Raw genomic sequence first — 57671 nt, 5'->3', positions numbered from 1 at the left:
CTAGTATTGCATGATGACAAAACATTAAATCGGCAAAAATTGGGACAAATTGTTTTTGAAAATGAAGCGGAAAGAAATAAATTAAATCGTTTCATTCATCCCGAAATACGTAAAGAGATGTTAAGACAGCGCGATGAGTATGTCACAAATGATGAACCTGCCGTTGTATTGGACATTCCATTACTATTTGAGAGTCAGTTATTTGACTACGTGGATAAGGTTTTAGTCGTTTATGTTGATCCAGAACTTCAATTGGAGCGCCTTGTAGAGCGGGATAACTCAAGTAAAGAGGAAGCTATGAACCGGATTAATTCGCAAATCTCGATAACGGAAAAACGAGACCAAGCTGATGCGGTTGTTGATAATAGTGGAACGATTGAGGAAAGTCGTGAGCAACTGATCCAAATTTTAAAAAATTGGGGTATATCCATAAAAAATCTATAAAAATAGTGACAAATTTTAAATAAACTCTCCTATAATATATTAAATGTGTTATACTATTTTTGTGAAAAAGACAAGTTAAGTGTGACATATATATCGTAGGAGGGTATTTTTATGACGACTCGTATTGCTATTAATGGTTTTGGTCGTATTGGTCGAATGGTATTTCGAAAAGCAATGAAAGATGAACAATTAGAAGTGGTTGCAGTAAATGCTAGTTATCCTAATGAAACATTAGCGCATTTAATTAAGTATGATTCTGTTCACGGTCGTTATGATGGTGACGTTACATTCAATGATGATGACATTATCGTTGATGACCATCACGTCGTTAAAGTATCTAGCCGAAATCCCTTGGAGCTTCCGTGGACTGATTTAGATATAGATATTGTGATTGAAGCGACAGGTGCTTTTAAAACAAAAGAGACAGCTTCAGATCATATTAAAGCAGGGGCAAAGAAAGTGATTATTACAGCTCCTGGTAAACAAGTCGATAAAACCATTGTCATGGGAGTTAATGAAGAAGACTTTGATCCAGAGCAGGATGAAGTAATTTCGAATGCTTCATGTACGACGAACTGTCTAGCTCCTGTTGTTAAAGTATTAAATGATCGCTTTGGGATTGATCATGGTTTAATGACCACCGTTCATGCCTTTACCAATGATCAGAAAAACTTAGATAATCCGCATAAAGACTTAAGACGCGCACGTGGCTTAACTCAATCGATTATTCCAACGTCTACAGGGGCAGCCAAAGCGATTAATGAAGTGTTACCTGAATTAAAAGGACGTTTACATGGCATGGCTTTACGTGTACCTACACCTGATGTTTCTTTAGTTGACTTAGTTGTTGATGTCAACCAAGATGTGACGGCAGAACAAGTGAATCAGGCATTTTATGATGCGATGCAAGGCGAATTAGAAGGAATTGTTTCGATCAATGAAGAACCACTTGTGTCGGTCGATTACACGACTTCACCATTTTCTTCTATTATCGATGGATTATCGACCATGGTGATGGAAAACCGTAAAGTTAAAGTGTTAGCTTGGTATGATAATGAGTGGGGTTACTCATGTCGAGTGGCTGATTTAGCTAAGTATGTCGGCGATAAAATTTAATAGACTAATTCATGAAAGAAGCCTTACCATTGAATAAGGCTTCTTTTTTTGTTCTCAATCATCACTCGTTTTTGTTATACTTATAAGAAGATATCATTTTGTCGAATTTTTAAGGATAGATGGAGTGAAGTGACCATGAAGTGCCCCAATTGTGATTCGAAAAATACGAGAGTGTTGGATTCAAGACCTATTGATGAAGGTCGTTCGATTCGTCGCAGAAGAGAATGCGAAGATTGCCAATATCGATTTACAACGTTTGAAAGAGTAGAAGAAATTCCTCTTATTGTCGTTAAAAAAGAAGGAACAAGAGAAGAATTTAATCGTGAGAAATTAAAGCGTGGCTTAATTAAAGCATGTGAGAAACGACCAGTTTCCATCGAAGAAATTGAACGAGTTGCGTTTGACGTTGAGAAGGATTTACGAAACCAAGGTAATTCGGAAATTGTTAGTGAAGAAATCGGAGAATTAATCATGGATCGCCTTGCTGAAGTTGACGAGGTCGCCTATGTACGGTTCGCTTCGGTTTATCGGCAATTCAAAGATATTAATGTGTTTATGCGTGAGATAAATGAGATGATTAATCGCAACAAGAAGTAATGGGTGAATGAGGTGTAAATCATGAATGAAAGAATGCGGCAGCTTTTGCCGAATGATCGAATGAAAATATATCAAAGTGAGCCCTTCTTTGAAGATACGGATACCGTACTGACACTGTTATACCAACCGTTGATTTCGATTAAAGGTGTAGCGGTATTTCAGGCTTTGTGGAAGGAATCATCCTATCAGAAAACACAGACATCCATTTCCCATCATCAAATGATGAATATGTTGAACATCACGCTTGATGAATTTTTCGAAGCTAGAAAGAAATTAGAAGCGATTGGTTTACTTCATACTTATAAAGAAGAAGGAACGTATCGTACGTTATATTATATTTTGCAAAAGCCTTTTTCGGTTAAAGGTTTTTTTGAGGATCCAATGTTATCGGTATTATTAGAGCATCACATTGGACGAGATGCGTATTATCGCATAAGGAAGCGGTTAATGTATTCCATGTCATTACCTTCTAATGTAAAATCTGTGACGCATGCTTTCGATGATGTATTTACGATGATTCATCCTAATGAGGCTAAGCAAGAACCGGTGCAAGTAGAAGAAAAGACGTTAACCATCGACACGAACTTGCCATTAGAGTGGTTACATAAAATGTTAACCCAGCAAAATATTAAAGCCAAATGGATTTTGACCCAATCTAATATTGATTTCATTGAAAAAATGACTAAAATCTATGACGTCGATTTTCTAGAGCTAGAAAAGGCTTTACTTTGGGCCGTTACCGAGGATCAGGTGTTGGATCGCAAAGAATTTCAGGACATGTGTAAGGATATCTTTTATAAAAAACATGGGAGTGTTCCGCCTCGACTTTACGTTAAAGGTGAACAGAACCAAACCCAGCCAGAACAGAATACCTCTTCGCATCAACAGGAACAACCTCAATCAAAGGAAGAGAAGTTAATTCAGCATTTTGAAACGATTACCCATCGTGAACTATTAGAAGATCTTTCATCTTCTGGCCGCGCCTCCATGAAAGAGATTGATATGCTTACAAATATGATGGAAGAGCATGGGCTATCTCAGCCTGTTATGAACGTGCTTGTTGACTATGTGTTAAAACGTAATCATAATAAGCTTGCGAAAAATTACTTAGAAACGATTGCCGCCCATTGGAGTCGTGAAGGTATTGCAACAGCTAAAGAAGCGATGCAAATTGCTAAACGTGAACATCATATGTATGAAACCTGGAAGAAGAAAAAGTCATATAATCAGAAGAAAAAGCAGGGTTCAAATGAGGTTTTACCGAAATGGTTTGAAGAAGAACGGAAAAATAAGCAAAAACAACCTTCTGCAACTAAACAACCAAATCAGGAAGATCTAGAGAAAGAGAAAAAAGAACTTGAAGCATTTTTTAAGAATTATTCTAAATCTAACCATTAAGGGTGAATGATTATGGAGTCAATCCAAACAACGTTAAATAATTGGCTTAAGGGGAAGGAAAGCTACCAAAAATCAATGAAGCAAATGCGAGATCAGGTGTTGTCTTCTCCCGAAATAAAGGATTTTTTAATTAGGCATCCTGAAATTACAGATGACCAATTAGATAAGCAACTGATTAAGTTGTATGAATATAATACCCAATCAAAAGCATGTGAGAAATGTCCGTCGTTAGAGCAGTGCTGCAACGTGATATCAGGTTATGCACCTGAAATACGTTACGAGAATGACCATATAAAATTAAGCTATCATGAATGTCCAAATAAAGAGAAACATCTTGAAGAGCTAGAAAAGCGTAACTTTGTCCAAAGCCTACACATGCCTAAAGAAATTCATGAAGCGAGATTTAATGACTTATATTTAAATGAAACTGGTCGAGTAAAAGTCCATCAAGAGGTTAAAAAATTCCTTGATAAAAGTCAAGATAAAATCCCAAGTAAGGGACTGTATCTATATGGTAAGTTTGGAGTGGGAAAAACGTTTATTCTTGGAGCATTAGCTAATGCATTAGCTGAGCGAAAAATAGATACCTACTTCATTTACATGCCAGAATTGGTTCGCGAAATGAAGGCATCCATTAATGATTCATCGATTAATACTAAAATAGACCGGTTTAAAAACGCTTCTGTTTTAGTATTGGATGATATTGGAGCGGAATTTTCTTCAGCTTGGTTTAGAGATGAAGTATTAGGAGCTATTTTACAATATCGCATGATGGAACGTTTACCGGTATTCTTTACATCGAACTATGCCCCTGATGAGCTAGAATCGATTTTATCTAAATCGGGAAAAGGGGAATATGAGCAGCTTAAAGCAGCTCGAATCATGGAACGTATCCGACAGATTAGTGAACCAGTGGAAGTCATCGGAGAAAACTATAGAGATTAATAGGTAATGAAATATATGGATTGGTGGCATTATTATTTATTCAGCTTCATGCTACTTGTCTTTTAGTTCATGGAACAGGAATCCTTAACCATTCAAAATTGATAAAGGTCTACATGGAGGGCCTTACCTAGAATTGAATAAAGTTTTTCTATTGTTTTCATGTTTTTAATTTCTCTTTCATAAACTGTATTACTGTGAATGATGTGGAAAGAGGGATGAAACATGAAAGATACGTTATTTCTGTTTCAAAATGAACAGGATGCCAATCAATTTTATTTGTTTGTACTGGCATCAACATTTAACGGAAACGCCGAAATTAATGGGAATGAAGTAAGAATTTCCAACTTTTCGGCTGTTAAGCAGACAAGCATGGTTGATTTAATTTACCCATTCGTTGTTAACTATTACGTACCAAGAATATCAAGCTATTTGTTAAAAAACGTGTACTATTATCAGGAAGATGAGATTGAACAAATTGTACCGTTTGTTTCATCTGTAACATCAATTTCTAAAGAACTTCATTCGGATTTATCATTTTCTTTATATGAACGATTGATTTATTATTTGTATAGTCACCAAACGCGTGGACAGATCAATATGAAGCACTTATATTTAACGCTGTTTCAAAATGAGGATAGCTGGATTGAGATTGTCGGTTATGGGATTGAAGAATGGCAGTTTGAAATGAACTTTCAAGAAAAAATGAATGATATTAGGCAGTACGTGATGAATCGCAAACCAAAGCTTCCCCAAGTTATTGTTTATATTCAAGAAGGGGTGCGCTTTTATGACAGTCATGGACAACCTATTCGGGAGGAAGTATTAAAGCACTTTCGAAAAGTCTCCGGTCCATCGGTAATCGATGAATATGATCAATCTAAGCTTATCTCAACCATACTGTCCATTTCTCCTGAACAAATCGATGTTTATGCATCGAATGATCATTTGCATACGCTTTATTGGATGATGAATATTTTCCAAGAACGTATGAAGCTTTACCCAGTCGAACAATTTCCATTTAAAATTGTTGAATAGCTTGATTTTCTGTCAGGACATCGTTATAATACCTACATAAATAAGAAGACGTTAAATGCATGGATGAGGACATGAACAAATAGAAACAGCTTTACAGAGAAGAAAGCCTTGGCTGAGAGCTTTCAGGTACGACTGTTTGTTTACCACCTCGGAGCATTGATTGTGAAGCTCAAGTTGTTTGAGTTAGCAATTAACGTAACATCGGCGATAACGATGTCTGAAGTGCTGCTTAACAGCAGAAACTGGGTGGAACCACGGGTACAACACTCGTCCCTTTGATTAGGGATGAGTGTTTTTTTATTTTATTTAGAAAAAGGAGTGGAGCAAGATGGCTGAGATGGTACAGATTACGTTCCCAGACGGAAACGTGAAGGAGTTTCCAAAGGGTACGACGACTGAAGATATTGCGTCTTCGATTAGTTCAGGGCTGAAGAAACAAGCCTTAGCGGGTAAATATAACGATGAAATGGTTGATTTACGTACCCCATTAAACGAAGACGGTTCAATACAAATCATTACGTACCGAGATGAAGAAGGGCTTGATGTTCTTCGTCATTCAACGGCACACCTAATGGCACAAGCGATTAAACGTTTATATCCTAACGTTAAATTAGGTGTTGGTCCGGTGATTGAAAACGGATTTTACTACGATATTGATATGGATGAAACGATCACACCTGAAGATTTACCTAAAATTGAAAAGGAAATGAAAAAGATTGTAGATGAAGCTTTAGAAATTCGTCGTGTTGAAATATCACGTGACGAAGCAAAAGCACGCTACAAAGAAATTGGCGATGATTTAAAACTAGAATTAATCGACGATATACCAAATGGTCAACCGATTTCGATTTATGAACAAGGTGAATTTTTTGACCTTTGCCGCGGAGTACACGTTCCGCATACAGGTAAGATTAAAATGTTTAAACTATTGAATATTTCAGGTGCTTACTGGCGTGGCGACAGTGATAATCAAATGCTACAGCGCGTTTATGGTACAGCTTTTGAAAAGAATGGCCAGCTAGAAGAGCATTTACGCCTATTAGAAGAAGCGAAAGAGCGTGACCACCGTAAGTTAGGTAAGGAATTAGACATTTTTACGGTTTCGCAAAAAGTGGGACAAGGCCTTCCGCTATGGCTTCCTAAAGGGGCAACGATTCGTCGCACGATTGAGCGCTATATCGTTGATTTAGAAACTCGATTAGGTTATGACCATGTTTATACACCTGTTTTAGGAAGTGTTGATTTGTATAAAACAAGTGGCCATTGGGATCATTATCAAGATGATATGTTCCCTGAAATGGAAATGGATAATGAAGACTTAGTCCTTCGTCCGATGAACTGTCCGCATCATATGATGGTTTATAAAAATGAACTACACAGTTATCGTAACTTACCGGTTCGTATAGCTGAGTTAGGTCAAATGCATCGTTATGAAATGTCAGGGGCTTTAGCGGGTCTTCAGCGTGTGCGCGGTATGACATTAAATGATGCTCATATATTCGCAAGACCAGATCAACTAAAGGATGAGTTTATTCGTGTGGTTGAACTCATTCAAAATGTGTATCAGGATTTTGGAATTGATGATTACTATTTCCGCTTATCTTACCGTGATCCTGAAGATAAAGAAAAATATGTTGATAATGATGACATGTGGAATAAAGCTGAAGCTCTTCTAAAAGAAACAATGGAAGATATGGGTGTTGATTATGTTGAAGCAGATGGCGAAGCAGCGTTTTATGGACCAAAGCTTGATGTTCAAGTCAAAACAGCTTTAGGTAAAGATGAAACATTATCCACTGTTCAGTTAGACTTCCACTTACCAGAACGTTTTGATTTAACTTATATTGGTGAGGATGGTAAAGAACATCGCCCGGTTGTTATTCACCGTGGTGTTGTCTCAACAATGGAACGTTTTGTTGCCTTCTTAATTGAAGAATACAAAGGGGCATTTCCAACTTGGTTAGCACCGGTTCAAGCTAAAATTATTCCGGTGTCATTAGATGCCCATATGGATTATGCCAAACAAGTTGAAGATCGCCTGCGTCGTGAAGGATTCCGTGTCGAGTTAGACACACGCGATGAAAAACTGGGTTATAAAATCCGTGAATCACAGACGCAAAAGATTCCTTATTCTATCGTCCTTGGTGACCAAGAGATGAAGGATGAAGCGGTTAATATCCGTAAATATGGAGAAAAGGATAGCAAGACCATCAATATAGACGATTTCGTTCAACAACTGGTTGATGAAACCCACAAACGTTAGTTATAATAGAAAGCAGTCGCGCTTTAGCGTGGCTGCTTAATTTTTTCTTGACAAATGGTTGAAGAGACCTTTATACTGTTAAGAGTGAATTAAATAAGGTCATTGATAGACAAGTAGGAGCACCCGCTTCTCACCTGATCGACGCCGCTTGAGCAGTTGGCAGGTTATCATTTCTAACACATACGTTTAGTATGTTATTTGAGAGATAATAGTGTGGGTGCAGTCTGTACCGACACTTTTTTTATGTGAAACACTTGTCGAGAATGCCTTATTCTTTTAAGAATATTTTGGAGGTGTCTCACTATTAGCAAAGATATGAATGTTAATGAGAGCATTCGTGCCAAGGAGGTACGCCTCATTGACGTGAATGGCGAACAATTAGGAATCAAATCTCGTCAAGAAGCGTTAGAGATGGCTGAACGTGCTAATCTCGATTTAGTGTTGGTAGCGCCAAACGCTAAACCGCCCGTATGTCGAATTATGGACTACGGTAAATATCGCTTTGAACAACAGAAAAAGGAAAAAGAGCAACGTAAAAAGCAAAAAGTCATTAACATTAAAGAAGTACGTTTAACACCTGCTATTGAGGATCATGACTTTAATACGAAACTACGTAATGCTCATAAATTCCTTAAAAAAGGCGATAAGGTTAAAGTTAGCGTTCGATTCCGTGGCCGTGCGATTACGCATAAAGAATTAGGTCGTGAAGTCTTAGAGCGTTTTGCTAAAGAATGTGAAGAGTTAGGAACATTAGAAACGAAGCCTAAGATGGAAGGCCGTAACATGTTTATGATGCTTGCTCCAATGGCTGAGAAGTAAGCGTAACAATCTTTGAGGGAGGACTTTATTATGCCAAAAATGAAGACGCATAAAGGTGCACAAAAGCGTTTCAAGAAAACAGGAAGTGGAAAATTCAAGCGTTCTCACGCTTTTACAAGTCACTTATTTGCAAATAAAACCACTAAACAGAAGCGTAAACTAAGAAAGAGCGCAATGGTTTCTAAAGCTGATGAGGGTCGTTTAAGAAAACAAATGCCTAACAAATAAGACTAACGGAAGAATATAGGAGGGATTACAATGCCACGCGTTAAAGGTGGAACAGTTACACGTCAAAGACGTAAGCGTGTTTTAAAACTAGCAAAAGGTTATTACGGTTCGAAAAGAACGTTATTCAAAACAGCTAAACAACAAGTGATGAAATCTGGTCAATATGCATATCGTGACCGCAGACAGAAAAAACGTGATTTCCGTAAATTATGGATTTCTCGTATTAATGCGGCTGCACGTATGAATGACATTTCTTACAGTCGTCTAATGCACGGTTTAAAACTTGCTGGTGTTGAAATTAACCGCAAAATGTTAGCTGAATTAGCTGTTAGCGATGAAAAAGGTTTTGCTCAATTAGCTGACCAAGCAAAAGCAGCACTTAAATAATAATGGTAGAATACCCCTGAAGGGAGCAGTCCTTTCAGGGGTTTAGTTTTACCACATATAACTTACATAAAGAAGGAATAGAGGAGAAAGTTATGGCACTATTATATGGCATTCTCATGATGAGTTTTATTGGATTTATTTTAATGGGGATTGATAAACGAAAGGCTAGAAAAGAACAATGGCGTATACCTGAGAAAACATTATGGCTTTGGGCTATCATCGGTGGTGCACCAGGAATGTGGCCAGGTATGAAAGCTTTTCATCATAAAACAAAGCATAAAACGTTTAAATTTGGACTTCCTATTTTGACCATCATGTGGTTGCTTTTATTAATTTACTTGTCATAATAGCTCGTCTTATGTCATATAGTTTTATGGTAAAGGAGGGGCTTGCTATGGAAAATATATTAGTGTGGGTCCAAGATTCATTACAGACGACGAGCTATGCTGCACCTATGCTTTTTATCATTTTTCACATTATCCGTCCTTTCTTATTTGTTCCAGTTGCCTTTATTTGTATTACGGGTGGACTTATTTTTGGCTTAACCTTTGGTGCGATTTACTCCCTAATCGGTGTGACATTATCGAGTTTAATCTTTTACTTTTTTATCAAATTGATGCCGAAGCTTTTTGCGAGATTTCATCGGCTGCGTGAGAAGATGTTTGGTAAGCATAGTAGGTTATCCCTACCGCAAGTTATGTTGTTACGGATCACGCCATTTATCCATTTTCACCTCGTCTCCATTTGTATTATCGAAATGACACGGAATTTTAAAGATTATGCCAAGCTATCTGTTTTGTCCAATGTACCATTGGCTGTATTTTACACCTCCTTTGGGCAGTGGTTTCAATCATTAAGGTGGGAGTACATTTTGATTTTACTCGGATTTATTTTAATCATGTTTTATTTATTAAGAAAAAAGGAAATTGTAATGAAGTGGGAGGATTTTTTCGAACCCGATCTCCAAAAATAGTGGTTCACACGTATTCTTTAAAACGTGTATACTACTTATTATGGAGGTCTTTATTTATGATGGATTGGGACAAGCTATATGCGCTACAAAGGCAATTAGATGATGAGATTATGGATCGCATTCCAAAGACCAGAGATGAGGTTTTAGATGATAAAATATTGGCATTAATAGTGGAAGTAAGCGAATTAGCCAATGAAACACGATGTTTTAAATATTGGAGTCAAAAAGGCCCTAATAATCAATCGGATATATTAGAAGAGTATGTTGATGGTATTCATTTTTTACTATCTTTAGGCATTGATCTTGGATTTAAATATCATCATCGTGATCATGAAGTGTCAGCCCCCAGCATAACAGCGTATTTTCATAAAATTTATGAAGGTATCAATAGTTTTAAACAAAACCCTAGTCAAGAACACTATCTTCAATTGTGGCTCACATATTTAAGTTTAGGTATGCAATTAGGTTTTTCTGAACAAGATATATACGATGCTTACTTAAATAAAAATAAAGTCAACCACGAACGTCAACAATCTGGTTATTAGTTTTGTGAAATGTTTGAAAAACTATTATAATGAAGTGAGCGAATCATTATATTACGAAATAGGAGGAAAAGCATGGCAAAACTTGATGAAACTCTCACAATGTTAAAAGACTTAACAGATGCTAAAGGGATTCCGGGAAACGAAAAAGAGCCGCGTGAAGTGATGCAAAAATACATAGCTCCTTATGCGGATGACGTCACAACGGATCATTTAGGCAGTTTAATCGCGAAGAAATCGGGTGACGAGAATGGCCCTAAAGTTATGGTGGCAGGTCACTTAGACGAAATTGGATTTATGGTAACAAGAATTGATGATGATGGTTTCGTCTTCTTCCAAACCGTTGGCGGTTGGTGGAACCAAGTCATGTTAGCACAACGTGTCACAATCATGACACGAGATGGTGACGTGACTGGTGTAATTGGTTCTAAGCCTCCACATATTTTATCAGCTGATGAACGTAAGAAACCGGTAGAAATAAAAGACATGTTTATTGATATTGGTGCTTCAAATAAGGAGGAAGCTGAGGAATTCGGTGTTCGTCCTGGGGATTCAATTGTTCCTTATTTTGAATTTACACCATTGAAAAATGATAAGGTTATGCTTGCTAAAGCCTGGGATAACCGCATTGGTTGTGCGATTGCAATTGAGGTATTAAAACGATTGAAAAATGAACAGCACCCAAACACCGTGTACGGGGTAGGTACAGTCCAAGAAGAAATTGGATTACGAGGTGCACGTACGTCAACTCACGCTATTAAACCTGATATTGGATTTGCTGTAGACGTAGGGATTGCAGGTGATATGCCAGGCGTATCTGATAAAGATGCATCAAGTGAAATGGGTAAAGGTCCTCAGATTGTTCTTTACGATGCTTCCATGGTCTCTCATAAAGGTGTACGCGATTTAGTTATTGGTACAGCTGAAGAGAACGAAATTCCATTCCAGTATGAAGCAATGCCTGGTGGTGGAACTGATTCTGGACAAATTCATTTAACTGGTGAAGGTGTCCCATCATTATCTATTACGGTTGCCACACGCTATATTCACTCGCATGCCGCGATGCTACACCGTGACGATTTTGAAAATACTGTTGATCTACTTGTTAAAGTGATTCAAAAGCTAGATCGTGAAACAGTTAATAACATAACATTTAATTAATTTAAAAACTCTCGCTGCACATCCAGCGAGAGTTTTTGTTGAGTTATGTCTAGCGCAAGCCACCCAACCACTGGGTGACTTCCCGAACGATCCTACGATAAGTCAACATCGACTCGTCACCTCGTCGTGTTTCCTTTATCTCAGCTCATTCGGTCCAGTCACTGCGTGCCTAAACGGGCGCTTGCGCTTTTCTTATAGTTTATTGGCCTCTTGTTCTAATAAATTTAACATACTATCTTTATCATCCTCACTAGCGCCCTCCCAAATCATTTCAAAGAGAACACCAAGGCCGGGTAACATCTTTTCTTCTCCACTTTGAATCGCATCCACAATCGTCGCTTGTAATTCCTCATCATTATTTCCTGCGATATTATTTTTGATGGCTTTTCTTAAATTAAGATCCATTTATTCACCTCATTTTGTTATCCATTTTTATGAGTAGTTTGACCAAACTGATTTAAACTATGTATCATGGTATAAAAAGTATTTTAGGAGAACATGATGATTGAATCTAAACAAAATAAACGCGTTAAACAATGGAAAAAATTACATCGAAAAAAATACCGTGACCAAACTGAAGCCTTTTTAATTGAAGGCTGGCATTTAGTTGAAGAGGCTATCAAAAGTGATTGGACCATCCAAACCTTGATTATGGTTGAGGACCGCGAACGACCAGAAGTATGGTCACATATGGATACTATATATGTATCCCAAGATGTATTTAAAGAGCTATCGCAAACTGAGACACCTCAGGGTATAATGGCAGTCGTCAGGCAAAATAAATTGGAATTTAAGCCAAAATATAATAAAATACTTTTGGTTGATGCTGTTCAGGATCCTGGCAATATCGGCACCATGATTCGAAGCGCTTTAGCCTTTGATATTGATGTTATCGTTCTCGGAAAGGGATCTGTTGATTTATATCATGATAAAGTGATTCGAGCAACACAAGGCGCTATGTTTCATATACCGATCATACAGGATGATTTGGAGCTCTGGATTAACTACTGTCAACAAAATGAGATAATGGTTTACGGAACCGCATTAGATAAGGGAGCCAAATCGTTGAATCAAGTTGATATCCAAGATAAGTTTGCTGTTATGGTTGGTAATGAAGGGCATGGCGTAAGCTCTGATTATTTAGAAAAAGCGGATGAAACAGTATATATCCCTATTCATGAACAAAGTGAGTCGCTTAATGTAGGGGTAGCGACCAGTATCGTTTTATATCATTTTTCCCTTCTGACTTGATAAATGTAAGAATGTTTTCTATAATACATTTCAGAAACAATTGAATCGGAAAAGCTATGAATGAGCTAAGTAAGCTTTTCAGCACATCGATTAACAGGGAAGGATTGCCTTGGACTGTAAGCATCCTAGTCGATTGAAAGGTTGAATTTCACTCAGGAGCTGGCGCTCGGATCGTTTGACGTAAAGGCGTCCCGGCAATTCGTCCGTTATCGAAATGAAGTGGATAGCCGCTTACGGTTATCAATTAGGGTGGTAACACGGAAATACAACTCGTCCCTTGTTTTAGGGAGGAGTTTTTTATTTGTTAAAAAGGAGGAAGTCAAAGTGAAGGAACGTCTAAAAGAAATTAAGCAGGAGGCGTTGGATCGAATTCAATCGGCTGCTGATGAACAATCTTTACAAGATGTTCGCGTTTATTTTTTAGGTAAAAAAGGTCAGATCACAGAAGTCTTAAAGGGCATGGGGAAACTTTCTAAAGAAGAGCGCCCTGTGATCGGTCAATTAGCTAATGAAGTACGCGATGAGATTACTGAAGCGTTAGAAAGTAAAAAGGCGAAGCTAGAGCAGGTCGCTTTAGAACAACAACTGCAGGAAGAATCCGTCGATGTTACGCTACCTGGCCGTCCTGTCAATATGGGTGGTCCGCATTTGTTACGAAAAGTGATTCGTGATATTGAGGATCTTTTCACAAGTATGGGCTATGAAGTGGCTGAAGGGCCAGAGGTCGAAACGGATTTTTATAATTTTGAATCATTAAACTTACCTAAGCATCATCCGGCGCGTGATATGCAGGATTCGTTCTTTATTACTGATGAATTATTAATGCGCACGCAGACTTCACCCGTTCAGGCGAGAACGTTAAGAAAGCATGATGGCCAAGGACCGGTTAAAATCATTTGTCCCGGAAAAGTTTATCGCCGTGATACGGACGATGCGACACACTCACACCAATTTACACAGATTGAGGGCTTATACGTCGATGAAAATATTCGTATGAGTGATTTAAAAGGAACGTTAAATGTATTTGCAAAACATATTTTTGGCGAAGACCGTAGCATTCGTTTACGACCTAGTTTCTTCCCGTTTACAGAACCTTCTGTAGAGATGGATATTTCCTGTAAGATTTGTGGAGGAGAAGGTTGTTCCGTTTGTAAGGGATCAGGCTGGATTGAGATTTTAGGTGCGGGCATGGTTCATCCAAACGTTTTAGAAATGGCTGGCTTTGATTCCGAAAAATATACTGGATTTGCTTTTGGTATGGGGCCTGAACGAATAGCTATGTTGAAGTATGGTGTAGAAGATATCCGTCATTTCTATACGAATGATATTAGATTCTTAAAGCAGTTTCATGGCGTGTAAGGGAGGAGCGTAGAAAATGTTAGTATCTCGAAAATGGTTAGAGCAATATGTTAATCTAGATGGAATTGATACCCAAGATTTAGCCGAAGACATCACCAAAAGCGGTTTAGAGGTTGAGGAAGTTGTCGGACCTCAATTAGATGACGAAAATTTGGTTGTCGGTTATGTTGAAAAGTGTGAACAACATCCGAATGCAGATAAATTAAGCCTATGTCAGGTTGATGTTGGAGAGGAAGAGTTATCCCAGATCGCCTGTGGTGCCCCTAATGTTGCGGAAGGTCAATATGTCGTTGTGGCAAAACCAGGTACTCGTTTACCAGGCGGATTAAAAATTAAAAAAGCTAAGCTCCGTGGTGAAGCTTCTGAGGGTATGATTTGTTCACTACAGGAGCTCGGAATTGAAGACAAATTTGTTAAAGATGAATTTAAAGACGGTATTTATGTCTTTCAGGACGACGTTACAGTCGGCGAGCCGGCATGTCCGCTTCTAAATTTAGACGATGAGATTATTGAGATTGAATTAACGGCTAACCGTTCTGATTGCTTAAGTATGATTGGTGTGGCTTATGAAGTAGCGGCTGTATATGATAAGGATATCGAACTTCCAGAACCAACTGTCTTAATGGATCAAGAACCTTCAAGTGATTATATTTCGGTTCACATTGATAATGAAACAGCGAACCCTTATTACGGCGCGTGGATGGTTAAAGATATAACTATCAAGCCATCACCGTTATGGTTACAAAATCGTTTAATCAGTGCAGGTATTCGTCCGATTAATAATGTCGTCGATGTCACGAACTACATTTTATTAGAGTATGGTCAACCACTCCACGCCTTTGATTACGAACGTTTTGACTCAAAAGAAGTGGTAACACGATTGGCTAAAGAAGGCGAAACCATTAAAACGTTAGACGGCGAAGAACGCACCTTATCATCCGATCAACTTGTGATTACAAACGGAAAAGAAGCACACGCAATTGCGGGTGTTATGGGTGGCGAGGAATCAGAAGTACAAGATGATACAAAGACAGTTTTACTCGAAGCGGCTTATTTTAAACCGCAAGTCGTTCGTAAAGCTTCTAAAGATCACGGGATTCGTAGTGAAGCCAGTTCCCGATATGAAAAAGGAATTGATATAACACGCGTTAAAGAAGCAGCCACTCGTGCGGTTCAATTATTATCGGAACTGGGTAATGGAAAAGTACTAGGTGAAATAGTCGAAGAAGGTTCTACAGATTGGGATCCTGCAGTAGTGACTTTTACTAAAAATGAAATTAATGATCGAATCGGTGCTGACATTTCACTTGATGAGATGGTTCAAATTATTGAGCGTCTACGTTTTGACTATGAAGTAGATGGTGATACGGTCAAAGTGATTGCCCCAGCTCGACGTCAAGATATTGCGATTAAGGAAGATATGGTAGAGGAAATTGCAAGACTCTTTGGCTATGACAACATTCCATATACATTACCGCAGGGTGTAATGGATAAAGGTGGATTAACGACGCGTCAAAACCTGATTCGAGAAGTCCATCGTTACATGCAGAAGGCTGGTTTGAACGAATCACTAACGTATTCATTAACAAAAGAAGAATGGGCAACGAAATTTGTTAGCCCTGAGATTCAAAATTTAGTGGTTTCACCAGTTGCCTTAAAAATGCCAATGACAGACTTACACAGCCACTTGCGATTAAGTGCTATTCCTGAGCTGTTATCTAGTGTTCAGTATAACGTGGCTCGTAATCAATATAATGTAGCTTTATATGAAGTAGGATCGATTTATTTACAAAAGCAGCCTGAGGTTCAACCAGAACAAAACCTTCGTTTATCGGCTGCTGTTACTGGACTTTGGGAATCCCATCCTTGGCAAGGTGAAAAGAAACCTATTGACTTCTTTGTGATTAAGGGTGCTTTAGAAGGGTTTTTTGATCATTTACTTGAAGATGAGGTGACCTTTGAAAAAGCCGAACTGGATGGTCTTCACCCTGGACGTACAGCGGTTATGAAGTTAAAAGATGATGTGATTGGTTTCGTTGGTCAAGTACATCCAGCTGTTCAAAAAGATTATGATCTACAAGAGACATATATTTTTGATTTAAACCTAGATAAAGTGTTCGACCAAGCGGCATACAGTGAAAATTATCGACCGATCACTAAATATCCAGCTATTGCACAAGACTTAGCCTTTGTTGTAGATCGTGATTTACCAGCCAAACAATTGGAGGATGCTATATTACAACAAGGCCAGCCTCATTTAGAATCTGTTCAAGTGTTTGATGTGTATCAAGGCGAACACATGGAAGAAGGTAAGAAGTCGATCGCCTTTAGCCTATTATTCCAAAATGATGAGCGCACATTAAAGGATGAGGAAATTGAAGAAGCACGCAAGCAAATTGTGACCCATCTTGAAAGTCATTATCAAGCTGTTTTACGCGGATAGTTGTAAAAGATGATTCATAAAAATATAGAAAAGCTATGAATAAGCCAGCTGTGATTCCTCAGCTGGCTTATTTACTTTTTTAATTAGGGAACTAGCGTCTCTTAATGGGCATTTAGTCATTGTATTGGGGAATCAGAAGCATTCATTGGGCACTCATACCGCTTCAATGGGGAATAAAAGGAGTTTAATGGGGAATCACACTGTTTCAATGGGGAATAAAAGGTATTCAATGGGGATTCATACTGCTCCAATGGGGAATCACGGATCTCATTAGGGATTCAGGTGCTTCCATTTGGGAAAAACATTCACTAGCGCCGATGCTTGGTCATGAATTAAAAAAGCATCCCCACCTCAAATGAGAATGCCTTAATTTTAAGCCTGCCTACTTCAGTATTTCTAGTCTACTTGGGTCAAAGTAGATTGGATTCGGGTTTTAGCTGTTCACAACGCTTTTTTCGTATTAGCAAAATGAACCTTGGCAATCTTGTCTAAAAGTGCTTGTCCACGTGAATTGACTATTCGTTTAATTTGCTGATCGACAACTTTTGAAGCACCTTTTTGTAAATCGAAGCCGACAACTTTTGATAGCTTTTCCATCTCTTGAACAAATCGATATCTGGCAATCATGGAGGCAGCAGCGACTGATGTTGAGTAGCTTTCAGCCTTCGTCATAAATGATAAATCACGGCGTGGCTTATCACCTGTTGCCTGGACATGGTTATAAAAAATGTCCGGTTTGCAAAATTGATCGACTAATATTCCGCTAGGCTTTACACCATCCTCTAATTTACCTAAAACATTTTGAATGGCGTGATGGTGCATCCATGCTTTCATACGCCCCTGTGACCATCCGCGCCGTTGTAGCTGATTATACTTCTCATTGTTTAAGGTTAAGGAGCTGTACACCATATCGGTTTGTAACATATCATTAACAATTTTCTTTATTGTTTCATCATTCATTGATTTGGAGTCTTTAACGCCTAACTCTTTAAGTAAGGCTTGCTGTCGTGCTGTCACAAAAACAGCGGCAACCGTAATCGGACCAAAATAATCGCCTGTGCCTGCTTCATCAGAGCCAATATGGTCTTTCTTTAAAAAGTCAGGCATATTTTGATGATTCGATTTTTGTTTAGGTTGGTCTGCACCATCAGACCATTTAGCTGCTTCTTCGGCATGCGTGCTTCCTTGAAACAATACCTTTCCTGATTCATAAATGGTAATGGCGCAGCCGTTTGTCTTAGCAGCTAGTATAGAATAAGGAGGTTTTTTTGAGGAGCTATAAGGTTTATAGTGTTCCACAACTTTTTTTAATTCTTGTTTTTTTAATTTGATAACGCTTTGACCCATAAATAATCCCCTTTATCGGTTTTAGCATTAGTATATCATGCCGATGAAAACTATGAATCCATCATAATCTACTTTCCTAAACATGTAAAAACGTGTTACTATATGGATTAGAAATGTATTTTGGGGAGGACTCGCGATGCCAGAGTCAGATAAAAATAGAATTACGGTCGAAATTAGTAATCGTAAATTTACTGTAGTCGGTGAAGAATCCGCTGAACATATAAAAATGGTAGCTAGTCTCGTCGATCAAAAAATGGACGAGCTTCGCTATGCCAAGCCAACTTTAGATACGTCCCAACTTGCTGTTCTTACAGCATTAAATACAATGAGTGATTATTTAAAGTTGAAAGAAGAACACAATGCACTTGTACAGAAGGAAAGGAAAGAGGATCGAAAATAAATGGTTAGCTTACTGATACTTATACTACTCATATTAGGATTTTTACTAGGTTTGAAACGAGGTTTTATTTTACAGGTTCTACACCTGACCGGATTTATCATTGCTTTTTTAATCGCACTTATTTATTTTAAAGAGCTTGCAGCCAAATTAGAGCTTTGGATACCATATCCTGATATTGCCGAGGAACATTTTTGGGGTTCCGTTTTTAACTCAGGATTTTTAGAAGGGGCATTTTATCACGGCATAGCCTTTTTCGTGATATTCTTTGTCGTTAAAATCATTATGCAAATCGTCGCTAATTTACTAGACTTTGTCGCGCATTTACCTGTATTACATAGTGTTAATAATTTATTAGGCGCCGTACTTGGCTTTATTGAAATGTACTTTATCATATTCGTATTTTTATTTTTCGCATCGTTGATTCCTGTAGATTTTATTCAAGAACAATTAAATGATTCATCTTTAGCAAGCTTTATCATCGAAATGACACCGATTTTTTCTGAACAATTAAAAGAAAAATGGTTTACGGAATTACAATAATCAAGGGGGAGGTTAACTCATAAGAGTCAACCTCTTTTCTTTGAGTAAAGGTGGTTTTCTAAATGGATAAAAAGCAGGTCATTAAACACTTAGAAACAATTTCAACTTATTTGGAGTTAAAAGGAGAAAATGCGTTTAAAATATCTGCCTATCGTAAGGCAGCGCAGGCATTAGAACGAGATGACAGGTCTCTTGGTGAAATAGATGACGTCGGGGCCCTAAACGGTATAGGGAAAGGAACGAAAGCCATTATTGAGGAGTTTATCGCAAATGGTGAGACAGAAACATTGAAAACATTGGCTGAAGAGGTTCCACAAGGACTCATTCCACTATTAAAAATTCAAGGTCTCGGTGGTAAAAAGCTCGCGCGACTTTATCAAGAAATTGGTGTCATAGATGAGGCTACATTAAGAAAAGCGTGTGAAAATGGTGAGGTAGAGGCGCTTAGTGGGTTTGGTAAAAAGTCAGTCGAAAAAATCGTAAAGGCATTAGACGATGCCAATACAAGACCAGAAAGGTTGCCCGTTTCCTATGTGATCCCAATCAAAGAAGAAATCGAAGCGCATTTACGTCCTATTTCAGACATTTTGGACTTTTCGGTTGCTGGAAGTCTTAGGCGGTTAAATGAAACAGTTAAAGATATTGATTTTATTGTCGCGACTACTAAACCTGAAGTAGTGGCCGACCAACTCGTTCAGCTATCGATGGTAAAAGAAGTCGTATCAAAAGGTATGACGAAAGTAACCGTTATCGTAGAAGGTGAATGGGATATATCCGTTGACTTTCGTTTAATTGATCCGGAACATTTTGTGACGACTCTTCACCATTTTACAGGTTCAAAGGATCACAATGTTGAAATGCGGCGTTTAGCTAAAGACAAGGGTTTAAAAATAAGTGAATACGGAATTGAGCATAGTGAAACAGGTGAAAATCATACGTTTCAATCTGAAGAGCAGTTTTTTAACTTTTTGGATTTACCTTATTTACCACCAGAAGTACGTGAGTCAGGTGAGGAAGTTTCACTAAATGAGTTACCGGAACTCGTCAATCTAAACCATATACGTGGTGACTTACACATGCACACGACCTGGAGTGATGGTGCTCAATCCATCGATGAGATGATTGAGAAAGCATTAGAAAAAGGCTATGAGTTCATCGCTATTACAGATCACTCGAAATTTTTACGTGTGGCGAATGGGCTGAATGAAAAACGCTTACGTGAACAACGCCAAAAAATACAGGAGTGGAATGAAAAATATCCAGACATTACCGTCCTCTCTGGTGTTGAAATGGATATTTTACCGAATGGTGATTTAGATTTTGATGACGATTTTTTAAAAGAGATGGATTTTGTTATTGCATCCATCCACTCAAGCTTTAATCAATCTGAAGAACAAATAATGAAACGGCTAAAAAATGCTTTAGAATGCCCTTATGTTGACATGATTGCTCATCCGACGGGCCGCTTAATTGGAAAACGTTCAGGTTATCCAGTAAACTATGAACAGTTCATTGAATTAGCGGTACAAAACGATACGATTATTGAGCTCAATGCTAACCCTAACCGCTTAGATTTAGCTTGGAAGTGGCTCCAGGTCGCTCAGGAGCAAGGAGCAAAAATTGCAATTAATACAGATGCGCATAATTATAACATGTTAGATGATATGAAAATAGGCGTTCAGGCTGCTAGAAAAGGGTTTATTGAAAAAGATACGATCGTCAATACTTGGGGGATAGAGGATTTACTTCGTTTTTTGAAACAGAAAAAAGGTGATTAAATATGAACGATAAAATTTTACATCAACTCGAATTTTCTAAAATAAAAGATTGGCTTAAAGGCCAGGCTGCAACTAGTTTAGGTCAGGAAAAGTCTAAGAAAATATTGCCATCCTCTGATCTTGAAGAAGTTATAGAATGGCAAAATGAAACCGATGAGGCTGTAACCATCCTACGCTTAAAGGGCCATATCCCGCTTGGTGGGATAACGGATATTCGACCAGCCATTAAACGTGCTAGTATCGGTGGTGTTCTGTCAGCTTCTGAATTATTAGATATTGCCAATACGTTATATGGCGGCAAACAGTTAAAAAGCTTTATTGAGGATTTAGAGGATATTGAATTACCCATTATAAGAGAATATATGGAACAGTTAACTCCATTGAACCAAATGGAGCAATCGATTAAAGGATGTATTGATGATTATGGTCATGTGATGGATGGCGCTTCTAGTAAATTGAGAACGATTCGAAGCCAAATCCGTTCTTATGAAAGTAGCATTCGTGATAAATTAGATCAATACACGAAATCAAAAAGTAATATGTTATCGGATGCAATCGTCACCATCCGTAACGATCGTTACGTCTTACCGGTAAAACATGAGTATCGGTCATCATTTGGTGGCATTGTCCATGACCAGTCATCTTCCGGACAAACATTATTTATTGAACCCCAGTCTGTCGTGGAACTTAATAATAAATTACAGGAAGCACGTGTGGAAGAAGAACGTGAAATTGAACGGATCTTACTGCAATTGTCTGGTCTCGTGCAGGCAGATGCAGACATTTTACGCCATAATGTAACGGTCCTACAGCAAATGGACTTTATTGTGGCTAAAGGGAAATTATCACGCCACTTAAAAGCAGCTAAGCCGACCATGAATCAAGAAGGCTATATCAACATGCGTCAAGCCAGACATCCATTAATACCTGAGGATGAGATCATTAGTAACGATGTCGAAATCGGAAAGGATTATACTGCTATCGTGATAACCGGCCCGAATACAGGTGGTAAAACCGTTACATTAAAAATGGTCGGGTTATGTACGTTAATGGCTCAATCAGGGTTACAAGTACCAGCGCAAGATGGTTGTGAATTAGCCGTATTTGATTACGTTTTTGCTGATATTGGGGATGAGCAATCCATCGAACAAAGTCTAAGTACATTCTCATCACACATGAGTAATATTGTTGAGATTTTAAATGATGTCAACAGTAATTCTTTGGTTTTATTTGATGAATTAGGTGCAGGGACTGACCCGCAAGAAGGGGCAGGACTTGCAATGGCGATATTAGATTATGTTGTTGAAAAACGATCCCGGGTCATCGCGACCACACACTATCCAGAACTAAAAGCTTACGGCTTTAATCGTAAGGAAGTCATTAATGCGTCTGTTGAGTTTGACATTACGACATTAAAACCAACTTATCGCTTGTTATTAGGCGTGCCAGGGAGAAGTAATGCCTTTGATATTTCAAAACGATTAGGATTAGAAGAGTTAGTTATTGATCGAGCCAAATCAATGGTGAGTGATGATTCTCGCTCTGTCGAAAATATGATTGCTTCGTTAGAACAGTCTAGACTACAGGCTGAAAGGCATTTTGAAGAGGCAGAAGATTTCCTTGAAGAAGCAACAAACATCTATCAATCATTAAGAAATGAATATGAACATTATTTAAGTCACAAAGAAAAACACATGGATAAGGCTAAGGTGAAAGCCGCCAAAATCGTAGACAGAGCCGAAACTGAAGCAGAAGAGATTTTAAAAGAAATTCGTGAGATGAGAGATGAAGCGAATGTTAAGGAACACCGTTTCATTGATGCTAAGAAGAAATTATCTAATCAAAAAGAAAGCCTTGAAACAACTGAAGAAAAACCTCAGAAAAAAGCGGCTAAAAATCAAAGCTTTATGCCTGGCGATGAGGTGCATGTCCTATCCTTTAACCAAAACGGAAATATTGTCGAAAAAATTAATGATAAAGAATATGAGGTTCAGCTTGGAATATTAAAAATGAAAGTACCTGTCAATCAATTAGAGTTCATTAAACGTCCTGACCCGCTAAAAACTAAACCGATGACGTCAGTAAAAGGAAGTCATTATCATGTTAAACCTGAACTCGATTTGCGAGGAGAGCGTTATGAAGATGCTCTTCAGCGACTAGAAAAATATATCGATGAGGCATTACTAGCGAATTATCATCAAGTGTCGATTATACACGGTAAAGGGACAGGTGCTTTGATGAAGGCAGTTCAACAGTTTGCGAAGGAACATCGTGCGATCAAAGGATCTCGTTCTGGACACGCTAACGAAGGTGGAAGTGGTGTTACAGTATTAGAACTAAAATAGTCTAGAACAATTAATAAGTGCATAAAAATTAGAGAGGGTATTAAAATAATGGAAACTTTAGCGAAAGTATTAATCGTCGTTGCCATATTATTTGTGATTGTTGGTGTTTTTTTCCTCTTATATAGCTAAATCGTAGCAGCTCACTTAACATTGATGTCGAAAATCAAATGTTATGGAGCTGCTTTTTTACAACCCTATTGTCTGATAATTAAAACAATTGTTTTAACTTTTCACTGATTTTGTATATAATGAAAAGTAATATACTTTAAAGGAGGGCTTTAATCATGGGGGTAGAATTAACGAAGCGTTGGTTTGAGCATTACCCAGAAGAAGTACCTAAAACGATAGAATATGACAACAAGCCTTTACACGAATTCCTAGTAGAAACTGCGACAAATTACCCAGATAAAACAGCAATACATTTTATGGGTAAAGAGCTAACGTATCAGGAGGTGTATGATGCAGCTAAGAAGTTTGCAAGCTATCTTCAGTATCTAGGCTTGAAAAAAGGTGATCGTGTTGCGGTTATGTTACCGAACACACCTCAGTCAGTCATTTCATATTATGGTGCTTTATTAGCCGGTGGGGTTGTCGTTCAAACGAATCCACTATATACTGAAAGAGAACTTGAATATCAGTTAAAGGATTCAGGAGCCAAGATAATAGTATGTTTGGATATCCTTCTGCCTAGAGCTGAAAATGTCAAAGATGATACGTATTTAGAGAACATAATTGTAACCGCTATCAAGGATTATTTACCATTCCCGAAAAATTTGATTTATCCTTTTATTCAGAAACGGGAATACAACATGGTTGTTAAACCAGAACATAGTGGTGATACACATGTTTGGACGACTATGTTAGAAGAAGCAAGTGGTGAATATACGAAGCATGAGGTTGACCCAGAAGAAGATTTAGCATTACTACAATACACAGGTGGTACAACAGGCTACCCAAAAGGTGTTATGCTTACACATCTAAACTTAGTGTCGAACACTCAAATGTGTGAGAAGTGGAATTACAAGGCCGAATATGGAAAAGAAACTGTATTAGGTATTTTACCATTTTTCCACGTCTATGGCATGACGGCTGTTATGAATTTATCTGTTATGATGGCACAAAAAATGATCTTAGTGCCTAAATTTGATGTCGATACCGTATTAAAGTTAATTGATAAACAAAGACCTACTTTATTCCCTGGTGCACCAACGATTTATATCGGTTTGTTAAATCACCCGAAGCTATCGAACTATGACCTTTCATCGATTAATGCATGCCTAAGTGGTTCAGCCCCGCTACCAGCAGAGGTACAACAACAATTTGAAAAAGTAACAGGTGGTAAGCTAGTTGAGGGATATGGCCTAACAGAATCCTCTCCAGTTACTCATTCGAATTTAATTTATGAAAATCGTCGAGCTGGGACAATAGGGTTGCCGTGGCCTGATACGGATGCCAAGGTGTTTAAACCTGATACACTTGAAGAAATGCCGATTGGCGAGGTTGGTGAAATCGCAGTTAAGGGACCACAAATTATGAAAGGTTATTGGAACCGACCTGAAGAAACTGAAAATACGCTAAAAGACGGCTGGTTATTAACTGGAGATATGGGATATATGGATGAAGAAGGTTATTTCTATATCGTTGATCGTAAAAAAGATATGATTATCGCTGGTGGATTTAATATTTATCCGCGTGAAGTAGAAGAAGTCCTATATGAGAATGAATTAATCGCTGAAGCTGTTGTGGCAGGTATACCTGACCCTTATCGCGGTGAAACAGTTAAAGCATACGTTGTACTGAAAGAGGGTGCCGATCTTACAGAAGAAGGTTTAGATCAATATTGTCGTGAAAATTTAGCAGCCTTTAAAGTTCCAAAACGATATGAATTTAGAACCGAATTACCGAAAACAGCGGTCGGAAAAATACTTAGGAGAAAATTAGTGGATGAAGAAAAAGAAAAATTACAAAACCAAGTGTAGAATCAATATTATGAGTTGACATACTAGCATTTTGGCTATATCATGAAAGGTGAATGACTGTTCATTCAGTTAAGGAGTTATCATAATGAAGAATCAAAAACCAAAATACAGACAAATAATCGATGCGGCTGTTGAAGTTATTGCAGAAAATGGGTATTACAATTCACAAGTTTCTAAGATTGCTAAACGTGCAGGCGTAGCTGATGGAACCATTTATTTATATTTTGAAAATAAAGAGGATATTTTAATCTCTGTATTTCAAGAAAAGATGGGGCAATTCATTGAAAGAATTGAGAATGTGATTGTCGATCAAGAGTCTGCAGATGATAAATTATCTGCCTTAATTAAAATGCACTTCCGTCAATTAGCTGAAGATCCAGATTTAGCTATCGTGACGCAATTAGAATTAAGGCAATCGAAAAAAATGTTACGATTAAAAATCAATGAAGTATTAAAACGTTATTTAACCGTTGTTGATAATATTTTAAAAGATGGTATGGATCAAGGAATATTCCATGATCATTTAAACGTCAAATTAGTTAGACAAATGATATTTGGCACTTTAGATGAAGTTGTTACGAATTGGGTGATGAAAGAACAAAAATATAATCTTGTAGATCAAGCTGAAGAAGTCCATTTCGTCATTTCTAATGGTCTTAAAATACATCATCAATAAGGAGTTGTTTGGATGGAGCATCTTTCCTGGAGTAAAGAGGGGAATATTGTAACAATCATTATTAATAGTCCTCCAGCTAACGCTTTGTCTTCTGGTATTTTAAGTGACTTATCAACTGTTTTAGATGAACTAGATCAAGATTCTTCCGTGAAAACAGTTGTTCTCAAGGGAGAAGGTAAATTCTTTTCCGCAGGAGCAGATATAAAAGAATTTACATCATTCCAAGCTGAAAGCGATTACGTGAGTCTTGCAAAGAAGGGGCAAGATCTCTTTAATCGTATTGAAAACTATCATATCCCGTTTATTGCATCGATCCATGGTGCTGCACTAGGTGGTGGACTAGAACTAGCGATGTCCTGCCACGTTCGTGTCGTCACAAAGAGTGCTAAACTTGGGTTACCTGAGATGAATTTAGGTATCATACCTGGTTTTGCTGGGACACAGCGTTTACCACGCTATGTTGGGCTACCAAAAGCATATGAAATGGTGCTATCTAGTCAACCGATTACTGGTGAAGAGGCGGCTCAATATGGCTTAGCCAATCATGCGGTTGAAGATGATGAACTAGATTCCTTTACTATGAATCTAGCAAAGCAATTTTCTAGTAAGAGTGGGCCTTCTATTCATGCCGTAATGAAACTATTACCGTATGCTCGTACATCTCAGTTCCAGCAAGGTGTTGATGCAGAGTCTGAAGAATTCGGTAAGGTTTTTGGAAATGAAGATGCTAAGGAAGGCATTCAAGCTTTTATAGAAAAACGCAAACCCAATTTCAAAGATCAATAGACTTAAGGAGGTAATCCTATGAACATTTTTGTTCTAATGAAAAAGACATTTGATACAGAAGAGAAGATTCAAATTAATGGGGGAGTCATTGAGGAAGATGGTGCTGAATTCATCATTAACCCATACGATGAATACGCCATCGAAGAAGCTATTAAAATTCGTGATGATCATGGCGGCGAGGTGACTGTGGTCACTGTGGGTAATGAAGAATCAGAAAAGCAGCTACGTACCGCTTTAGCTATGGGCGCTGATAAAGCGGTTCTAATTAATACAGAGGATGATTTAGAAGAAAGTGATCAATATTCAACCGTTCGTATTTTAGAAGCATACTTTGAAGATCAAGAAGTTGATATTATTTTAGCTGGTAATGTAGCAATTGATAAAGCAAGTGGTCAAGTAGGTCCGAGACTTGCTGATAAACTCGATATTCCTTATGTCACAACCATCACCAACCTTGAAATTGATGGTGACACGGCAAATATCGTTCGAGATGTTGAAGGTGACGAAGAAAAAATTGAGACATCTCTACCTTTACTCGTAACGTGTCAGCAAGGTTTAAACGAACCACGTTATCCTTCTTTACCAGGTATTATGAAAGCTAAAAAGAAACCGCTTGAGGAATTAGAAATTGATGATCTTGATTTAGATGAGGATGATGTTGAAGCGAAAACGGAGACAGTTGAAGTTTTCCTTCCACCTGAAAAAGAAGCTGGTAAAGTGTTAGAAGGCGAAACAGATGATCAAGTTAAAGAGCTTGTATCGTTACTAAAATCAGAAGCGAAAGTACTTTAACACAGGTGTAGAAAGGAGAATTTTACAATGACAAAATTATTAGCTTTTGCAGAATTAAAAGACGGTGAAATTCGTAATGTGTCATATGAAACGATTTCTGCTGCGCGTCAGATAGATGAAGGAGCTGAGGTTGTAGCGATCGTTTTTGGAAATCAAAATGTTGAAGATGCAGCAAAACAAATGATTCAATATGGTGCAGATCGTGCGGTAACGGTAACAGATGATAAATTAGAACATTATACGTCTGATGGATATACACAAGCAGCCATGGCTGTCATTGACCAAGAGGATCCAGATGGACTCGTGATGGGGCATACATCAGCTGGTAAAGATTTAGCCCCACGTATTGCGAGTAAATTAGATAGCGGGCTTATATCAGATATTACAGGGATTGAGGGCGACCAATTTGTACGTCCGATTTATTCAGGTAAAGCTTTTGAAAAGAAATCCATTAAAGATGGTAAAACATTTGTAACCATTCGTCCGAATAATATTGCACCACTTGACCAGGATGAAAGTCGTTCAGGTGATGTATCTGCTTTAGATGTCGATATTCAAGACCTACGTACAATTATTAAAGATGTAATTCGTAAAGCGTCAGACGGTGTTGATTTATCAGAAGCAAACATTGTCGTAGCAGGTGGCCGAGGTGTTAAAAGCTCTGAAGGCTTCGAACCGCTTTATGAGATGGCTGATGTGTTAGGAGCAGCTGTTGGTGCTTCTCGCGGGGCGTGTGATGCAGGATATTGTGATTATTCCTTACAAATCGGTCAAACGGGTAAGGTTGTAACGCCTGACCTGTATATTGCATGTGGTATTTCTGGGGCTATTCAACACTTAGCCGGTATGTCAAACTCTAAGGTAATTGTTGCGATCAACAAAGATCCGGAAGCTAACATCTTTAATGTTGCAGATTACGGTATTGTTGGCGACTTATTTGATGTTGTACCGAAGCTAACGGAAGAGTTAAAAGCCCTTCAAGTTAACTAATCTAACCATGAGTTCTTTGCCCAAAAATGGGGAAAGAACTCATGTTTTTTAACAAAAATTAATCATAAACAAAGTATTGGAAAAGATAATATTTAACATGCTATACTTACGGTACATTAGTAATGAGGAGGATATATATCTATGGCTATTGTAAGTGCAACTGATCAAACCTTTAATGAAGAAGTATCAGATGGTCTAGTACTAGTTGATTTTTGGGCAACTTGGTGTGGCCCATGTAAAATGATTGCTCCTGTATTAGAAGAATTAGATTCAGAGATGAGTGATCAGGTTAAAATTGTTAAACTAGATGTTGACGAAAACCAAGAAACAGCACAAAAATTTGGTGTTATGAGTATACCTACTTTAATCCTTTTCAAAGATGGTGAAAAAGTAGATCAAGCAATGGGCTTCCAGCCTAAAGATGCTTTAGAACAATTCGTACAAAAACACGCATAAGGTTAAGAGAGCTAACAGTGGTTAGCTCTTCTTTTTATGTGCAACAGTAAAATCGTGTTAAGATAGAGGTATAATTGCATTTTCGAGGTGTTTGTTTATGGCAGATCAAATCAAAGAAAAATTAGCCATACTACCTGACAAACCTGGTTGTTATTTGATGAAAAGCAAAAAGGGTGAAGTCATATATGTAGGGAAATCTAAGTTGCTAAAAAATCGTGTGCGTTCCTATTTCACAAGTGCAAACGATTTAAAAACGCAGCGACTGGTCAATGAAATTGCGGATTTTGAATATATTGTCACGTCATCAGAAATGGAAGCGCTTATCTTAGAAATGAATTTGATTAAGAAATACGACCCGAAATACAACGTCATGTTAAAGGATGATAAAAGCTATCCATTTCTAAAGATTACGAATGAGGAACACCCAAGATTATTAGTAACTAGACAAGTCAAAAAAGATAAAGCCAAATACTTCGGACCTTATACTAATGTTTATTCGGCACGTGAAACGAAGAAGCTACTAGATCGGTTGTATCCACTTAGAAAATGTAATGTTATGCCTAAACGCGTTTGTCTTTATTATCACATCAATCAATGCTTAGGACCATGCGAGTTTCCGGTCAGTCCGGAAACGAATGAACAATTAGTGCAAAATATTACCTCTTTCTTAAATGGCGGCCATAAAGAAATCAAACAAGAACTCACGGATAAAATGCATCAATTTGCAGAGGATTTAGACTTCGAAAAAGCTAAAGAATATCGCGACATGATTGAGCACATTGAAGGCGTTATGGAAAAGCAAAAAATGGATTTACACGATTTAACCGATCGAGATGTATTTGGTTTTGCTTTTGACAAAGGATGGATGTGTGTCCAGGTATTCTTTATTCGACAAGGGAAATTGATTGAACGAGATGTTTCATTATTTCCTTTTTACAATGATGCGAATGAATCGTTTATTAGTTATATTGCGCGATTTTATCAGCATTCTAACCACATTAAACCAAAGGAAATCTACTTGCCTATCGGTAGTGATAAGGAATTACTTTCGGAAGTCTTAGATGTAAAAGTTAAAACACCACTACGTGGAAAAAAGAAAGACTTAGTAGAGTTAGCCATGGAAAATGCACAAATTGCCTTAAAAGAAAAGTTCTCCTTAATTGAACAGGATGAAGAACGTACGATTAAAGCGATTGAGCGATTAGGTGACATTTTAAATATTGAAACACCGCATCGAATTGAAGCCTTTGATAATTCAAACATTCAAGGTACGAACCCGGTTTCTGCTATGGTAACTTTCATTGATGGTAAGCCGAAGAAAAATGAATATCGAAAATACAAAATAAAAACTGTCGAATCTCCAGACGATTATGAAACCATGCGGGAGGTTATTCGGAGACGTTATCAACGTGTTTTAAAAGAAGGGGCGCCACTACCTGATCTCCTTATGGTTGATGGGGCTAAAGGCCAAATGTCAGCTGCTAGAGATGTTTTAGAAAATGAATTAGGTTTGGATATCCCGATATGCGGTCTAGCCAAAGATGAAAAACATAAGACAAGTGAATTGTTATATGGTAATCCACCGGAAACGGTTCCATTAAAACGGAATGAACAATCCTTTTATTTAGTTCAACGAATTCAAGATGAGGTTCACCGCTTTGCTATATCATTTCATCGTCAATTGCGAGGAAAAAGTGCTTTTCAGTCCAGTCTTGATGAAATTGAAGGAATCGGTCCAAAACGAAAAAGACTATTAATTCAACACTTTGGCTCGATTGATCAAATTAAGCAAGCTAGTGTAGAGGATATGGCGAAATTAGGAATCCCGTCACATGTAGCAGAGAATATACAACATTACTTCGTGTATGAAATGAAGCAAAATGAAGAAGACTAGGTATAAGCCATGGGGAACTATGTAGAAAAGCTGTAGTTAGGGAAAAATTAATACTGCCCTAACCGTCAAATCAAATGGTAAGGATTTCTTGACGCTTTAAACCGTTAGAAGTACAATATAACATGTCATGTTTACTTTTTATGATGTTGATAACTAAAGAATTTTACTCAAAACAAGGGGGGTAACACATGGCGGATAACCGTGAGTTCTTTTATCGCAGGCTACATTCTTTATTAGGTGTCATACCTATTGGGCTTTTCCTTATGCAGCACTTAACGGTCAACTTTTTTTCTACATATGGACCAGAGGCATTTAATAATGCTGCAGGATTTATGGAAAACCTACCGCTACGTTTAGGTTTGGAAATCTTTGTGATTTACCTACCGCTATTATTCCATGCTATCTATGGGGTTTTTATCGCCTTTACGGCAGAACCAAATACGATTCGTTACGGCTTCTTCCGTAATTGGATGTTTTTAGTTCAACGAATCACGGGTATTTTGACTCTAATATTCATTGCGTGGCACGTTTGGGAAACACGCTTAGCGAATGCGATTTATGGAACTGAAATTAATTTTGATCTAATGGCATCAATTTTATCTGATCCAATTATGTTCTGGTTCTATATTATTGGTGTTGTTTCAGCAGTATTTCACTTTGCGAATGGTTTATGGTCATTCTTCGTCACTTGGGGTCTTACAATTTCACCAAAATCCCAACTCGTTATGACATATATTACCATTGCGATTTTTGCGGTTTTCACTTACATGGGAATCTCTTCCCTAATCGCATTTGCATCGTAAACTTATAAGGAATTTCGGAATGATAAGGGAGTGAAACAACTAATGACTAATGATAAAAATGTTGTAATCGTAGGCGGTGGTCTTGCTGGTTTAATGGCAACAATTGAAGTTGCACAAGCTGGTGTACACGTCGATTTAATTTCACTTGTTCCGGTTAAACGCTCCCACTCTGTATGTGCCCAAGGTGGTATTAACGGAGCCGTAGACACAAAGGGTGAAGGTGACTCACCTTGGATACACTTTGATGATACCGTATATGGTGGGGACTTTTTAGCAAACCAAACTCCAGTTAAAGAAATGTGTGAAAAAGCTCCAGGGATCATTCACATGTTAGAACGTATGGGGGTTATGTTTAACCGTACGCCAGAAGGTTTATTAGACTTCCGTCGCTTTGGTGGTACACAACACCACCGTACAGCTTATGCTGGTGCTACAACTGGACAACAGTTATTGTATGCATTAGACGAACAAGTTCGTCGTCAAGAAGCTAACGGCCTTGTGACAAAATATGAAGGCTGGGAATTTATTTCTTCCATTCTAGATGATGATAATCGTTCACGCGGAATTATTGCACAGAATCTTAAATCACATGAATTTAAAGCATTTAAAGCAGATGCTGTTATTGTTGCAACAGGTGGACCAGGAATTATCTTTGGTAAATCAACAAACTCTGTTATTAACACGGGTTCTGCTGCTTCAAGACTGTATCAACAGGGAGCAGCTTATGCGAATGGTGAATTCATTCAAATTCACCCAACAGCAATACCAGGGGACGACAAACTTCGCTTAATGAGTGAATCAGCTCGTGGTGAAGGTGGTCGTGTATGGACATATAAAGACGGTAAGCCATGGTATTTCTTAGAGGAAAAATACCCTGCTTACGGTAACCTTGTACCACGTGATATTGCGACACGTGAAATTTTTGAAGTTTGCGTAAACCAGAAGCTAGGTATTAATGGCGAAAACATGGTTTACTTAGATTTATCACATAAAGACCCGAAAGAATTAGATGTTAAACTCGGTGGTATTATTGAAATTTATGAAAAATTCGTAGGTGAAGATCCACGTAAAGTACCGATGAAAATCTTCCCAGCTGTTCACTATTCTATGGGTGGACTATGGGTCGATGATGATCAAATGACAAGCATTCCAGGTGTATTTGCAGCTGGAGAAGTGGACTTTACGATTCACGGAGCTAACCGTCTAGGTGCTAACTCATTATTATCATGTATTTATGGTGGTATGGTTGCCGGACCTAATGCGGTTGAATATATTAAAGGGCTTGAATCATCAGCTGACGATCAGTCTTCATCTCTATTTGATGATAAATTGAAGGAAGAAGAAGAGAAATTTGAAGACTTATTAGGTATGACGTCAGGTAGTGAAAATCCATATAGTCTTCACCGTGAACTAGGTGAATGGATGACTAAAAATGTTACAGTTGTCCGTGAAAACGACAACCTACTTAAAACAGATGAGAAGATTGTTGAATTAATGGATCGTTGGAAAGATATCAACATTCACGACACATCAAGATGGAGTAATCACAGTGTTATGTTTACACGACAATTGCAAGACATGTTGCAATTGTCACGAGTCGTCACGATTGGCGCTTACAATCGTAATGAAAGCCGTGGTGCTCATTATAAACCAGAATTTCCTGAGCGTAACGACGAGGAATGGTTAAAAACAACAAAAGCGACTTACAATCCAGACAAAAATGGACCAGATATAACATACGAAGAAGTTGATACGCAATACATTGAGCCTCGTAAACGTGATTACTCAAAATCAAAATAAAAGGGGGTAACTAATCATGGCGGAAGCAACTAAAACTAAAACAATTAAGTTTATCATTACACGCCAAGATAGCCCAGATTCCCAATCATACGAGGAAGAGTTTGAAATCCCTTACCGTAAAAATATGAACGTTATTTCCGCGTTAATGGAAATTAGACGTAATCCTGTTAATGCAAAAGGTGAAGAAACAGCACCTGTCAATTGGGAAATGGGTTGTTTAGAAGAGGTTTGTGGCGCTTGTTCAATGGTTATTAACGGAAAACCAAGACAATCTTGTACAGCACTAATTGACCAATTAGAGCAACCGGTTCGTTTAGAACCAATGAATACGTTCCCTGTAGTACGTGACCTAGAAGTAGATCGTAGACGTATGTTTGACTCCTTGAAGAAAGTTAAAGCTTGGACACCAATCGACGGTACACACGATCTTGGTCCAGGAGAAAGGATGGCAGAAAGTAGACGTCAATGGGCTTATGAACTTTCTAAATGTATGACTTGTGGTGTATGTTTAGAAGCTTGTCCTAACGTTAACAGTAACGCTAACTTCATTGGACCAGCAGCGTTATCTCAAGTACGTTTACACAACGCGACACCAAATGGAAGCCTTCATAAAGCGGAACGTATGGCTGCTGTAACAGGTGATGGTGGATTACAGAATTGTGGTAACTCACAAAACTGTGTACAATCTTGTCCAAAAGGTATTCCACTAACAACTTCAATCGCAGCATTAAACCGTGAAGCAACTGTTCAATCGTTTAAGAGCTTTTTCGGCAGTGACCACAATCAATAAGCTCACAATGATATTTAGAGGTAAAGGGCTGGCTATCATGTCAGCCCTTTTCTTTAAACGAAATTGAACGAATATTCATTTTTTCTGAAAGGAATGAAATTGATAAATGCGATTACCCAATTACATACAGGATTTAGAAACATGGAAGCGTGAATTTTCATATTATACCACTATCGAGATTCGTTTTTCTGAAACTGACCTGTTCGGTCATATGAATAACGTTTCTCCATTCATATATTTTGAAGAGGCAAGAATTAAATACCTTGATGAAATTCAGCTATTCGGTGAACTAACCAAAGAGGTAGAACGTGTACCAGTCGTAGGTGATTTACAATGTGACTATTTTAAGCAAGTATACTTCGGCGACAAGATCAAACTATATGTTAAAGCAATAAATATTGGTAAAAGCTCAGTAGACATTCATTATATGGGGCTTAATCAACAGGATGATCTATGTATTACTGGGCGAGGGCGAATTGTTCAAATTAATTCTAAAACTGGTCAATCAACACCATTTGATGAAGAACAATTAAATAAACTACAAAATGACATAAAACTTTGAAGAAGTAGACGTTTGTCGCGAACCAACTCGCCTTATCAATCATAAAATATCATGACTAAGTAATTCCTCATGTAGAACAAGTAGCTCACTCTTTAACAGAGGAGGGGTTACCGTTTGGATAGCAAGGAATATCGACCTACTAATATATTGACAAAAAGAGAAAGGGAAGTATTTGAATTACTCGTACAAGATAAAACAACAAAGGAAATAGCAGAACAATTATTCATTTCTGAAAAGACTGTGCGAAATCATATCTCAAACACCATTCAAAAATTACAAGTGAAGGGGCGTTCTCAAGCCGTAGTCGAGTTAATACGACTAGGAGAAATTCAGCTGTAATTTGAACCGGCTGTTCTTATAGCCGGTTCCTTTTTAATCTTTTTAATTCTAAATAACAAGCCTAATCAAGAACTTAACTTGAAATTTTCTTAAAAAAGCTTGAAAATATTATATATAGATATTATTTTCGAGGAGGAGACCCTGTGGACTCTACAATAAATGATAAAACCATCAAGGAACTAGAGAAAAGTATTCGTTACATATCCCATATAATTAAACAACGAGGTCGTGAAATTTTAGACCATTATCCAATCACCCCACCACAGTTTATCGCCCTTCAATGGTTACTAGATTCCGGTGATTTAACGATTGGTGAACTGTCTAAAAAGATGTACTTTGCTTTTAGTACAACGACTGACCTTGTAGATCGAATGGAAAACAACGAGTTAATTGAACGCGTCAGAGACCCAAAGGATCGTCGAGTTGTTCGAATACATTTATTACAAAAAGGCAATGAAATTATCAAAGAAGTAATCGAAAAACGTCAAGTATATGTACAAGAGGTATTAGAATCGTTTTCTTCGGAGGAAATACAATCGCTTCATCATTTAATGTCTAGAATGTTTAATGAGATGCGAGTACATGAAGAAAAATCAAAACAGCAAGATGAAGGTGAATAAAATTGAATCGTCCTATTGGAGTTATAGATTCGGGGGTTGGTGGATTAACAGTTTTACACGAATTAAATCGCCAATTGCCTACAGAGAAATTCATTTATTTAGGAGACACCTTAAGGTGCCCATATGGCCCTAAGGAAGAAATTGACGTACAGCAGTATACATGGGAAATGGTACATTACTTAATGAAGTTTGAGATTAAAATGCTCGTGATTGCTTGTAATACAGCGACAGCCCTTGTTTTAGAACAACTAAAAGACAATCTACCGATACCAGTAATAGGCGTGATTGAATCCGGAGCACGTGCGGCTATTAAAGCAACACAAACCAATCAAGTGGGTATCATTGGAACAGAAAATACTATTCAAAGTGAAGCCTATGAGCGTGCGCTTAAACGGATTAAGCCACATATTAACACATTAGGGGTAGCGTGCCCTAATTTTGTTCCAATGATTGAGAACGGTGATTTTGTAAGCTTGAATGCCAAACGTATAGTTGAGGGTAGTCTACAGTTTATGAATCATCATCCTAGAATTGATACACTTATATTAGGTTGTACGCATTATCCTATTATTCAACCTTTGATTGAAGAAGTGATCGGTGAGAATGTAACGGTTTTATCATCAGCAGTAGAGACAGGATTTGAGGTTAGTACGGTATTGACGTTTTATGAATTATTTAATACTAATCAACAGGAAAACCAAGAGCCTTTGATTTTTACAACAGGCAGTTTACAAGTATTCCAACGACTGAAAGAAGAAATTTTTCAACTCAAAAGCGCGACGTTAAAACAGGTTTCTTTAACCTAGATAGAGAAGCTTATACCATTTTGCTTAAGGTATAAGTTTTTCAGATACATAATATGACCGCTATGATTCGCCATATAACTTAATGACAGGCGAATTTTTTCTTGATTTATGGGGTCTTTTGTTTAGAAAATAAGAAAGCGTTAAAACTATTTTAAGCACTTATATTTTTTTATTTTAGGAGGGCATTGTATGCGTAATGACGGCCGACAAGCCGATCAATTAAGAAATGTAGAAATCATCACAAATTATACGAAACACCCTGAGGGATCAGTTTTTATTACTGTAGGCGATACGAAGGTCATTTGTAATGCCAGTGTAGAAGATCGTGTACCCCCATTTATGCGAGGTCAAGGGAAAGGCTGGATTACAGCAGAATATGCGATGCTTCCACGTGCTACAGAGAAACGAAACATACGCGAATCATCTAAAGGTAAAATTTCCGGCCGCACTATGGAGATTCAGCGTTTAATTGGCAGAGCCCTAAGAGCTGTCATTGATTTAGATAAAATCGGTGAACGCACGATCTGGGTTGACTGCGATGTTATTCAAGCTGATGGTGGAACGAGGACAGCTTCGATAACGGGCGCATTTGTTGCTGTTGTTTTAGCTTGTAGCCAATTAATTGATGAGGAAAAAATCAATGAGATGCCAATTAATCATTTCTTAGCAGCTACATCAGTTGGAATTGCTGAAAATGGTGAGGCGATTTTGGATTTATACTATGAAGAGGACTCTACAGCAGCAGTCGACATGAACGTTGTTATGACCGATGAAAATGAGTTTGTTGAACTACAAGGTACAGGTGAAGAAGCGACTTTCTCACCTAACCAATTAAATGAATTAATTCAGTTAGCACAAAAAGGGATTAATGAGCTATTTGATATTCAAAAAGACGCTTTAGGAAATCGTGCCAATTTGATTGGAGAAAATAAAGGAGAATAAAACGTGGACCAAATCTATGTCGCAACCACAAATCAAGGTAAAATTAGAGAATTTCAAGAGATGTTTCAGTCACTCGACATTAAAATGGTAAGTCTAATGGATACTTTTAATGATGTTGAAGATGTCGAAGAAACAGGTAAAACTTTTGAGGAGAATGCACGGTTAAAAGCTGATACGTATGCGAAAACGTATCAAATTCCAGTTATGGCTGATGATTCTGGCTTAACGGTTGAAGCTTTAAATGGTGAACCAGGCATTTATTCTGCGCGCTATGCTGGTTTAGAGAAAAATGATGATCAAAACCTGGAAAAACTTTTAAAAAATCTAGAAGGTGTTGAACAGCGAGATGCGGCATTTGTTTCTGTTATTGCTTTTGCCAGGCCTGACGAAGAAACAATCGTGGCAGAAGGCCGTTGTGAAGGCCGAATAACGGATGAGCCAAGAGGTTCAGAAGGATTTGGTTATGATCCCGTATTTATTCCTAATGGTTATGAACAGACGATGGCTCAGTTAGGATCTACTGTCAAAAATAAAATAAGTCATCGGAAACATGCACTTGATGCGATGTTGAAAAAGATTAAACCATTATTATAAAAGATTGGCCAGGGATTTATTCCCTGGTTTCTAAAAAAAATACCAAACATGTGTTGACATAGACAGGGTTATTTTTATATAATGATTCTTGTCCGCAACAAAAGGAAGGTTTCATACATAACCTTCGAAAGACACTGTGATATATGTTATGGTATTAAATACAAGTTCTTAAATAATTGAGATTTACATGCGGGTTTAGTGACGAGCGAAACTTCCATCGAATAAGCGACGAGTTGCCCGAAGAATTCACAACCATGAATAAACTAGAAGATGCAGGGGCATAGTGAAAAGTCACAAGCTGCGTGTTGCAAATCCTTGTGTATAAATTATATTAAAATGCGGGTGTAGTGACGAGCGAAACTTCCACCGAGTAAGCTACGAGTTGCCCCGAAGAATTTACATCCATGAATAAACTAGAAGATGCAGGGGCATAGTGGGAAAGTCGCAAGCTGCGTGTTGTGAATCTTTATGTAAAATATATATAAAATGCGGGTGTAGTTTAGTGGTAAAACCTCAGCCTTCCAAGCTGATGTCGTGGGTTCGATTCCCATCACCCGCTCCATTTTTTGCCTAAATTTATGAGCAACAGCCTTCTAAGTTGTTGGTCTTAATTATTTGCTCCAGTAGCTGCTCAGCAACGAGCAGTGCATCTGCCGAAATGCTACGAGTTATCTCGACGCATGAACCTTCATAGGATTTGCTAGAAAAGGAAGAGACAGGATAAGACGACATTGGGTTATATACAACTAAATAATTTGTTTTTATTTATATTGTCCCAGTAGCTCAGCAGGATAGAGCAACAGCCTTCTAAGCTGTGGGTCGCAGGTTCGAATCCTGCCTGGGACGCCATTACTTTAACATGCTCAATCCCTTTAATCACAAGGGATTGAGCTTTTTTTAATGTGTTAGAAAACCCCTGGCTATGTTGAGGTCACTGAAAAAGTCCAATATTTTAAAATATCAGTCCATCTTTTACCATTTTTTAGGAAAAAGATGGACTGATTTCCTTTGCAATAAAGGTAGTACATAAAAGTGAGGGATTGGATGATTGAACGTCAACTTTCGTTAAACCTTAGTGATTACTTGGGATTATATGATGCCCTTATTCCAGAAGACCATCTTAGACAAATCAATGATTTGGTCGATTTTTCATTTGTTTATGATGAATTGAAGGATAAATATTGTCACGACAATGGACGGAACACCGTCCATCTTATTCGTATGTTTAAATATCTTAATATATAATCTATCTGATGTAGATCTGATTAATCGTGCACGTGTTGATATGTCTTTTAAGTACTTTCTTGAAATGGAACCAGAAGATGATGTTATTGATCCAAGTTTATTGACCCACTTTCGACGTAGGCGATTAAAAGACGAGAATCTTCTTGATCTTTTGATTGGAAAACGGTCAGGACAGCTAATGAACATGATATTATCCAAGCTAAATCAATTATTGTCGACGCGACGCATACAAAAGCTAGATACAACCAATTGAAGCCTCAAGAAATACTACGTATCGATCGAAAAATGTTCGTAATGAAATTTATAAGATCGATGAATCAATGAAAGAAAAGTTCCCAAAAAAACCCCAATCCGATACAATTGAGGCTGAAATTAATTATACTCAAGAACTTATCAAAGTAATTGATCAAGAACCAACATTAAAAAAGTATCCAAAAATAAAAGAGCCATTGAATCTTTTAAAAGAAACGGTTGAAGATGATATTGAATTTCTCCAAGAATCTAATGATCCTAATGCTTGAGTTGGTCATAAATCTTCTGATTCCTCATTTTTTGGTTTCAAGACTCACTTGGCAATGAGTGAAGAACGTATTATTACCGCAGCACTGGTGAAAAAAATGATGGAAAACAACTAAATACATTAATTCAAAAGAGTCAAGCATGTGGAATAGAAGTTGAGGACATTATTGGTGATACTGCGTATTCTGAAAGAAAACTTGAAGTATGCTTCGAAGAATAATTTGAAATTAGTCTCAAAATTACATTCCATTATTTCTAATGGCAACCGTCAAGGGGATGAATTTGAATACATCAAAGATGCTGGAATGTATGTGTGTCCAGCAGGACACATGGCTATTCGAAAATCCAAGCAGGGCAAAAAAAGATCAAAGCAAGAACCAGACTATAACTTACTATTTTGATGTTGAGAAATGGAAGAGATGTCCTTTAAGAGATGGTTGCTATACTCCAGGAGCAAAAACGAAATCCTATTCCGTAAGTATTAAGTCGAAAGAACATAACGAACAATTAACCTTTCAAAATAGTGATGAATTTAAAGAAAAAGCTAAAGAACGCTACAAAATTGAAGCAAAAAATAATGAATTGAAGCACAGACACGGATATGAGGTTGCCTTGACCTCGGGTCTTGAAGGCATGCATTTACAAGGAGCAATGGCAATATTTACCGCTAATATAAAACGAATTCTAAAACTAAAGAAATATAGAACAACAGAAACTCGTAAACCTATATAAAAAATAGCTGATTTCGGATTTAATTTTCCGAAATCAGCTATTTTTTATTAAACTACAATTAAATCTATTAAAAAACTAACAGTTTTTCAGTGGCCTCGCTATGCTAGGGGTAGCTTTTAGCGTTGGTTAAAAAATGCCTCTCTTCATGGTAAGACTAAAGTTGGTTTTCCGATCACATATCTCATCATAGAAGGAGGCGTGTCCCATGAAGGACGCTCCGCATCATAGGTCAAGAAAGCATAAAATCAGATGATGAACCTGTCAAGAAGAGAGTGTTCCGGTGTAGGAAAAATGGTAATCTAGACCCCGAGTACGTTAGCACCCAAAATGGTTAAGCATGCTCGAAAACTTTATCTAAAGTTTGGGAACTACACCTCGTGGTTTCCAACAATTTATACATCATTTTTAACGTAACTCGTATAATCCATCCCAAAAGTACCAACTTGTATTAATTTCCAGTGTTACATGCTTATTTAATGAACCCAAAAAACTGTAAAAAAAATAATAGATTCGATGTACTTTCGAGTAAGTTATGATCCCTAAGGATCAAATTTTCGAACTTTAGAGGAAAAACCAAAATATATAACAGCTACCACAGATTTAGGTGTATGTTATTTTTTATAAAATATTCCAATGTTTATATTATTTTAGATATTTGGAGATATTTGGAGATAATATCATCATAAGTTTTCAAAATTGTATGTAATTGGCTGAGAATGAGATTGTTAAATATTATAATTTATGGTTATTATATTGGAAAAAGGAGGTGAAAATTTCTATTATTAACATCACTACTTTGTAAACTTGAAATTTATAGGAGGTACGTTTATTATGAAAATTGGTCGTATAATCTTATTTGGGTTTTTGCTTGTAATGATAATAGCTCTCTCTTTAAACATCAGTGCTGAATCAAAAATTAATGTTAAAAAAGAAGGAATCAAGGCAAGCTCAACTATGAATTTTATTGATTCTGAAACTACGGTTTTAAAAGAAGGAGAAGCGGTTACTGGTAAGTTTAAAGCTGGTGAGTCTTTTATGGGTGAAATTACAACTGAAAACGAAGAAATTATCAAGTTGGTAGGCAAATTAGTTTCTTCTAATAATGGAGAAAAATATACTTATAAAGGGACTGTTAATTCTTCATCAAATAAGACCTTCAATGCAATGCTTTATCTAGATAAAACTACCGAAAAATTTGATGCAGTTATTAATATTGAAACTTACAAGTCATCAGAACATATTGAATTGAAGAATGGTGAAACTTATATATTTGATGGATCATCTCCAAAAGTGACAAAAAACACTAATTATGATGCAATGAATGATTATTATAATGAATTGAGAGATTTTAATGGATTTTATCAACGTACTGTTGTAGAAGGACCGTCGGAAATTGGAAAAGGCCAATCAGATTATCATTCTTTGAGAAGTACAACTAAAACTGATAAAGTAAATGAATATTGGGAAAATAAAGGATATATTGTGGATCATACTCTTGTAAGAGAATATGACTTAGAATTATCTACCTATGACGCTGCTGCATTTGATACAGTTAGCCCAGAAGATGATAATGAAGAAACATTCAATATTCCGTTTTATATTAAAGAATTAGGTATTATTTCAATACCAGTAACAACTGATGGAGTATCAATAGACGGCACAGGAACAGAAAATTTAAGTTATAGTTTTACTAATCTTTTTTATATTGACGATGGAAGCCCTTATGAAGAGACTGATAGAGGGTTTGGAGCAAGATATGAAGTTGATACTGCTAAAGCAGAGATTGATAGCAACTTAAGAATTCATGTTGAATCCGACTTATTATATCATTCTTATGCGTATGATGGCTATGATTGGGTTTATGCATACCATAATGGTGTTAATAATTTTTATTATGATGTGCCTGTAACAGATTAATATTATTGGGTGCTCTTTAGTAAATATTACTAAAGAGCACTTTATTTTTTAATGGTAGGGTTATAAAATTAATATACGTAAAGTAGAGGTTTATAGTAATTAATTTGATATCTTTTTACATAATGAATCAGAGGAGTGTAAACGTGAAAATTTTATTAAAAATAATTCTAATAATAGTAATATTACTAGGTATTGTATTTTTATATCAAACAAAAATAAATCAGGGAGACAATAATGAGGAGATAACTAAACAAGAACGTTTACTATATGATTTTTTGTTAAAATTTCATAATGATTTAGATAGCATTTCAGGCACTTTAGATTTATATAATAATGATTTTAATGAAACAGAAAATAGATTATTTTTTAATGCAATTGAAAAAGATATAAGTAGTTTAAATTCGAATGGAAAAAATATAAGTTATGTTTGGCCGATGGAAGAAAGACATTCACAGATATATGAAGATAAAATATGGAAAATTGAGAATTTATTAAATAAAATTATAAAAGGTAGTATAAATGACGAGTATATAATTTATAAAATTTCGACTATTATAAAAGATCATAATAATAAATTATATTCAATTTTTTATGGGGAAAAAGGATTGGGTATTATGGGTACAACCTCTGAGGAAGTACTATCCGAAATCACCCAGATAATTGATTCAATAAATAATGATATTAAACAAGAATTAGAAAGTTATTGACATTTTTAAATCTTAAACGGTAAAATAAGATTTTTACTGATTTGTAGAAACACCTTTAAATATTAGGTAGGAACTTGATTAAGCCGTATGAACATGGTTCGGCAACAGCCTTCTAAGCTGTGGGTCGCAGGTTCGAATCCTGCCTGGGACGCCATTTCACAAGATGTCCAATTTCTTGAGAGTGTAATCTAAACTGTGTAAGTAGAAGAGCGTACGGCTTCTACTTACCGGTTTAGATTTTTTTATTTACCTAGACTGATTATATTTGAAATTGGGAGGAATTCTAATGACGAAAATTAAGCGTGATCCGAAATCAGTCAACTTAGCTAATAAAATTATCGAAGAGTACCAACCGAAATCTGTAGAAGAGATGCAGAATGCTCTAAAAGACATTTTTGGACCAATGTTTGAAGCGATGTTAAAAGGTGAAATGAATTATCATCTTGGCTATGAATCGAATGATAAAGGTGAAAAAGAATCGCTAAATAGAAGAAATGGATTTGGTAAAAAAACGTTACACACGACCTCTGGAGAAGTGAAAATAGCTACCCCTCGTGATCGTGATGGATCATTTGATCCACAACTCATTCCTAAGCGTCAAAAAGACGTTTCGGCCATTGAAGATAAAGTGATTTCCATGTATGCCAAAGGCATGTCACAACGTGACATTTCATCTACTATTGAGGATATTTATGGTTTTTCAGTTTCCCATGATATGATTTCGGATATCACAGATACAGTAATTACGGAATTAGAGGAGTGGCAATCTCGTCCGTTAAGTAACTGCTATCCCTTCCTTTTTGTTGACTGTATGTTTACAACTATTCGGAATAACTATGAAACTAAGAAGTATACCATATACACCATTCTAGGTTATAACATGGAAGGAAAAAAGAGATTCTTGGCTTGTGGTTAAATGAAACAGAAAGTAAGCACAAATGGATGCAAATTTTTGATGAGATTAAGGCAAGAGGCGTCGAGGACATTTTCTTCATTTCCATGGATGGTGTCAGTGGATTAGAGGAAGGTGCTCGTGCGATTTACCCAAATGTCACTGCTCAGCGATGTATTGTCCATTTGATTCGTAATTCGATCAAATATGTGCCAAGTAAGGACTATAAGGCTTTTACAGCCTCACTGAAAAAAGTGTATGGTGCCCAAAACCTTAAGGCATGTCAAAGCGCATTTGAGACATTTAAACAAACATGGTCGGCATACCCTGGCGCCATTAATGTGTGGACGAAGCATTTTCATCACGTTGAACAGTTATTTGATTATGGTAGTGCTATACGTAAGATCATGTATACCACGAATGCGGTTGAAGCCATTCATTCCAGCTTTAGAAAAGTAACACAAAAAGGAGCATTTCCTGACGAGACAGCTCTTTTAAAAGTATTATTTTTACGCGTAAAGGAATTAGAAGCTAAATGGGACGGAGGCTTTATTCAAAATTGGTCCTTAGTCCGGAATCAGCTACTTGTACATGAAGGGTTTGAAGATAAAGTACTTAAGTATAGCTAGCGATTAGAAAGGTGTATGGCCTCAATAGAACTCGTATCACGAACGCCACCATTGACCTTCGCTTTTGTCCGTGTTGTGGTATTCATGCAGGTAAGCCAAAAAATAAAGCCTGAAGGGTTCCCTGCAACAAATGATAACACGGACAAATCGATTCTAAGTATTCGGACGGTGGGGACCACACCGTCCGAATACTTAGAATCGGGCGCTATGGTCAATGGCAAGCAGCAAAGCTGTGGCTGGCTTTAGCATCGAGTCAGGAGTTCTTATCCTAATATACAATTGACTGCTATAAATACGGAGAAGTTCATCTAAACGTTACTACTTACACACTTTATTTGACAAACCCTTGGCTACTCTATCTCTATTCCAATTCGGTTTTTTGTGTGTCCCAGAAACGACGTTAATGTCCCTAAAAAAATGACACCACTTTCTCTTTTCGTAAGTAATATGCTTTTTTTCTAAGTAATTAACTAAAAATATCAACTCCTAAAATATCTCTATTATATAAATTAACAGTTATATGAATCTTAGAAGCATAGGTACTCAAACTTCTTAGAGAAGGTGATTCGATTAAATCACTTTTTAATTTCCAACCTACAGGCTGCATACGTATGACTCCTTCACTTGCAAAAAATGTTTGTTTCAAGAATTGGTATAAACTTTCAGTGCCAGCTATCTTTAAAGGTTTCAGCTGACTTATATCTATAGAATATTCTCTGATATCTGCATTTTTAAAGTACTTTTCATCGAATTGAATTATAGAATTACTTTTAACCATATCTGGTACAATAGAATATAATTTTCCTGAAGTTTCATAATACCTAAAAAGAGTTAGAGTTTTAGGTTTTAAACCAATCAAGTTATATCGATAAGTTTTATTCCCTATGCTCTCTTTCATGATCTTTTTATAGTGAGGTGCTAATTGTTCTAAGACTAAGCTTTCAGCTTCTCTACTGGGTGTTGGAATAGAGACATAAACTTCGGTTTGAAGAACGTAAGAAGAATATGAAAAAAATTGGCATGCTGGAGTTAGTATTTCTCTATAATCTCTAGCTGTTATCCTTTCAATACTAACTTCTGCGATAAGGTCCTCATTATTTTCATAGTGTTTCTTCACTGGAATAAGCCATGGATACATGATAATCACCCTTTTTTGGTATATAATCCCTAACGTTGCATTTGACTTGTCCCGGTGAAATTCAGTGTTAATTATTGTTGCCGGGAAATCGATTTATTTTTAGTGAAAAACGTGGTAATCAACTATTTTTATAATTGTCATTAATCGCAGAAGTCCATATGCATATTTACCAAACGGACGGTGTCGCCATTGGTAAGGTTTTTCCTTTTTTTAGATTAACTAAATATTCAATCCGTATATATACAACGTAAATAGGAATATAATAAAAATAAAATTGGATGTGGGGATAAGTAAGATTCTTATATTAAAAGCTATTTAATTTAAGGAACATCAATATATTTTGAGTAACTGTGGAGTTGATAGACTGCATACCTTCCTGTAACAGATCCGTTTAAATGCATTCTCCACTCACCACTTATAGCATTTTTTACCTCTCCTTGATCACTAACAGATCTAGTAGCAAGTGGATTGGGATAGTTGAATTGATCCTCATGTATCCAATATCCATTACTATAATAATCCAGTTTCTGATTAACGTATGTAATATAATCAGAATAAAGTATTGACGTCCAATCGCAGACTAAATCATTTGAGTCCAAATTACAAGTTAAAGTAGCGTGCCCACTTGGTAAATCCTCAATTTCAGAATCCTCACTTTTAATTAATTCATTACGTAATTCATTACGTAATTCATCTGTGCCCTTTAAAACCAATTCTTTGTTGTTTTCAATAAATTCTTTTGATTCAATATTATTTGGAATATTCTCATCTTCCGGATATATTAGGTAGACTTCACTGTAAACTATTTCCTCATTCTCATCCTGAACTAAATCTGATTGTGCATTTGCTTGATTATGATGAATATTAAAAAATAAGGAACCAAATAACATTACTGTAAACATGAATTTTAACTTATTAATAGTATCGCATCCATTCATAATTTAATTATAAACAACCATTTTCTTCCTCATCCCCACATATATTAGTTTAATATAGTTAATAAAATAATTGAAGCAATAATTAGAATTTTCTATATTTTATGATCGTTTGGAATTAAAAGATGAAATCGATCCTAACATAAGAGACGTGGTAGGAGAATATAAGACTAGAGTTTAATAGATTTGATGTCGTGTATATGGTTTTGTCAAAAATCCCTATAGATATTGTTCGGATATATTAATATTTATAGAATGTAATTTTAATGTATATTACCAACGAAAAGAGACATGTTTGCCATGTTTTAGGGACAGTAATGCCATTAGAGGGACACGCCCTTAAAAACGGTTTGAAATGAAGATACAGTTGCCATATTGTCGCTTTACTTGGAGCCTCTGCGGTTATAATTCTCTAGCCAAGCAGCCAGCTTTTATTAACCTTGGCATAGCCAGCCAAGGCTATCACACTCGCCACTCCAAATAAAGTGCACTTCTCTCTAGTTTATTTAGTCTACGTTATTTCGCTTCTAGTTTATAAGTATATAAATGGAAATACTTAGGTGTATCATTAGGTGTCACAGGTGTCCCTATTTCATGTCCTAAGTGTACCTGAAATCTGACAAGATTGTACTTTTTGTATGGCAATATTCATTTAATGATGTGCTCTTTATTTTTAGTTAAAATTCATTGTTTTCAACGTACTTCGAATCTAAATTACTCAAAAAATAAACTCATTATTTAATTATTTTCACTCAATTTCTTTAGTTTTTTATATCGAATTAAGAAGAAATTCAAGATGTTGACGAATATATACACAATTTAGGTGAAATTGGAAGTAAGGTAACAGAAGAAACAATTACGATGGAGTTAGCAATAGTGAAGTTCTCTAAAGATAACGATGTTATTAAAGTAAGTCTAACAGATGTTGATTAGATTTTTTTATGCTTCTTCGCCGATTAAAATGATTTAACTTGGCAATACTGGAAACTACCAAATTAAATTGATAGGTGGTTTTCATATGTTAGTAGAAATTAAGGATCTAAAAATGTATTTCACATTCCAGAGCCATGGTACATTAGTCGATACCTTTTTGATGAAAATAAAAAGCAACTAGATGTTTATTTGAAAGTTCGTAAAGAAGCTACGATGACTTGTTCTAACTGCGGTAGAAAAAACCAGCGGATCTTTGATATTGCTGATTATGATCGACAGTGGAGACATTTAAACTTTTTAGAGTATCCTTGTTACATTCACGCTGAACACCCAAGAACGGAATGTAAGAAGTGCAGAAAAAAACATCGAGTTGATATTCCTTGGGCTATTAAGCCCCGAGCGGGCTTCACGAAGTTATTTGATGCATGGATTATGATGTTAGTCAAGGATATGCCCATGAGCGCGGTAAGTCGTTTAGTAAATGAACACGACACACGCTTATGGCGAATTCTTCACTATTACGTTGATAATGCTATTGCTACCCAAGATTTATCCCATGTTACTCATATAAACACAGATGAAACATCGTCCAAACGTGGACACAATTATATTACCATTTTTGTTGACTCGGATAAAAAGAATGTTATTCACGTAACCAAAGGAAAAGATGCAAGTGTTTGGGAGACATGTAAAGAGCGCCTTGAGGCGCAAGGTGGGAAGGCAGACCGTATAACCGAAGTCTGTATGGACATGTCTCCCGCTTTTATCAAAGGGGCTTCAGAGCACTTTCCTGAGGCTTCCATTACATTCGATAAGTTCCACGTGATTCAAGAGGCTAACAAAGCTGTCGATGCCGTACGGCGCAATGAAAGAAAAAGCTGTGCGGAGTTAAAAAATACTCGATATGTCTGGCTTAAAAATGAAGAAAATCTAACAAAGAATCAAAAAGCTATGCTTGATAAACTAAAAGATACTGAACTGGATACGACAAAAGCTTATCGCATGCGTCTATGTCTTCAAGAGATTTACCAGTATCCTGCTCAAATCGCACCAATGGTGCTGGAGGATTGGATTCAATAGGGGTTACGTTGTCGGTTAGAACCCATGGTTGAATTAGCCAAAACATTACGTCGACATTATAATGGTGTCGTTCAATGGTTTCAATCTAGACTTAACAATGGCATCCTAGAAGGCATCAATAGTTTGTTTCAAGCTACCAAAAGGAAAGCCCGTGACTATCGATCCGACAAAAATATTGTGGCGATGGTTTACTTACTTGCTGGTAAACTGGATTTTTCAACATCATAAAAAAAGAACAGGTATCAGTATGGAGTCATGTATCGCTCGCAACAGAACCCGTTCCCTTGCCCACTTTTAGTTTATCCACTCTTTCAAGAATCATACATTTATCAGGGCGGGGAATGAAGAGCATGTATCAGGTGGTGATTATGGAGTGAAGCAATCGAACCTGTTCCCTTGCCCGGTTTTCATAGATTTACTGGAAACTACTATACCATTTTTAGACCAATTTCATTATTTTTAGCGAAGAGCCAAAAAAAGCTACCTCTCATATCTTATTTCTATCTCTAGGATTACTTAGAAACTATCTTTTCAACAACTGTACTTCTTTGATTTTAATGGCTTGATATGTATCCATTATCCTCAAAGTACGTCCATATTTATTCGTCCATTTTATTAAATGATATGAGGGTAGCATAGTATATTAATACACCTATTTGGTATCGTAAGTCAAATGTTGTTGTCTGAATTTTTGTATAGTACAATGATTATTAATTAAGAATTGCCCTGTTGACCTGTTTTACTACTTGTTTTTGATTGTTGATTAATTTGTGATAGTACTAAGCTGTTAAAAACAGCAGTAGCTAAAAGAATTAGAATAGAAAAGACCAATAACACAACAAAGTATGCATCACGCAAGTCGACCACCTCCTATTGTTTACAATAGTTTTTGAAAGTGTGTTCATTTTTATTCTAATACGAGCATAAATCAAAATAAGACGAAATTATTTTGACCATAAAACTAGGTATTGGTTGTGACGAAAGGTAGTAATTTTAATAGAGTATTGGTGAAGGCCCTATAAAGGAGGGATACTTGTGCCTGTCAATAATAAATATACGATTCAAAGACGTTATATTAGAAGAGGTAATGCACGCTCAGGACAAAAGCTAGTTACGTCCATCCCTCAATTCATCGTAGCGCATGAGACAGCTAACAACAATGCGGATGCGGATGATCACTTCAACTATTTTAATAACCAACAACCCTCAGCATCAGCCCACACATTTATTGATGATAGTAAAATCTTAGAGATTATTCCATTGGATGAAAAAGCATGGCATGTTCAGTATCAAGTAACACGAGATAATGAAATGTTTGGTGAGGATGCTAACGATGCGGCTATAGGTGTAGAATTGTGTCGCCCAGGAAGTTTTAGTCAGGCTTATGATCGTTATGTATGGTATTTTGCTTATCTTTGTCGGAATTATAATTTAAGACCTAGTGATCACATTGTCGCTCATAGTTATTTGGACCCATCTCGTAGAAGTGATCCTCAAAGTTGGTTACAGCCAAATGGGGTTAGCTGGAGTGAATTTTTAAATGATGTTCAATACTATTATGATAGGTGGGATGTTATGGGTAGTGTATACAAAGACGTCCCAGACAATCATTGGGCCATCGATTCAATTGAACAAATGAAGGAATTAGGAATAATGAGTGGTTATCCTGATGGTACTTTTGGTCTGGGTGAAGCCGTAACACGTGAAGAAATTGCCGTGATTGCTGATCGGTTATATCGCCAATTGAGTTCTTAGTCATATGATTAAAATAAGCCTCATTTCGCATATTAAGCCACCCCCCCGAAATAATTTAGACCAAAAAATCTAACTCTTTGGGGTCAACTTATATGGAATGAGGCTTTCTTTTTGTTGATTAACTAATTGATAATCTAATGGTGTTCGGTGAGATTCCTCTTAGGCGTAACTCGTCTTCTAATTGTAAAATAAATAGCTTTTCAAGGTTTAACTCAATTGCTTTTACATAGGTGTCGATTACTTGAACGTTAGTCAAGCGGTACATAAGAAACCAACCCCTCTACATGATTACTCGCTTTCTTGTTTTCAAAAGACTTGTTAATAATTTTCATGAGGTTGTGAAAGTATGGTTTAACTATAAAATCAGTTGCACCTAAGTCAATGGCTTTAAGAATAAGGTCTTTTGATCCTATTGCTGAACACATGATAATATTAGCATTTGGGTCGGATTTGATAATTCTTGTTAAAGCAGTAATTCCATCGATTTTATCCATCGTTATGTCTAAAATCACTAAGTTAGGTTGATATTGTTTATAATAAAGAATGGCTTCTAGTCCGTTATTTGCTTCAGCTATGACTTGAAAATCATGTTGTTCAATTTTATTTTTGAGCCATGTCCTCATAAACTTTGAATCGTCTGCGATTAGTACATTGTTCATACCATCAACCTCTTAGTATTAAAATACCCTATACGCCTATATATAAACAAAAAAGGTCAGTCTCACCGAATATTGAGACCAACCTTTATTAATCTCATCTTCGGTAACCCGGCGATCTTAGTCTATTATAGGACCGTAGACCCGTGGCTTTGCGTCCCTATCTTTCGATAAGTTTGCCATTATCGGATGTGAACTAATCTTATTGTTATAGTGCTATTTTACTACAAAATTCTACAAAGTCAATTTTATAATCCAAAAATAATGATAATCTTATAGTAAATATACTTTTAGGAATATGAATATGGAATCACTGGTTAAACAAGCTTTATTTGCTGCGAATGATCATACTGAATTGAAACAGATTCGACCTGTAAGTGGTGGTTCGATTAACCAAAGCTATTATATAGAAACGAGTCAGAATCGTTATTTTCTAAAAAGTCATGTCAATGATCCATGTTACTTTCTTCACTTTGAAGCGGTATGTGGGGAAGTAGTGTATAGAGGTGGCAAAGAGATTAGTCAAGATGGGTTGAATCATTTTAAAAAAACTGATTTAATAATAACGTGTTCAACCTAGATTGTGTCCCAGTAGCTCAGTTGGATAGAGCAACAGCCTCCTAAGCTGTGGGTCGGGAGTTCGAATCTCTTCTGGGACGCTACAAGAATAGACCTGCCCAACTGGGACAGGTCTATTTATTTTGTCTTGGATAGACGGTAATCATTTTATAAAAGAAATAGATAAATAATAATATAGGTAAGATGAATAGAAAAAAGTTTTCTATATTAAATACGTTAATGACGAAGTAAATCATAATTGGGATGGTCAGTGCAAAAGCTGTCATTTTCCATAATTGATGGTAAGCCAATCTTCTTTTTAAAGCACTTCTCATCCCGTAAGCCACGACTGCCAAAAGTGAAACGGTTAAAATGGTGATAAAAAGGGATAACGCAGGATATAGAAATCCAACTTGTATATAAACAACATCTGGTATACTTCCACTTTTCTCTTTAACATTCAAAACAAAATCGATCGCATATGGAAGAAATAGTAAGAAGAAAAGAATATTAATATACACTAGCGTATCACGCATGTTCATCCGATTTAATCGAAAGAGTGCTTGTTTCTTTGGTAATTGTAAACTATTTTTAAATATAGTAATGATATTCACGGTTCCTGTCCTCCGAAATTAGAAAAATACCGCTAGCTCTTCTTCGATTAAGGCTTTAATTTTTTCAACAGCTTCTTCGGTGTTTTTGCCAAAAACGCGTTTTCCGTTAACAAGTGCATATGGTCTTACTGCACATAAACCGCAGAAGGAGAGGCAGCTATTCTCAATCACTGCTACTTCTGGGTATTCTTTTTCTAATAATTCTTCCAGATTAATTTGACTGATCAAGTTCCCATCACAAATTTCAACAACGACAAGTCCCATAGCTGCTTCCCTCCTTATATTCTAGGCTGTTTCGTATTCAATGTTGCATTTACACCACCACAGTTGAAATACACTTCGCTTTCACCCTAAACGGCACAAGTGTGACACTCCTGCTCACTTTGGTTCGAATTCGTATTGTCTTCTTTGCCGCGGACAACGCTTCAGCCTCCTCGTGAGCAGAGTTCGCTCACTGCGGGGTCTTCAGCTGATGCTATTTCCGCGAAGAACTGGACGTTCAAGTGTCGGCGTTGGCCACAAATGCTACTTGCGTTACATCCTTGCGTAAGTTTGCGCCGAGTAACCGCAGGCGCAGGACGTGGCCGTATTTAGCCGACCAGGAGTCTCCGTGTATTTCAACTGCAATATAGAACTTCGTGTATCAAATTAACTTCTTAAAAACAATCATTTTCAAAATAGCTATTCTATTATCAAGTATAAAAAACAGTCGTGTCCGATTACAACTAAACCGAACCACAACTGATTTATTTTAATAGAAAAATTATTTTTTATCAACAGTTAATACAAGGTAATATTAACCATTTAGTTCCTGGCTTTTTTGATCAATGTATAAGGTACCATCTTGTTGCATTTCACCATAGAAAACTTCAGATAAATTTTGAATACCCTGTTGTTTTAATTGCCCTGTTAACCATTCGACATCAAGATTTAACTTTTTTAAGTTTTGGTGAATGATTTTACCATCTGATATGACTGAGGTCGCAAGCGGATAAGGATATGTCGGTATAGGTGCATTGACATCCGATTTTGTTGCTGGTCTTTGTTCTTCTTTTTTCATCACGGATAATTTGCCGTCCACTTCCAAAATAGCATGATCAACATCTTTCATGGAATGAACACTATTTTGTCTTAGAAGGGCGTTTAACGTATCTATATCAAGACGCGACTTCCGTAATTCACTTTCCATTATCTTCCCGTTTTTAATTAAGACACTTGGTTGGCCAGATATGGCTGTCCTTGCTCCTTTTGACTTTATATCGATTAAATCAAAAATTATGGTGATGATGGTCCATCCAACTAATGCAATAAGCCCATTTCGGATACTGAGGTTTGAATTGATGGCGAGGCTTGCGCCGATACTACCTATAGAAATCGCCGAGATAAAATTAAAAAAGGTAAGCTGACCGACTTCTTTACGCCCCATCATTCTTGCCAGAATAAGTAAGGTTATAAATGTAATGATGATTCTTAAAATGACTTCTTGAATAGACATTTTATTTCCGCCCCTTCTTTTTCGTATGGTACTTAATTTTTCCTTGTTTATAGAAAATCATGAATGGATTAGGCTAATTAAAATAAAAAGATTGGGAAAAACTAATATAGATAGAAAAGAAAGAAGATCTTAACATTTTTTATAGCTAGGAAAAAATACCATTTTTGACCTATTATTAATGCTTAATTTCATGTATGATGTTATTAGGTGTAGCAAATAATCATTTAGTATTAGGGGGGATAAAATTTTTTAATTGATGTTTTTTATAGACTTTTTATGGGTACAGTAAGTTTACAGTTAAATATTTATTTAAGACGGGATGGTTTTAGAAATGGATTATGAACATCATGATGTCGTCATGTTCCCGGGCTGGAGAAAGGAATTAGAGGCTAAAAGTTTTGATGCTGTTAAACATAAGAATTATGAAGAAGCGTTAATACATATTGAGCAGTTAGAGAGTTTTAATGAGGCATCAAACGATATTTTAACGGCCAAAGTGATATGTTTTATCGAGTTAAGTCGATATGATGAAGCCATTATGCTCTGTCGAAAACTGATGCGAGAAGACGACGATCATTATTTTAAGTATTTACATATTTATTTGTCGATTCTATTTCAAACAAGTCAATACTCAGAAGTTGTTGATTTGTTAGATGAGATTAAAGAAACATCTTCACTACCCGTGGAATATGAAGAATCATTTGAACAACTATACGACATGAGTAAGCAATTTCTGGAGAATGCCACCGATCAAGAATCAGAAGAACATATGAATCATTTTTTGGACTCATTGGAAAATGGGAACTTTCAGGAACAATGGAAGCTTCTATCCTATCACCGTAAATTTCCAATCCAGCCGTATTTAGATCAATTAATCCCTTACTTAAGTGATACACACCTTAATCCTGTTATTAAAACAGGCATTTTACAGTGGTGCATGGATGAGGACATTGATCAAGGAATTGAAGTTGAGAAGTTTGATGAAACAGACTGGTTTACGCCATCTAAATTACCTGATGTGCTTGATACTCGTTTTGCTCAAGATGTTTTAAGTGAACTAGAAGAGGTTGAACAGGATGACCCAACACTTTTTCAGTTTACAAAGCAAGTCTTATATCGTTTCCTATATATAAAGTTTCCTTTTACACCACCTGAAAGCTTAACACATACCGTGGCTGATGCTGTTATAGCACTGGCTAAAAGTTATTTACAATTAGATCAAACTGATTGGTCGTCTTACATACCGGAAGAATTAGCGACATGGATGAAAGAAATCGAACGTTTAGAAAAGGTCTATTTTTCACAGATTGAAGATTGATGATTTCATTGAATTAGGTTATTGAATGGCTAAATTTCTATGTTATAATATAATGGTTGCATTATGCATAGACAGTGATGGACTGTGTTCGCGATCTATTAATTGACGTAATAAATAGTTTTTGGAGGGAAGATTTTTATGTCAGCAAAATGGGAAAAGAAAGAAGGTAATGAAGGCGTCTTAACGTTTGAAGTTGATACTGACAAATTTGATCAGGCGTTAGACCAGGCTTTCAAAAAAGTTGTTAAACAAGTTCAAGTACCAGGTTTCCGTAAAGGTAAGGTACCTCGAAATATTTTTGAAAAACGTTTCGGCGTAGAATCCCTATATCAGGATGCCGTTGATATTGTTTTGCCGGATGCGTATATGAATGCTATTGAAGAAGCGGATATTACACCTATTGACCGTCCGGATATTGATATTGAACAAATTGAAAAAGGAAAACCGTTAATTTTTATAGCCAATGTAACGGTTAAGCCAGAAGTTGAACTTGGTGATTACAAAGGACTAGAAGTAGAAGAAAAAGATACAACTGTTAAGGATGAAGATGTTGAAGAAGAATTAAAATCTCTTCAAGAAAAACATGCTGAGCTTGTTGTAAAAGAAGAAGGCGAAGTTGAAAATGGTGACACAGTGGTCATCGACTTTGAAGGCTTCTTAGATGGTGAAGCATTTGAGGGCGGTTCAGCTGAAAACCATTCATTAGAAGTTGGCTCTGGTTCATTTATTCCAGGATTTGAAGAGCAGTTAATTGGTCATTCTGCTGGAGAAGAATTTGATGTAGAAGTTACATTCCCAGAGGATTACCAAGCTGAGGATTTAGCTGGTAAGGAAGCCACTTTTAAAGTGAAAATTCATGATATTAAGACAAAAGAACTACCTGACTTAGATGATGAGTTTGCTAAAGATGTGGATGAAAACGTTGAAAGTCTTGATGAGTTAAGACAAAAAACAAGAGAGCGTCTAGAAGAAGAGAAGAAAAATGACGCTGATGTAGAAAAACGTGAATCACTTGTAAATCAAGCAGCAGATAATGCTGAAATGGATATTCCTCAAGCGATGGTTGATACTGAGCTTGACCGCATGATGCAAGAGTTCGAACAGCGTCTGCAAATGCAAGGTATGACGCTTGATATGTACTTCCAATTCTCTGGTCATGACGAACAAGCGCTTAAGGAACAAATGAAAGAAGATGCGGAAAAACGCGTTCGTACAAACTTAACATTAGAAGCTATTTCTGATAAAGAAGACCTTGAGGTGACAGAAGAAGATGTCCAAAAAGAACTTGAAGATATGGCTTCAATGTATAACACCGATATCGATAATTTAACTAAAATGCTTGGTGGCAATACCGATATGCTAAAAGATGATCTAAAAATGAAAAAAGCCATCGACTTCCTCGTAAATCAAAGTAAAACTGTATAATGTTAGGGTAAGAAGGCACGTTTTAAATACGTGCCTTTTACATACATTTTTAATCATCAATCCCTTCCTTACATAAAATTCATTGACATATTAGGTGTAACTTTTATGTTTCTTTGCATAAGATGTTTATAAGTTTTTCTTTTGACTATTTAATATTTCAAGTACATAATGAGAATTACGATATTATTTTCAACACAGAATAAGGAAACATTGTTAAGATACAGATTATATTTTATGGGGTGAAAGCATGTTTAAGTTTAACGAAGAAAAAGGGCAGCTTAAATGCTCATTTTGCGGTAAAACACAAGACCAGGTTCGCAAGTTAGTTGCTGGCCCAGGTGTTTATATATGTGATGAATGTATTGATCTTTGTACAGAGATCGTTGAAGAAGAACTTGGCTCAACTGAAGCTGAGGAATTTAAAGAGGTACCTAAACCAAGAGAAATCTGTGAGATTCTTGATGATTATGTAATCGGCCAAGAGCAAGCTAAAAAATCATTATCTGTTGCGGTTTATAACCACTACAAACGTATTAACTCAAATAACGTCAAAAACGATGAGGTTGAATTAGCTAAAAGTAATATTTTATTACTTGGACCAACTGGTAGTGGTAAAACATTATTAGCTCAAACATTAGCAAGAATTCTAAACGTACCATTTGCAATTGCCGATGCCACGTCACTTACTGAAGCGGGTTATGTCGGCGAAGATGTTGAAAATATTTTATTAAAACTAATTCAAGCAGCTGACTATGACGTTGATAAAGCTGAAAAAGGGATTATTTATATCGATGAGATTGATAAAGTAGCGCGTAAGTCGGAGAACCCTTCAATCACACGTGATGTATCGGGTGAAGGGGTACAGCAGGCTTTACTTAAAATTCTAGAAGGCACCCAAGCAAGTGTACCGCCACAAGGTGGAC

Annotated in this window: 55 protein-coding genes, 3 tRNA genes, 4 pseudogenes, 1 riboswitch and 3 other annotated features (2 of these 66 running past the window's edge); of the genes and pseudogenes, 52 read left to right on the top strand and 10 right to left on the bottom strand. The window is 36.7% G+C overall.

The annotated features are described in order from the left end of the window. The 14 genes from coaE to BLP77_RS06335 form a co-directional block, all read left to right on the top strand. Positions 1-444: the 3' portion of a dephospho-CoA kinase gene (gene coaE, locus BLP77_RS06400; protein ID WP_093856287.1), read on the top strand. The gene continues 168 nt to the left of window position 1, outside the view; the window shows 444 of its 612 coding nt (coding positions 169-612); its start codon lies beyond the left edge, outside the window; the stop codon is at positions 442-444. A gap of 111 nt (positions 445-555) precedes the next feature. Then, positions 556-1560, top strand: a complete 1005-nt coding sequence (locus tag BLP77_RS06395; RefSeq protein ID WP_093856286.1) for a glyceraldehyde-3-phosphate dehydrogenase — start codon at positions 556-558, stop codon at positions 1558-1560. A 135-nt stretch (positions 1561-1695) separates the two neighbouring features. Beyond that, entirely contained in the window at positions 1696-2157 is a 462-nt protein-coding gene (gene nrdR, locus BLP77_RS06390; RefSeq protein ID WP_093856285.1) for a transcriptional regulator NrdR, read from the top strand. Positions 2158-2178: 21 nt separating this feature from the next. Further along, positions 2179-3555 (top strand): replication initiation and membrane attachment family protein, encoded by a 1377-nt coding sequence (locus BLP77_RS06385; RefSeq protein ID WP_093856284.1) that lies wholly within the window; start codon positions 2179-2181, stop codon positions 3553-3555. Positions 3556-3567: 12 nt separating this feature from the next. Beyond that, positions 3568-4500, top strand: coding sequence for a primosomal protein DnaI (gene dnaI, locus BLP77_RS06380; RefSeq protein WP_093856283.1), 933 nt, complete (start codon positions 3568-3570; stop codon positions 4498-4500). Between the two features lie 222 nt (positions 4501-4722). Continuing rightward, on the top strand, positions 4723-5535 hold the full coding sequence (gene ytxC / locus BLP77_RS06375) for a sporulation protein YtxC (protein WP_093856282.1): 813 nt from the start codon (positions 4723-4725) through the stop codon (positions 5533-5535). Between the two features lie 51 nt (positions 5536-5586). Further along, positions 5587-5813, top strand: a binding site (T-box leader). A gap of 50 nt (positions 5814-5863) precedes the next feature. Continuing rightward, positions 5864-7798 (top strand): threonine--tRNA ligase, encoded by a 1935-nt coding sequence (gene thrS, locus BLP77_RS06370; protein ID WP_093856281.1) that lies wholly within the window; start codon positions 5864-5866, stop codon positions 7796-7798. 105 nt (positions 7799-7903) lie between these two features. Next, positions 7904-8046 (top strand) — a sequence feature (ribosomal protein L20 leader region). A gap of 67 nt (positions 8047-8113) precedes the next feature. After that, positions 8114-8617, top strand: coding sequence for a translation initiation factor IF-3 (gene infC, locus BLP77_RS06365; protein ID WP_093856280.1), 504 nt, complete (start codon positions 8114-8116; stop codon positions 8615-8617). Between the two features lie 30 nt (positions 8618-8647). Further along, a complete protein-coding gene (gene rpmI, locus BLP77_RS06360; RefSeq protein WP_093856279.1) occupies positions 8648-8845 on the top strand; it encodes a 50S ribosomal protein L35 in 198 nt (65 codons plus the stop codon). Positions 8846-8875: 30 nt separating this feature from the next. Further along, the gene (gene rplT / locus BLP77_RS06355) at positions 8876-9232 is read left to right on the top strand and encodes a 50S ribosomal protein L20 (RefSeq protein WP_093856278.1); all 357 of its coding nucleotides are present in this window, start codon (positions 8876-8878) and stop codon (positions 9230-9232) included. Positions 9233-9324: 92 nt separating this feature from the next. Next, entirely contained in the window at positions 9325-9579 is a 255-nt protein-coding gene (locus BLP77_RS06350; protein ID WP_093856277.1) for a DUF1294 domain-containing protein, read from the top strand. A gap of 47 nt (positions 9580-9626) precedes the next feature. Next, positions 9627-10205 carry a TVP38/TMEM64 family protein gene (locus BLP77_RS06345; RefSeq protein WP_093856276.1) on the top strand — a complete coding sequence of 193 codons (579 nt, stop codon included), beginning with the start codon at positions 9627-9629 and terminating at the stop codon, positions 10203-10205. A 56-nt stretch (positions 10206-10261) separates the two neighbouring features. Continuing rightward, positions 10262-10750: a dUTP diphosphatase gene (locus tag BLP77_RS06340; protein WP_245686817.1), complete on the top strand. Its 489-nt coding sequence runs from the start codon at positions 10262-10264 to the stop codon at positions 10748-10750. A 72-nt stretch (positions 10751-10822) separates the two neighbouring features. After that, positions 10823-11908: a M42 family metallopeptidase gene (locus BLP77_RS06335; RefSeq protein WP_093856275.1), complete on the top strand. Its 1086-nt coding sequence runs from the start codon at positions 10823-10825 to the stop codon at positions 11906-11908. Between the two features lie 192 nt (positions 11909-12100). On the opposite strand, the gene sspI is transcribed toward BLP77_RS06335, so the two are convergent. Continuing rightward, entirely contained in the window at positions 12101-12313 is a 213-nt protein-coding gene (sspI, locus tag BLP77_RS06330; protein WP_093856274.1) for a small acid-soluble spore protein SspI, read from the bottom strand. 96 nt (positions 12314-12409) lie between these two features. Here sspI and BLP77_RS06325 point away from each other — a divergent pair, with 96 nt between their 5' ends. The 3 genes from BLP77_RS06325 to pheT all read left to right on the top strand — a co-directional run bounded on the left by BLP77_RS06325 (position 12410) and on the right by pheT (position 16961). Continuing rightward, positions 12410-13159 (top strand): TrmH family RNA methyltransferase, encoded by a 750-nt coding sequence (locus BLP77_RS06325; protein WP_245686816.1) that lies wholly within the window; start codon positions 12410-12412, stop codon positions 13157-13159. A gap of 47 nt (positions 13160-13206) precedes the next feature. After that, positions 13207-13440 (top strand) — a binding site (T-box leader). 43 nt (positions 13441-13483) lie between these two features. Beyond that, positions 13484-14518 (top strand): phenylalanine--tRNA ligase subunit alpha, encoded by a 1035-nt coding sequence (pheS, locus tag BLP77_RS06320; protein ID WP_093856272.1) that lies wholly within the window; start codon positions 13484-13486, stop codon positions 14516-14518. A gap of 16 nt (positions 14519-14534) precedes the next feature. Continuing rightward, a complete protein-coding gene (gene pheT / locus BLP77_RS06315; protein ID WP_093856271.1) occupies positions 14535-16961 on the top strand; it encodes a phenylalanine--tRNA ligase subunit beta in 2427 nt (808 codons plus the stop codon). Positions 16962-17402: 441 nt separating this feature from the next. On the opposite strand, the gene rnhC is transcribed toward pheT, so the two are convergent. Further along, positions 17403-18308: a ribonuclease HIII gene (rnhC, locus tag BLP77_RS06310; RefSeq protein WP_093856270.1), complete on the bottom strand. Its 906-nt coding sequence runs from the start codon at positions 18306-18308 to the stop codon at positions 17403-17405. Positions 18309-18444: 136 nt separating this feature from the next. Here rnhC and zapA point away from each other — a divergent pair, with 136 nt between their 5' ends. The 27 genes and pseudogenes from zapA (at position 18445) to BLP77_RS06175 (ending at position 45087) form a co-directional block, all read left to right on the top strand. Further along, positions 18445-18708 (top strand): cell division protein ZapA, encoded by a 264-nt coding sequence (gene zapA / locus BLP77_RS06305; RefSeq protein ID WP_093856269.1) that lies wholly within the window; start codon positions 18445-18447, stop codon positions 18706-18708. Further along, positions 18709-19248 (top strand): CvpA family protein, encoded by a 540-nt coding sequence (locus BLP77_RS06300; RefSeq protein WP_093856268.1) that lies wholly within the window; start codon positions 18709-18711, stop codon positions 19246-19248. Positions 19249-19310: 62 nt separating this feature from the next. Continuing rightward, positions 19311-21026, top strand: a complete 1716-nt coding sequence (gene polX / locus BLP77_RS06295) for a DNA polymerase/3'-5' exonuclease PolX (RefSeq protein WP_093856267.1) — start codon at positions 19311-19313, stop codon at positions 21024-21026. Between the two features lie 2 nt (positions 21027-21028). Further along, positions 21029-23371: an endonuclease MutS2 gene (locus BLP77_RS06290; protein WP_093856266.1), complete on the top strand. Its 2343-nt coding sequence runs from the start codon at positions 21029-21031 to the stop codon at positions 23369-23371. 284 nt (positions 23372-23655) lie between these two features. After that, positions 23656-25350: a long-chain-fatty-acid--CoA ligase gene (locus BLP77_RS06285; RefSeq protein ID WP_093856265.1), complete on the top strand. Its 1695-nt coding sequence runs from the start codon at positions 23656-23658 to the stop codon at positions 25348-25350. 85 nt (positions 25351-25435) lie between these two features. After that, the gene (locus BLP77_RS06280; protein ID WP_093856264.1) at positions 25436-26026 is read left to right on the top strand and encodes a fatty acid metabolism transcriptional regulator FadR; all 591 of its coding nucleotides are present in this window, start codon (positions 25436-25438) and stop codon (positions 26024-26026) included. 12 nt (positions 26027-26038) lie between these two features. Further along, positions 26039-26812 carry an enoyl-CoA hydratase gene (locus BLP77_RS06275; RefSeq protein ID WP_093856263.1) on the top strand — a complete coding sequence of 258 codons (774 nt, stop codon included), beginning with the start codon at positions 26039-26041 and terminating at the stop codon, positions 26810-26812. 18 nt (positions 26813-26830) lie between these two features. Further along, positions 26831-27604: an electron transfer flavoprotein subunit beta/FixA family protein gene (locus tag BLP77_RS06270; protein WP_093856262.1), complete on the top strand. Its 774-nt coding sequence runs from the start codon at positions 26831-26833 to the stop codon at positions 27602-27604. Positions 27605-27631: 27 nt separating this feature from the next. Continuing rightward, entirely contained in the window at positions 27632-28594 is a 963-nt protein-coding gene (locus tag BLP77_RS06265) for an electron transfer flavoprotein subunit alpha/FixB family protein (RefSeq protein WP_093856261.1), read from the top strand. A gap of 141 nt (positions 28595-28735) precedes the next feature. Then, positions 28736-29050 carry a thioredoxin gene (gene trxA, locus BLP77_RS06260; RefSeq protein ID WP_093856260.1) on the top strand — a complete coding sequence of 105 codons (315 nt, stop codon included), beginning with the start codon at positions 28736-28738 and terminating at the stop codon, positions 29048-29050. A gap of 97 nt (positions 29051-29147) precedes the next feature. Next, positions 29148-30944: an excinuclease ABC subunit UvrC gene (gene uvrC / locus BLP77_RS06255; protein WP_093856259.1), complete on the top strand. Its 1797-nt coding sequence runs from the start codon at positions 29148-29150 to the stop codon at positions 30942-30944. Between the two features lie 188 nt (positions 30945-31132). Further along, on the top strand, positions 31133-31747 hold the full coding sequence (locus BLP77_RS06250) for a succinate dehydrogenase cytochrome b558 subunit (RefSeq protein ID WP_093856258.1): 615 nt from the start codon (positions 31133-31135) through the stop codon (positions 31745-31747). A gap of 42 nt (positions 31748-31789) precedes the next feature. Then, positions 31790-33547: a succinate dehydrogenase flavoprotein subunit gene (gene sdhA, locus BLP77_RS06245; protein ID WP_093856257.1), complete on the top strand. Its 1758-nt coding sequence runs from the start codon at positions 31790-31792 to the stop codon at positions 33545-33547. Between the two features lie 16 nt (positions 33548-33563). Then, on the top strand, positions 33564-34337 hold the full coding sequence (sdhB, locus tag BLP77_RS06240) for a succinate dehydrogenase iron-sulfur subunit (RefSeq protein ID WP_093856256.1): 774 nt from the start codon (positions 33564-33566) through the stop codon (positions 34335-34337). 106 nt (positions 34338-34443) lie between these two features. Continuing rightward, entirely contained in the window at positions 34444-34899 is a 456-nt protein-coding gene (locus tag BLP77_RS06235) for an acyl-CoA thioesterase (RefSeq protein ID WP_093856255.1), read from the top strand. Between the two features lie 114 nt (positions 34900-35013). Further along, positions 35014-35238, top strand: a complete 225-nt coding sequence (locus BLP77_RS06230; protein ID WP_093856254.1) for a helix-turn-helix domain-containing protein — start codon at positions 35014-35016, stop codon at positions 35236-35238. A gap of 143 nt (positions 35239-35381) precedes the next feature. Further along, complete coding sequence (locus BLP77_RS06225; RefSeq protein WP_093856253.1) at positions 35382-35858, top strand: MarR family winged helix-turn-helix transcriptional regulator; 477 nt, start codon at positions 35382-35384, stop codon at positions 35856-35858. A gap of 2 nt (positions 35859-35860) precedes the next feature. Beyond that, on the top strand, positions 35861-36664 hold the full coding sequence (racE, locus tag BLP77_RS06220) for a glutamate racemase (protein WP_093856252.1): 804 nt from the start codon (positions 35861-35863) through the stop codon (positions 36662-36664). 189 nt (positions 36665-36853) lie between these two features. Further along, positions 36854-37606: a ribonuclease PH gene (gene rph / locus BLP77_RS06215; protein WP_093856251.1), complete on the top strand. Its 753-nt coding sequence runs from the start codon at positions 36854-36856 to the stop codon at positions 37604-37606. Between the two features lie 3 nt (positions 37607-37609). Next, complete coding sequence (locus tag BLP77_RS06210; protein ID WP_093856250.1) at positions 37610-38200, top strand: XTP/dITP diphosphatase; 591 nt, start codon at positions 37610-37612, stop codon at positions 38198-38200. A gap of 488 nt (positions 38201-38688) precedes the next feature. Continuing rightward, positions 38689-38762 (top strand) — tRNA-Gly (locus tag BLP77_RS06205). A 210-nt stretch (positions 38763-38972) separates the two neighbouring features. After that, positions 38973-39049: transfer RNA gene (locus BLP77_RS06200), tRNA-Arg, on the top strand. A gap of 195 nt (positions 39050-39244) precedes the next feature. Continuing rightward, positions 39245-40696 (top strand): annotated as a pseudogene (locus BLP77_RS06195) (IS1182 family transposase). A gap of 831 nt (positions 40697-41527) precedes the next feature. After that, on the top strand, positions 41528-42613 hold the full coding sequence (locus tag BLP77_RS06190) for a hypothetical protein (RefSeq protein WP_093856249.1): 1086 nt from the start codon (positions 41528-41530) through the stop codon (positions 42611-42613). 143 nt (positions 42614-42756) lie between these two features. Next, positions 42757-43320, top strand: a complete 564-nt coding sequence (locus BLP77_RS06185) for a hypothetical protein (protein ID WP_093856248.1) — start codon at positions 42757-42759, stop codon at positions 43318-43320. Positions 43321-43606: 286 nt separating this feature from the next. Then, positions 43607-44841: pseudogene (locus BLP77_RS06180) on the top strand (IS256 family transposase). A 15-nt stretch (positions 44842-44856) separates the two neighbouring features. Next, the gene (locus BLP77_RS06175) at positions 44857-45087 is read left to right on the top strand and encodes a hypothetical protein (protein WP_093856247.1); all 231 of its coding nucleotides are present in this window, start codon (positions 44857-44859) and stop codon (positions 45085-45087) included. A 220-nt stretch (positions 45088-45307) separates the two neighbouring features. Here the strand turns inward: BLP77_RS06175 and BLP77_RS06170 are convergent, their stop codons facing one another. Together BLP77_RS06170 and BLP77_RS06165 are read right to left on the bottom strand one after the other, a co-directional pair. Continuing rightward, positions 45308-45979 (bottom strand): hypothetical protein, encoded by a 672-nt coding sequence (locus tag BLP77_RS06170; RefSeq protein ID WP_093856246.1) that lies wholly within the window; start codon positions 45977-45979, stop codon positions 45308-45310. 320 nt (positions 45980-46299) lie between these two features. After that, positions 46300-46881 (bottom strand): hypothetical protein, encoded by a 582-nt coding sequence (locus BLP77_RS06165; protein WP_143001405.1) that lies wholly within the window; start codon positions 46879-46881, stop codon positions 46300-46302. Between the two features lie 1179 nt (positions 46882-48060). Between BLP77_RS06165 and BLP77_RS06160 the strand changes: the two are divergent. Beyond that, positions 48061-49155: pseudogene (locus BLP77_RS06160) on the top strand (ISL3 family transposase). Positions 49156-49641: 486 nt separating this feature from the next. On the opposite strand, the gene BLP77_RS15795 reads toward BLP77_RS06160, so the two are convergent. Further along, positions 49642-49785, bottom strand: a complete 144-nt coding sequence (locus tag BLP77_RS15795; protein WP_176752977.1) for a hypothetical protein — start codon at positions 49783-49785, stop codon at positions 49642-49644. A 177-nt stretch (positions 49786-49962) separates the two neighbouring features. On the opposite strand from BLP77_RS15795, the pseudogene BLP77_RS06155 reads away from it, so the two are divergent. Next, positions 49963-50487, top strand: a pseudogene (locus tag BLP77_RS06155) (peptidoglycan recognition protein family protein); the annotation flags it as partial. A 15-nt stretch (positions 50488-50502) separates the two neighbouring features. Beyond that, on the top strand, positions 50503-50682 hold the full coding sequence (locus BLP77_RS16005; RefSeq protein WP_261753389.1) for an S-layer homology domain-containing protein: 180 nt from the start codon (positions 50503-50505) through the stop codon (positions 50680-50682). 118 nt (positions 50683-50800) lie between these two features. Here the strand turns inward: BLP77_RS16005 and sda are convergent, their stop codons facing one another. Together sda and BLP77_RS06150 are read right to left on the bottom strand one after the other, a co-directional pair. After that, on the bottom strand, positions 50801-50947 hold the full coding sequence (gene sda, locus BLP77_RS15605; protein WP_143001404.1) for a sporulation histidine kinase inhibitor Sda: 147 nt from the start codon (positions 50945-50947) through the stop codon (positions 50801-50803). Beyond that, entirely contained in the window at positions 50931-51341 is a 411-nt protein-coding gene (locus tag BLP77_RS06150) for a response regulator (RefSeq protein WP_093856243.1), read from the bottom strand. Before BLP77_RS06150 ends, sda begins: the two co-directional genes overlap by 17 nt. 99 nt (positions 51342-51440) lie before the next feature. After that, positions 51441-51529: riboswitch (cyclic di-GMP riboswitch) on the bottom strand. 113 nt (positions 51530-51642) lie between these two features. Here BLP77_RS06150 and BLP77_RS06145 point away from each other — a divergent pair. Both BLP77_RS06145 and BLP77_RS06140 read left to right on the top strand, forming a co-directional pair. Next, positions 51643-51918 (top strand): fructosamine kinase family protein, encoded by a 276-nt coding sequence (locus tag BLP77_RS06145; RefSeq protein WP_093856242.1) that lies wholly within the window; start codon positions 51643-51645, stop codon positions 51916-51918. Between the two features lie 5 nt (positions 51919-51923). Next, positions 51924-51997, top strand: a tRNA-Arg gene (locus BLP77_RS06140). Between the two features lie 33 nt (positions 51998-52030). Here the strand turns inward: BLP77_RS06140 and BLP77_RS06135 are convergent. The 3 genes from BLP77_RS06135 to BLP77_RS06125 all read right to left on the bottom strand — a co-directional run bounded on the left by BLP77_RS06135 (position 52031) and on the right by BLP77_RS06125 (position 54005). Beyond that, a complete protein-coding gene (locus tag BLP77_RS06135) occupies positions 52031-52510 on the bottom strand; it encodes a DUF1189 family protein (RefSeq protein ID WP_093856241.1) in 480 nt (159 codons plus the stop codon). 18 nt (positions 52511-52528) lie between these two features. Continuing rightward, a complete protein-coding gene (locus BLP77_RS06130) occupies positions 52529-52774 on the bottom strand; it encodes a YuzB family protein (protein WP_093856240.1) in 246 nt (81 codons plus the stop codon). A 532-nt stretch (positions 52775-53306) separates the two neighbouring features. Next, positions 53307-54005: a YetF domain-containing protein gene (locus tag BLP77_RS06125; RefSeq protein WP_093856239.1), complete on the bottom strand. Its 699-nt coding sequence runs from the start codon at positions 54003-54005 to the stop codon at positions 53307-53309. A gap of 331 nt (positions 54006-54336) precedes the next feature. Between BLP77_RS06125 and BLP77_RS06120 the strand changes: the two genes are divergently transcribed. From BLP77_RS06120 to clpX, 3 genes are all read left to right on the top strand, one after another. Then, positions 54337-55323 (top strand): tetratricopeptide repeat protein, encoded by a 987-nt coding sequence (locus tag BLP77_RS06120; RefSeq protein ID WP_093856238.1) that lies wholly within the window; start codon positions 54337-54339, stop codon positions 55321-55323. A 138-nt stretch (positions 55324-55461) separates the two neighbouring features. Then, entirely contained in the window at positions 55462-56748 is a 1287-nt protein-coding gene (tig, locus tag BLP77_RS06115) for a trigger factor (RefSeq protein ID WP_093856237.1), read from the top strand. 247 nt (positions 56749-56995) lie between these two features. Next, on the top strand, positions 56996-57671 hold the 5' portion of the coding sequence (gene clpX, locus BLP77_RS06110; protein WP_093856236.1) for an ATP-dependent protease ATP-binding subunit ClpX. 602 nt of this gene lie beyond the right edge of the window; only the first 676 of its 1278 coding nucleotides appear in the window; it begins with the start codon at positions 56996-56998; its stop codon lies off the right edge, out of view.

It is taken from the genome of Tenuibacillus multivorans, from assembly GCF_900103915.1.
GTDB classification, from domain to species: Bacteria; Bacillota; Bacilli; order Bacillales; family Alkalibacillaceae; genus Tenuibacillus; species Tenuibacillus multivorans.
The sequence above is the reverse complement of the archived record's forward strand: the minus strand, read 5'-3'. Positions and strand labels throughout refer to the sequence as shown.

What these genes read in the sequence shown, in the direction of transcription:
- BLP77_RS06325 (WP_245686816.1), top strand. Translation starts at nt 12,410, where the DNA reads ATGATTGAATCTAAACAAAATAAACGCGTTAAACAATGGAAAAAATTA.
- nrdR (WP_093856285.1), top strand. Translation starts at nt 1,696, where the DNA reads ATGAAGTGCCCCAATTGTGATTCGAAAAATACGAGAGTGTTGGATTCA.
- pheT (WP_093856271.1), top strand. Translation starts at nt 14,535, where the DNA reads ATGTTAGTATCTCGAAAATGGTTAGAGCAATATGTTAATCTAGATGGA.
- BLP77_RS06395 (WP_093856286.1), top strand. Translation starts at nt 556, where the DNA reads ATGACGACTCGTATTGCTATTAATGGTTTTGGTCGTATTGGTCGAATG.
- BLP77_RS06150 (WP_093856243.1), bottom strand. Translation starts at nt 51,341, where the DNA reads ATGAACAATGTACTAATCGCAGACGATTCAAAGTTTATGAGGACATGG.
- sdhA (WP_093856257.1), top strand. Translation starts at nt 31,790, where the DNA reads ATGACTAATGATAAAAATGTTGTAATCGTAGGCGGTGGTCTTGCTGGT.
- BLP77_RS06340 (WP_245686817.1), top strand. Translation starts at nt 10,262, where the DNA reads ATGATGGATTGGGACAAGCTATATGCGCTACAAAGGCAATTAGATGAT.
- BLP77_RS06175 (WP_093856247.1), top strand. Translation starts at nt 44,857, where the DNA reads ATGGCCTCAATAGAACTCGTATCACGAACGCCACCATTGACCTTCGCT.
- BLP77_RS06165 (WP_143001405.1), bottom strand. Translation starts at nt 46,881, where the DNA reads ATGTTTACAGTAATGTTATTTGGTTCCTTATTTTTTAATATTCATCAT.
- BLP77_RS06170 (WP_093856246.1), bottom strand. Translation starts at nt 45,979, where the DNA reads ATGTATCCATGGCTTATTCCAGTGAAGAAACACTATGAAAATAATGAG.
- BLP77_RS06385 (WP_093856284.1), top strand. Translation starts at nt 2,179, where the DNA reads ATGAATGAAAGAATGCGGCAGCTTTTGCCGAATGATCGAATGAAAATA.
- BLP77_RS06235 (WP_093856255.1), top strand. Translation starts at nt 34,444, where the DNA reads ATGCGATTACCCAATTACATACAGGATTTAGAAACATGGAAGCGTGAA.
- rnhC (WP_093856270.1), bottom strand. Translation starts at nt 18,308, where the DNA reads ATGGGTCAAAGCGTTATCAAATTAAAAAAACAAGAATTAAAAAAAGTT.
- trxA (WP_093856260.1), top strand. Translation starts at nt 28,736, where the DNA reads ATGGCTATTGTAAGTGCAACTGATCAAACCTTTAATGAAGAAGTATCA.
- BLP77_RS06285 (WP_093856265.1), top strand. Translation starts at nt 23,656, where the DNA reads ATGGGGGTAGAATTAACGAAGCGTTGGTTTGAGCATTACCCAGAAGAA.
- BLP77_RS06265 (WP_093856261.1), top strand. Translation starts at nt 27,632, where the DNA reads ATGACAAAATTATTAGCTTTTGCAGAATTAAAAGACGGTGAAATTCGT.
- BLP77_RS06290 (WP_093856266.1), top strand. Translation starts at nt 21,029, where the DNA reads ATGAACGATAAAATTTTACATCAACTCGAATTTTCTAAAATAAAAGAT.
- dnaI (WP_093856283.1), top strand. Translation starts at nt 3,568, where the DNA reads ATGGAGTCAATCCAAACAACGTTAAATAATTGGCTTAAGGGGAAGGAA.
- uvrC (WP_093856259.1), top strand. Translation starts at nt 29,148, where the DNA reads ATGGCAGATCAAATCAAAGAAAAATTAGCCATACTACCTGACAAACCT.
- BLP77_RS06270 (WP_093856262.1), top strand. Translation starts at nt 26,831, where the DNA reads ATGAACATTTTTGTTCTAATGAAAAAGACATTTGATACAGAAGAGAAG.
- rplT (WP_093856278.1), top strand. Translation starts at nt 8,876, where the DNA reads ATGCCACGCGTTAAAGGTGGAACAGTTACACGTCAAAGACGTAAGCGT.
- BLP77_RS06280 (WP_093856264.1), top strand. Translation starts at nt 25,436, where the DNA reads ATGAAGAATCAAAAACCAAAATACAGACAAATAATCGATGCGGCTGTT.
- rpmI (WP_093856279.1), top strand. Translation starts at nt 8,648, where the DNA reads ATGCCAAAAATGAAGACGCATAAAGGTGCACAAAAGCGTTTCAAGAAA.
- BLP77_RS06335 (WP_093856275.1), top strand. Translation starts at nt 10,823, where the DNA reads ATGGCAAAACTTGATGAAACTCTCACAATGTTAAAAGACTTAACAGAT.
- thrS (WP_093856281.1), top strand. Translation starts at nt 5,864, where the DNA reads ATGGCTGAGATGGTACAGATTACGTTCCCAGACGGAAACGTGAAGGAG.
- sda (WP_143001404.1), bottom strand. Translation starts at nt 50,947, where the DNA reads ATGTACCGCTTGACTAACGTTCAAGTAATCGACACCTATGTAAAAGCA.
- polX (WP_093856267.1), top strand. Translation starts at nt 19,311, where the DNA reads ATGGATAAAAAGCAGGTCATTAAACACTTAGAAACAATTTCAACTTAT.
- BLP77_RS16005 (WP_261753389.1), top strand. Translation starts at nt 50,503, where the DNA reads ATGGGTAGTGTATACAAAGACGTCCCAGACAATCATTGGGCCATCGAT.
- BLP77_RS06275 (WP_093856263.1), top strand. Translation starts at nt 26,039, where the DNA reads ATGGAGCATCTTTCCTGGAGTAAAGAGGGGAATATTGTAACAATCATT.
- tig (WP_093856237.1), top strand. Translation starts at nt 55,462, where the DNA reads ATGTCAGCAAAATGGGAAAAGAAAGAAGGTAATGAAGGCGTCTTAACG.
- BLP77_RS06145 (WP_093856242.1), top strand. Translation starts at nt 51,643, where the DNA reads ATGGAATCACTGGTTAAACAAGCTTTATTTGCTGCGAATGATCATACT.
- BLP77_RS06350 (WP_093856277.1), top strand. Translation starts at nt 9,325, where the DNA reads ATGGCACTATTATATGGCATTCTCATGATGAGTTTTATTGGATTTATT.
- BLP77_RS06120 (WP_093856238.1), top strand. Translation starts at nt 54,337, where the DNA reads ATGGATTATGAACATCATGATGTCGTCATGTTCCCGGGCTGGAGAAAG.
- BLP77_RS06250 (WP_093856258.1), top strand. Translation starts at nt 31,133, where the DNA reads ATGGCGGATAACCGTGAGTTCTTTTATCGCAGGCTACATTCTTTATTA.
- sspI (WP_093856274.1), bottom strand. Translation starts at nt 12,313, where the DNA reads ATGGATCTTAATTTAAGAAAAGCCATCAAAAATAATATCGCAGGAAAT.
- zapA (WP_093856269.1), top strand. Translation starts at nt 18,445, where the DNA reads ATGCCAGAGTCAGATAAAAATAGAATTACGGTCGAAATTAGTAATCGT.
- BLP77_RS06190 (WP_093856249.1), top strand. Translation starts at nt 41,528, where the DNA reads ATGAAAATTGGTCGTATAATCTTATTTGGGTTTTTGCTTGTAATGATA.
- BLP77_RS06300 (WP_093856268.1), top strand. Translation starts at nt 18,709, where the DNA reads ATGGTTAGCTTACTGATACTTATACTACTCATATTAGGATTTTTACTA.
- BLP77_RS06345 (WP_093856276.1), top strand. Translation starts at nt 9,627, where the DNA reads ATGGAAAATATATTAGTGTGGGTCCAAGATTCATTACAGACGACGAGC.
- ytxC (WP_093856282.1), top strand. Translation starts at nt 4,723, where the DNA reads ATGAAAGATACGTTATTTCTGTTTCAAAATGAACAGGATGCCAATCAA.
- sdhB (WP_093856256.1), top strand. Translation starts at nt 33,564, where the DNA reads ATGGCGGAAGCAACTAAAACTAAAACAATTAAGTTTATCATTACACGC.
- BLP77_RS06125 (WP_093856239.1), bottom strand. Translation starts at nt 54,005, where the DNA reads ATGTCTATTCAAGAAGTCATTTTAAGAATCATCATTACATTTATAACC.
- infC (WP_093856280.1), top strand. Translation starts at nt 8,114, where the DNA reads ATGAATGTTAATGAGAGCATTCGTGCCAAGGAGGTACGCCTCATTGAC.
- BLP77_RS06130 (WP_093856240.1), bottom strand. Translation starts at nt 52,774, where the DNA reads ATGGGACTTGTCGTTGTTGAAATTTGTGATGGGAACTTGATCAGTCAA.
- rph (WP_093856251.1), top strand. Translation starts at nt 36,854, where the DNA reads ATGCGTAATGACGGCCGACAAGCCGATCAATTAAGAAATGTAGAAATC.